Origin of the sequence: Erwinia sp. MYb375, assembly GCF_037479175.1 — a bacterium.
GTDB classification, from domain to species: Bacteria; Pseudomonadota; Gammaproteobacteria; order Enterobacterales; family Enterobacteriaceae; genus Erwinia; species Erwinia rhapontici.
Genome location: NZ_JBBGZS010000023.1, coordinates 292927 through 350597, shown reverse-complemented (window position 1 = coordinate 350597; position 57671 = coordinate 292927). Strand labels below are relative to the sequence as shown.

51 protein-coding genes and 3 pseudogenes (1 of these 54 running past the window's edge) are annotated in these 57671 nt (G+C 55.3%); 32 read left to right on the top strand and 22 right to left on the bottom strand.

Annotated features, from left to right (window positions below):
* The 4 genes from WH279_RS14610 to WH279_RS14595 form a co-directional block, all read right to left on the bottom strand.
* A protein-coding gene (locus WH279_RS14610; protein WP_200643029.1) for a D-ribose ABC transporter substrate-binding protein crosses the window boundary here: on the bottom strand, nucleotides 1–482 show its 5' portion. 454 nt of this gene lie to the left of the window's left edge; 482 of the gene's 936 nt are visible here — the first part of the coding sequence; its start codon is at nucleotides 480–482; its stop codon lies off the left edge, out of view.
* A 148-nt stretch (nucleotides 483–630) separates the two neighbouring features.
* A complete protein-coding gene (locus WH279_RS14605; RefSeq protein ID WP_339457524.1) occupies nucleotides 631–1428 on the bottom strand; it encodes a GolD/DthD family dehydrogenase in 798 nt (265 codons plus the stop codon).
* 13 nt (nucleotides 1429–1441) lie between these two features.
* The gene (locus WH279_RS14600; protein ID WP_339457522.1) at nucleotides 1442–2356 is read right to left on the bottom strand and encodes a transketolase family protein; all 915 of its coding nucleotides are present in this window, start codon (nucleotides 2354–2356) and stop codon (nucleotides 1442–1444) included.
* A gap of 2 nt (nucleotides 2357–2358) precedes the next feature.
* Nucleotides 2359–3162: a transketolase gene (locus WH279_RS14595; protein WP_133845475.1), complete on the bottom strand. Its 804-nt coding sequence runs from the start codon at nucleotides 3160–3162 to the stop codon at nucleotides 2359–2361.
* A gap of 379 nt (nucleotides 3163–3541) precedes the next feature.
* Here WH279_RS14595 and WH279_RS14590 point away from each other — a divergent pair, with 379 nt between their 5' ends.
* Nucleotides 3542–4333: a DeoR/GlpR family DNA-binding transcription regulator gene (locus WH279_RS14590; RefSeq protein WP_200643026.1), complete on the top strand. Its 792-nt coding sequence runs from the start codon at nucleotides 3542–3544 to the stop codon at nucleotides 4331–4333.
* Here WH279_RS14590 and cobA read toward each other — a convergent pair.
* The 3 genes and pseudogenes from cobA to WH279_RS14575 all read right to left on the bottom strand — a co-directional run bounded on the left by cobA (nucleotide 4276) and on the right by WH279_RS14575 (nucleotide 9587).
* A complete protein-coding gene (gene cobA, locus WH279_RS14585; RefSeq protein WP_339458712.1) occupies nucleotides 4276–5118 on the bottom strand; it encodes a uroporphyrinogen-III C-methyltransferase in 843 nt (280 codons plus the stop codon). The genes WH279_RS14590 and cobA overlap by 58 nt on opposite strands.
* Before the next feature lie 8 nt (nucleotides 5119–5126).
* A pseudogene (gene nirB, locus WH279_RS14580) lies at nucleotides 5127–7940 on the bottom strand (nitrite reductase large subunit NirB); the annotation flags it as partial.
* Nucleotides 7941–8297: 357 nt separating this feature from the next.
* Complete coding sequence (locus WH279_RS14575; protein WP_339457519.1) at nucleotides 8298–9587, bottom strand: nitrate- and nitrite sensing domain-containing protein; 1290 nt, start codon at nucleotides 9585–9587, stop codon at nucleotides 8298–8300.
* 472 nt (nucleotides 9588–10059) lie between these two features.
* On the opposite strand from WH279_RS14575, the gene WH279_RS14570 reads away from it, so the two are divergent.
* The 8 genes from WH279_RS14570 (at nucleotide 10060) to WH279_RS14535 (ending at nucleotide 19050) form a co-directional block, all read left to right on the top strand.
* On the top strand, nucleotides 10060–10572 hold the full coding sequence (locus WH279_RS14570; protein WP_339457517.1) for an SH3 domain-containing protein: 513 nt from the start codon (nucleotides 10060–10062) through the stop codon (nucleotides 10570–10572).
* Nucleotides 10573–10688: 116 nt separating this feature from the next.
* Complete coding sequence (icmH, locus tag WH279_RS14565) at nucleotides 10689–11909, top strand: type IVB secretion system protein IcmH/DotU (RefSeq protein WP_339457515.1); 1221 nt, start codon at nucleotides 10689–10691, stop codon at nucleotides 11907–11909.
* Complete coding sequence (tssM, locus tag WH279_RS14560) at nucleotides 11909–13933, top strand: type VI secretion system membrane subunit TssM (protein ID WP_339457513.1); 2025 nt, start codon at nucleotides 11909–11911, stop codon at nucleotides 13931–13933. The genes icmH and tssM overlap by 1 nt, the downstream gene beginning before the upstream one ends.
* 13 nt (nucleotides 13934–13946) lie before the next feature.
* Nucleotides 13947–14645 carry a type VI secretion system-associated protein TagF gene (gene tagF, locus WH279_RS14555; RefSeq protein WP_339457511.1) on the top strand — a complete coding sequence of 233 codons (699 nt, stop codon included), beginning with the start codon at nucleotides 13947–13949 and terminating at the stop codon, nucleotides 14643–14645.
* 38 nt (nucleotides 14646–14683) lie between these two features.
* On the top strand, nucleotides 14684–15856 hold the full coding sequence (gene tagH, locus WH279_RS14550; RefSeq protein ID WP_339457509.1) for a type VI secretion system-associated FHA domain protein TagH: 1173 nt from the start codon (nucleotides 14684–14686) through the stop codon (nucleotides 15854–15856).
* Nucleotides 15853–16629, top strand: a complete 777-nt coding sequence (locus tag WH279_RS14545) for a PP2C family protein-serine/threonine phosphatase (RefSeq protein WP_339457507.1) — start codon at nucleotides 15853–15855, stop codon at nucleotides 16627–16629. The genes tagH and WH279_RS14545 overlap by 4 nt, the downstream gene beginning before the upstream one ends.
* Before the next feature lie 14 nt (nucleotides 16630–16643).
* Complete coding sequence (locus tag WH279_RS14540) at nucleotides 16644–17594, top strand: hypothetical protein (RefSeq protein WP_339457505.1); 951 nt, start codon at nucleotides 16644–16646, stop codon at nucleotides 17592–17594.
* Nucleotides 17595–17628: 34 nt separating this feature from the next.
* Nucleotides 17629–19050 (top strand): serine/threonine protein kinase, encoded by a 1422-nt coding sequence (locus tag WH279_RS14535; protein WP_339457503.1) that lies wholly within the window; start codon nucleotides 17629–17631, stop codon nucleotides 19048–19050.
* A 68-nt stretch (nucleotides 19051–19118) separates the two neighbouring features.
* Here WH279_RS14535 and WH279_RS14530 read toward each other — a convergent pair whose 3' ends face one another.
* Nucleotides 19119–19796, bottom strand: a complete 678-nt coding sequence (locus WH279_RS14530) for a gamma-glutamylcyclotransferase (protein WP_200643015.1) — start codon at nucleotides 19794–19796, stop codon at nucleotides 19119–19121.
* 288 nt (nucleotides 19797–20084) lie between these two features.
* Here WH279_RS14530 and WH279_RS14525 point away from each other — a divergent pair, with 288 nt between their 5' ends.
* From WH279_RS14525 to chaA, 6 genes are all read left to right on the top strand, one after another.
* Nucleotides 20085–21005, top strand: a complete 921-nt coding sequence (locus WH279_RS14525; RefSeq protein ID WP_339457499.1) for an aminoimidazole riboside kinase — start codon at nucleotides 20085–20087, stop codon at nucleotides 21003–21005.
* A gap of 857 nt (nucleotides 21006–21862) precedes the next feature.
* Nucleotides 21863–23392, top strand: a complete 1530-nt coding sequence (locus tag WH279_RS14520; protein WP_339457497.1) for a carbohydrate porin — start codon at nucleotides 21863–21865, stop codon at nucleotides 23390–23392.
* 32 nt (nucleotides 23393–23424) lie between these two features.
* Nucleotides 23425–24798, top strand: coding sequence for a sucrose-specific PTS transporter subunit IIBC (locus WH279_RS14515; RefSeq protein WP_200643130.1), 1374 nt, complete (start codon nucleotides 23425–23427; stop codon nucleotides 24796–24798).
* Nucleotides 24795–26204 (top strand): sucrose-6-phosphate hydrolase, encoded by a 1410-nt coding sequence (locus WH279_RS14510; RefSeq protein ID WP_339457495.1) that lies wholly within the window; start codon nucleotides 24795–24797, stop codon nucleotides 26202–26204. The genes WH279_RS14515 and WH279_RS14510 overlap by 4 nt, the downstream gene beginning before the upstream one ends.
* Before the next feature lie 28 nt (nucleotides 26205–26232).
* The gene (locus WH279_RS14505) at nucleotides 26233–27249 is read left to right on the top strand and encodes a LacI family DNA-binding transcriptional regulator (protein WP_200643011.1); all 1017 of its coding nucleotides are present in this window, start codon (nucleotides 26233–26235) and stop codon (nucleotides 27247–27249) included.
* A gap of 352 nt (nucleotides 27250–27601) precedes the next feature.
* Nucleotides 27602–28693, top strand: a complete 1092-nt coding sequence (gene chaA / locus WH279_RS14500) for a sodium-potassium/proton antiporter ChaA (protein ID WP_339457493.1) — start codon at nucleotides 27602–27604, stop codon at nucleotides 28691–28693.
* Nucleotides 28694–28783: 90 nt separating this feature from the next.
* Here chaA and WH279_RS14495 read toward each other — a convergent pair whose 3' ends face one another.
* The 7 genes from WH279_RS14495 to hemA all read right to left on the bottom strand — a co-directional run bounded on the left by WH279_RS14495 (nucleotide 28784) and on the right by hemA (nucleotide 34625).
* On the bottom strand, nucleotides 28784–29191 hold the full coding sequence (locus WH279_RS14495) for an META domain-containing protein (RefSeq protein WP_200643009.1): 408 nt from the start codon (nucleotides 29189–29191) through the stop codon (nucleotides 28784–28786).
* Between the two features lie 122 nt (nucleotides 29192–29313).
* On the bottom strand, nucleotides 29314–30168 hold the full coding sequence (gene kdsA, locus WH279_RS14490) for a 3-deoxy-8-phosphooctulonate synthase (protein WP_133845412.1): 855 nt from the start codon (nucleotides 30166–30168) through the stop codon (nucleotides 29314–29316).
* A gap of 28 nt (nucleotides 30169–30196) precedes the next feature.
* On the bottom strand, nucleotides 30197–31006 hold the full coding sequence (gene sirB1, locus WH279_RS14485) for an invasion regulator SirB1 (RefSeq protein ID WP_339457489.1): 810 nt from the start codon (nucleotides 31004–31006) through the stop codon (nucleotides 30197–30199).
* Nucleotides 31003–31401 (bottom strand): SirB2 family protein, encoded by a 399-nt coding sequence (locus WH279_RS14480; protein WP_200643007.1) that lies wholly within the window; start codon nucleotides 31399–31401, stop codon nucleotides 31003–31005. The genes sirB1 and WH279_RS14480 overlap by 4 nt, the downstream gene beginning before the upstream one ends.
* Before the next feature lie 12 nt (nucleotides 31402–31413).
* Complete coding sequence (gene prmC, locus WH279_RS14475) at nucleotides 31414–32247, bottom strand: peptide chain release factor N(5)-glutamine methyltransferase (protein WP_339457486.1); 834 nt, start codon at nucleotides 32245–32247, stop codon at nucleotides 31414–31416.
* Entirely contained in the window at nucleotides 32247–33329 is a 1083-nt protein-coding gene (prfA, locus tag WH279_RS14470) for a peptide chain release factor 1 (RefSeq protein WP_339457484.1), read from the bottom strand. The genes prmC and prfA overlap by 1 nt, the downstream gene beginning before the upstream one ends.
* Nucleotides 33330–33368: 39 nt before the next feature.
* Complete coding sequence (gene hemA / locus WH279_RS14465; RefSeq protein WP_339458710.1) at nucleotides 33369–34625, bottom strand: glutamyl-tRNA reductase; 1257 nt, start codon at nucleotides 34623–34625, stop codon at nucleotides 33369–33371.
* A gap of 212 nt (nucleotides 34626–34837) precedes the next feature.
* On the opposite strand from hemA, the gene lolB reads away from it, so the two are divergent.
* The 3 genes from lolB to prs all read left to right on the top strand — a co-directional run bounded on the left by lolB (nucleotide 34838) and on the right by prs (nucleotide 37529).
* Nucleotides 34838–35464: a lipoprotein insertase outer membrane protein LolB gene (gene lolB, locus WH279_RS14460; protein ID WP_339457482.1), complete on the top strand. Its 627-nt coding sequence runs from the start codon at nucleotides 34838–34840 to the stop codon at nucleotides 35462–35464.
* Nucleotides 35461–36318, top strand: coding sequence for a 4-(cytidine 5'-diphospho)-2-C-methyl-D-erythritol kinase (gene ispE, locus WH279_RS14455; RefSeq protein WP_200643003.1), 858 nt, complete (start codon nucleotides 35461–35463; stop codon nucleotides 36316–36318). Before lolB ends, ispE begins: the two co-directional genes overlap by 4 nt.
* 263 nt (nucleotides 36319–36581) lie before the next feature.
* The gene (gene prs, locus WH279_RS14450; protein WP_085939527.1) at nucleotides 36582–37529 is read left to right on the top strand and encodes a ribose-phosphate diphosphokinase; all 948 of its coding nucleotides are present in this window, start codon (nucleotides 36582–36584) and stop codon (nucleotides 37527–37529) included.
* A gap of 74 nt (nucleotides 37530–37603) precedes the next feature.
* On the opposite strand, the gene WH279_RS14445 is transcribed toward prs, so the two are convergent.
* Nucleotides 37604–38494, bottom strand: coding sequence for a LysR family transcriptional regulator (locus tag WH279_RS14445; RefSeq protein ID WP_339458707.1), 891 nt, complete (start codon nucleotides 38492–38494; stop codon nucleotides 37604–37606).
* A gap of 109 nt (nucleotides 38495–38603) precedes the next feature.
* On the opposite strand from WH279_RS14445, the gene WH279_RS14440 reads away from it, so the two are divergent.
* Both WH279_RS14440 and WH279_RS14435 read left to right on the top strand, forming a co-directional pair.
* Complete coding sequence (locus tag WH279_RS14440; RefSeq protein ID WP_339457480.1) at nucleotides 38604–40061, top strand: MFS transporter; 1458 nt, start codon at nucleotides 38604–38606, stop codon at nucleotides 40059–40061.
* A 100-nt stretch (nucleotides 40062–40161) separates the two neighbouring features.
* Nucleotides 40162–41334, top strand: coding sequence for a GGDEF domain-containing protein (locus WH279_RS14435; RefSeq protein ID WP_339457478.1), 1173 nt, complete (start codon nucleotides 40162–40164; stop codon nucleotides 41332–41334).
* A gap of 36 nt (nucleotides 41335–41370) precedes the next feature.
* On the opposite strand, the gene ychH is transcribed toward WH279_RS14435, so the two are convergent.
* Nucleotides 41371–41655, bottom strand: a complete 285-nt coding sequence (gene ychH / locus WH279_RS14430) for a stress-induced protein YchH (RefSeq protein ID WP_200643000.1) — start codon at nucleotides 41653–41655, stop codon at nucleotides 41371–41373.
* A gap of 273 nt (nucleotides 41656–41928) precedes the next feature.
* Here ychH and pth point away from each other — a divergent pair, with 273 nt between their 5' ends.
* The gene (pth, locus tag WH279_RS14425; RefSeq protein ID WP_200642999.1) at nucleotides 41929–42516 is read left to right on the top strand and encodes an aminoacyl-tRNA hydrolase; all 588 of its coding nucleotides are present in this window, start codon (nucleotides 41929–41931) and stop codon (nucleotides 42514–42516) included.
* 48 nt (nucleotides 42517–42564) lie between these two features.
* Here the strand turns inward: pth and WH279_RS14420 are convergent, their stop codons facing one another.
* Complete coding sequence (locus WH279_RS14420; RefSeq protein ID WP_339457475.1) at nucleotides 42565–43245, bottom strand: EAL domain-containing protein; 681 nt, start codon at nucleotides 43243–43245, stop codon at nucleotides 42565–42567.
* Nucleotides 43246–43382: 137 nt separating this feature from the next.
* The gene (locus WH279_RS14415) at nucleotides 43383–44864 is read right to left on the bottom strand and encodes a SulP family inorganic anion transporter (protein ID WP_339457474.1); all 1482 of its coding nucleotides are present in this window, start codon (nucleotides 44862–44864) and stop codon (nucleotides 43383–43385) included.
* A gap of 351 nt (nucleotides 44865–45215) precedes the next feature.
* Between WH279_RS14415 and ychF the strand changes: the two genes are divergently transcribed.
* The 4 genes and pseudogenes from ychF to WH279_RS14395 all read left to right on the top strand — a co-directional run.
* On the top strand, nucleotides 45216–46307 hold the full coding sequence (gene ychF / locus WH279_RS14410) for a redox-regulated ATPase YchF (RefSeq protein ID WP_339457473.1): 1092 nt from the start codon (nucleotides 45216–45218) through the stop codon (nucleotides 46305–46307).
* A 96-nt stretch (nucleotides 46308–46403) separates the two neighbouring features.
* Nucleotides 46404–46649 (top strand): annotated as a pseudogene (locus WH279_RS14405) (tyrosine-type recombinase/integrase); the annotation flags it as partial.
* Between the two features lie 163 nt (nucleotides 46650–46812).
* Nucleotides 46813–49917 carry an efflux RND transporter permease subunit gene (locus WH279_RS14400; protein WP_339457472.1) on the top strand — a complete coding sequence of 1035 codons (3105 nt, stop codon included), beginning with the start codon at nucleotides 46813–46815 and terminating at the stop codon, nucleotides 49915–49917.
* A 172-nt stretch (nucleotides 49918–50089) separates the two neighbouring features.
* Nucleotides 50090–50197 (top strand): annotated as a pseudogene (locus WH279_RS14395) (DNA-binding protein); the annotation flags it as partial.
* A 109-nt stretch (nucleotides 50198–50306) separates the two neighbouring features.
* Here WH279_RS14395 and WH279_RS14390 read toward each other — a convergent pair.
* Complete coding sequence (locus tag WH279_RS14390) at nucleotides 50307–51548, bottom strand: diguanylate cyclase domain-containing protein (protein ID WP_339457471.1); 1242 nt, start codon at nucleotides 51546–51548, stop codon at nucleotides 50307–50309.
* 459 nt (nucleotides 51549–52007) lie between these two features.
* Here WH279_RS14390 and ycgZ point away from each other — a divergent pair, with 459 nt between their 5' ends.
* The 3 genes from ycgZ to WH279_RS14375 all read left to right on the top strand — a co-directional run bounded on the left by ycgZ (nucleotide 52008) and on the right by WH279_RS14375 (nucleotide 53022).
* Nucleotides 52008–52253, top strand: a complete 246-nt coding sequence (gene ycgZ / locus WH279_RS14385; protein ID WP_167864567.1) for a regulatory protein YcgZ — start codon at nucleotides 52008–52010, stop codon at nucleotides 52251–52253.
* 174 nt (nucleotides 52254–52427) lie between these two features.
* Nucleotides 52428–52727, top strand: coding sequence for a hypothetical protein (locus WH279_RS14380; protein WP_339457468.1), 300 nt, complete (start codon nucleotides 52428–52430; stop codon nucleotides 52725–52727).
* Between the two features lie 46 nt (nucleotides 52728–52773).
* Nucleotides 52774–53022, top strand: coding sequence for a biofilm/acid-resistance regulator YmgB/AriR (locus WH279_RS14375; RefSeq protein ID WP_339457466.1), 249 nt, complete (start codon nucleotides 52774–52776; stop codon nucleotides 53020–53022).
* A gap of 24 nt (nucleotides 53023–53046) precedes the next feature.
* On the opposite strand, the gene WH279_RS14370 is transcribed toward WH279_RS14375, so the two are convergent.
* A complete protein-coding gene (locus WH279_RS14370; RefSeq protein WP_234472389.1) occupies nucleotides 53047–53283 on the bottom strand; it encodes a hypothetical protein in 237 nt (78 codons plus the stop codon).
* Nucleotides 53284–53589: 306 nt separating this feature from the next.
* Here WH279_RS14370 and WH279_RS14365 point away from each other — a divergent pair, with 306 nt between their 5' ends.
* The 4 genes from WH279_RS14365 (at nucleotide 53590) to dcuR (ending at nucleotide 56607) form a co-directional block, all read left to right on the top strand.
* Nucleotides 53590–53820 (top strand): YgdI/YgdR family lipoprotein, encoded by a 231-nt coding sequence (locus tag WH279_RS14365; RefSeq protein WP_200642983.1) that lies wholly within the window; start codon nucleotides 53590–53592, stop codon nucleotides 53818–53820.
* Between the two features lie 15 nt (nucleotides 53821–53835).
* Nucleotides 53836–54066: a YgdI/YgdR family lipoprotein gene (locus WH279_RS14360; protein WP_133843402.1), complete on the top strand. Its 231-nt coding sequence runs from the start codon at nucleotides 53836–53838 to the stop codon at nucleotides 54064–54066.
* A 184-nt stretch (nucleotides 54067–54250) separates the two neighbouring features.
* The gene (locus WH279_RS14355) at nucleotides 54251–55891 is read left to right on the top strand and encodes a sensor histidine kinase (protein WP_200642982.1); all 1641 of its coding nucleotides are present in this window, start codon (nucleotides 54251–54253) and stop codon (nucleotides 55889–55891) included.
* Nucleotides 55888–56607, top strand: a complete 720-nt coding sequence (gene dcuR / locus WH279_RS14350) for a two-component system response regulator DcuR (RefSeq protein ID WP_200642981.1) — start codon at nucleotides 55888–55890, stop codon at nucleotides 56605–56607. The genes WH279_RS14355 and dcuR overlap by 4 nt, the downstream gene beginning before the upstream one ends.
* On the opposite strand, the gene WH279_RS14345 is transcribed toward dcuR, so the two are convergent.
* Nucleotides 56588–57550: an FAD:protein FMN transferase gene (locus tag WH279_RS14345; protein ID WP_339457461.1), complete on the bottom strand. Its 963-nt coding sequence runs from the start codon at nucleotides 57548–57550 to the stop codon at nucleotides 56588–56590. The two genes, dcuR and WH279_RS14345, sit on opposite strands and share 20 nt — an antisense overlap.
* Nucleotides 57551–57671 lie beyond the last annotated feature (121 nt).

Below are 57671 nucleotides of genomic sequence, written 5' to 3'. Positions count from 1 at the left end.
TTATCGGCCAGGTTACAGGTCAGTTCGGCATAGGTGCCTTTCTCGCCCATCTTCTCAACGAAGACGTTCGCCACATCGGAACCCGCCTGGAAGTTGTTGTGGGTGATCTGCTCCAGCGCCACATCATCAACCGGGATTTCACGGTTAATCAGCACCACCGGAATACCGGCATCTTTGGCTTTTTTGATAGCGGCAACGCTGGCCGTAGAGTCGGCGTTATCGAGAATAATGCCCTGCACTTTTTTACCGATGGCGGCATCGATCAGTTCGCTTTGTTTCTTCACATCTTCACCGTGGGACAGCACGGTGGTTTTGTAACCCAGTTCCTGAGCCTTCATATTGGCCCCTTTGGCCTCAGAGGCGTAGTACGGGTTATCCAGCGAGTTAACGAGGATCATGATGGTGCCTTTCTCTGCGGCAGTAACGGCATGAGAGAAGGAGCAGGCGGTCGCTAGAGCTAACAGAGTTAAACGCATTTTCATTTTGATGTTCTCTTATGTTGTTATGTGTAGGTACAGCTTTTTAACCTGTGCATCGGATGCCGCAGTTGCGTTTACTGACCGCCTTGCTGCAACGACCGACAGTCGGGGTAACATCTCGAACTCTCTGGTGTTGGCGCAGTAATCGGTATTACCAAATAGTGAAACCGCCATCGATCATCAGGTCTGCGCCTGTGATCATGTCGCTACCGTTGCTGGCAAAAAACAGCACGGCGGCGGCAATTTCGTCCGTGTAGGCAAAACGTCCCATTGGGATCAGTTGCTTCATCGCTTCCCCTTTCTCACCACGCCAGGCTTTCTCGCCCATTGGCGTCAGCACTACGGTCGGCGACAGGGTATTCACGTTAATTTTGTGGGGCGCAAACTCTTTCGCCATCACTTTGGTCATCCCCAACAGCCCGGCTTTCGCCGAGGTATAAGCCACATGGTTATCGATGGCGATGGATGCCGCCTGCGAGGCGATATTGATGATCTTTCCGCCTTTACCCGCTTTTACCATGCGTTTTGCCACCGCCTGCGAACAGAGGAATGGCCCGGTCAGATTGACGGCCACCTGCTTCTGCCACTCGGCAAATTCCGTTTCCAGTACCGGCTGCAACATCACGTAGCCCGCACAGTTCACCAGAATGTCGATCTGTCCGTAGTGCGCTTCAACCTGTGCTATTGCCTGCTCCACAGAGTCCGGGTCAGTCACATCGCACTGAACAAACTGGACGCGATCGGCTGCGAACTGCCCGGCAACATCTGCCACCTTGCTCTGTTCAAACGCCGGATAAAGCAGTGCCAGTTTCGCGCCTTTCTCCAGCAGCATCTGATTGCTGGCCATCGCAATCCCCCCCAGCCCCCCCGTGACCACGGCCCCCATGCCACAGAGATCCCCGTTGATATCTACGCCGTAGCGCAGATTGACGTCATATTCGTTACTCATTTCCAGACTCTCCTTAAGCGGCAACAAGATTTTCTAACGTGGCGCGCAGGCCTTCGGCATCGATGCGGAACTGGCGACGCAGGGCAACACGACTGCTGCTGTGGGTAAATTCATACGGCGGGATACCCAGCGGAATAAAGCGCTGGCGCAGGCTGTGCTGATGCAGCAGCTCACCGATAATGCTGCTCAGACCGCCACTCAACACATGTTCTTCCATGGTGATCACCTGACGGTGTGCCGTAATCAGCTTGATGACCGCCGCGTCGTCCAGCGGCCACAGAGAAGGCAATGAGACGATGGTGATGCTGTCATCTTTGGCGGCCAGCGCTTCATGAGCCAGCGTCCCCAGGCAGAACACCACGGTGTCTTTACCCTGCTGTAACACCTCTGGTTTACCCGGCACAAACTGGTAATCGGCATCATGCAGCAGCGGCACTTTATCGCTGTCCATACGGATATAAACCGGGCCTTGATGGCTGATGGCATGGCGGGCAATCGCGCTGGCCTGAATGGCATCTGCCGGCGCGAAAATTTGCAGGTTGCCCATCGAACGGGCGATAGCAATGTCGTTAGTACAGTGGTGCGTGGCACCCAACGGACCGTAAGCAAAACCGGCATTCAGGCCGAGCATCTTGACGTTAGTTTCTGAGTAACAAACATCATTTTTCAATTGCTCATTCGAGCGGGCAAACAGGAACGGTGCAGCATTAGCGGTGAATACCGTACGGCCACTCAGTGCCACTCCCGCCGCCATTCCCACCATATTCTGTTCCGCGATACCCACGTTGATCACCCGGTCCGGGAAGGCTTTTTCAAACGGGGCAATTTTTGATGTTGAGGTGGAGTCGGCCACCATGACACTGAGGTCGGCTCCCGCATTCTGGGCTTCCACCAGCGTGGCAATCACGGCGTCACGTAAGTCTTGCATGGTTAATCCTCCAGCTCGGCCAGCCCAAGGGCCAGTTGCTCATCATTAGGAACGGCGTGATGCCAGGCCGGGACGTTGGCCATAAACGAAATACCGTGCCCTTTTTCGGTATTGGCTAAAATAACGCGAGGTTTACCGATGCCGGGTTGGTTAGCGGCGGCGGCAATGGCGGCAGGATCGTGCCCGTTGCACTCCAGCACTTCGAAACCGAATGCCAGCCATTTGTCGGCCAGCGGCTCCAGCGGCATGATATCTTCGGTTTTCCCGGCCAGTTGCAAACGGTTACGGTCAACAATCGCCACCAGGTTTTCCAGTTTGAATTTACTGGCCGACATCGCCGCTTCCCAATTAGACCCTTCCGCCAGTTCGCCATCACCCAGCAGGACAAAAGCACGACGGTCAGCACGACCAGAGAGTTTGTTGCCCAGCGCCAGACCCACACCAATCGATAACCCGTGGCCTAAACCACCCGAGTTAATTTCCACCAGCTCTGGCAGCTTCTGATGGATGGGATGGCCCGCCAGCAGCGTGTCGTCACCCATAAACTGGTCGAGGATCGCCGGGTCAATCAGGCCCATAGCCGCCGCGCTGCAATACAACCCGCCTGCCCCGTGACCTTTGGAGAGAATGAAACGATCCTGATCGGGACGCGGACGGCTGCGATCCATCACCGCCATAAATAAGGTACAGATGATATCCACCTCAGAGAGGTCGGCACCGGTATGACCTTTGCCTGCCCGATGATTCATTTGCAGTACATAGCGCCGGGCCTGACGCGCAGTCTGTTTGATTGCCTGAAAGTCCATCATTACCTCTTCATCTATGACGCCGCGGGCCGGATAGCGTGTTGATATGACAGTCAACTGCGGCAATTTCGTTTTCGAATAAAAATATACGCTATCGTTTATAATCATATTGTGGGGTGGATCATATTTCAAACAAAAGCCAAAAATAATAAAAATGCATTATAAAACAGCAATGTAGCGAGAATATGTGGCAAGTATTGTGATGGGAACAATGTTAAATATCAGTTAAATCAATCGAATGGCAATTTTTAGTTTTCATTCGAAAATGAAAAGTCACTTTTGCAGATCTCGCAATTGATGCGGACGAGGGTTACTATTTATCGCAACAGCCCGGCTGACGGGGCAGGCAACCCGCATTCAGGCAAAGGGAGTGATTGACTTGAAAAGCAAAAATGAACAACTGGCTGATATGCAGCAACGGCGGGAAAAGATCCTGGAGATGATCCGTGAGGATGGCACCGTCACGGTAAAAATGCTGACGGAGACTTTCGGACTGACCGAAGCCACTATCCGTACCGACCTGCGTATGCTGCAAAAAGAGGGGTATGTGCAGCGTTATCACGGCGGTGCAACATTGATTACGGGTAAGCAAAATACCGGCGCATTGCTGCTGGAACGGCAAACCCATCTCGATGCAAAAGATGCCATTGGGCGTCTGGCGGCACAGCATATCGAAAACGGCGATACGGTCATTTTCGATTCGGGTACCACGACGACGGCTATCGCCAATCATATGAATCACATCCGGCGCCTGTCGGTGGTGACCAACGCTGTAAATATTGCCCTGAAGCTGGGCGGTGAGCCGGGGATTAATATCCTGCTGACCGGCGGCACCTTTAAGTTCCCCACCCTGTCGACGTCAGGTGAAAAGGCCGCCAGTTTTTTTGAAAACGTGCTGGCGGAAAAGCTGTTTCTCGCCACCGCCTGCATTTCTCCCCGCCTCGGTCTGAGTTTTCCCAGCGAGACGGACATCAAGGTGAAAAGCGCCATGATCCACTCCGCGAACACCGTTTACGTGGTGGCTGACTCCAGTAAAATCGACAAGGTGTCGATGTTTGCGTTGCCCTGCGAATGGAGCAAAATCCAGTATCTGATCACCGACAGCGGCATTACTCAGGCGTCTATTGACGCCTTTGAAGCACTGGGGGTGAAGGTGCTGGTGGCGGCGTGATCGGCGTCATTTCGGTATAAACGCACCACGTCACCGACAATCAACAGGCCCGGTGACTGTGGCTGCCGTTCCGCTACCGTCTGCGCCAGCTGGTCAAGGCGGGTAATGTGAGTGCGCTGATCGTGACGCGTCCCCCGCTCGATAATCGCCACCGGCGTATGCGCATCGCGTCCGTGGAGGATCATCTGGTCGCTTAATGCCTCACACCATGTTAATCCCATATAAAACACCAGCGTCTGGCGCGCATCACGTAAACTTTCCCAGTCAAGCTGGGGTTTGCCGTCACGCCCATGACCAGTGATAAAGCGCACCGACTGGGCCATGTCGCGGTGCGTCAGCGGTATGCCGGTGGCGGCCGCACAACCGTTAGCGGCAGTAATGCCGGGCACAATATGGCAGGCCACCCCCGCCTGTTGCAGCCACTGCATCTCTTCACCTCCCCGGCCGAAAATAAAAGGATCGCCGCCCTTAAGACGGATCACCTGTCGCCCGGCGCGGGCCAGATCCACCAGCAGTTGGTTGATCTGTGACTGCTTCATGCCATGAAAGCCCGGCGTTTTTCCCACATCAATGTTCAGTGCCGTTGGCGGGATCAGCGCCATAATATCCGGCCCGACCAACCGGTCGCAGACCACCACCTCAGCCTTTTCGATAAGACGCAGCGCGCGCACCGTCAACAGATCCACGGCTCCCGGCCCGGCACCCACCAGCCAGACCTGTCCCTGCTGGCCAGGGGGGAAGCCCCCGGCCAGCAAACAATCAAGAGCAGGTATTTTTACAGTCATCATCGGCCTCACGCTGTCGGGGCGGTGTCGCCCGGAGTGTGAACTCGCGGCGTGCTGGCCACCCAGACCTGCCCCTGTTCAATTTTCACTGGCCAGCAGCGCTGGTAAAGCGCCGGGTTGTCCAGGCTCTGTCCGTCTTTCAGTCGGAACCGCTGTTTGTATAACGGCGAAATCACCAGCGGTTCCCCCTGACTGTCACCCAGTAGCCCGCGCGACAGCACATTGGCTTCTGTTCCTGGTTCATGGTCATCCAGTGCGTAAACCGTATCATCAAGCCGGAACAGGGCTATCGCCTGTGAACCCAGCTGCGCCCCGATCCCGGCCTGCGGTGGGATCTCTTCAAGCGTGCAGATCTTATTCCACAGCGATGTGGGCTGCACGTCATTCACCGAGCGGCGGAACAGCGCCAGACGATCGGGGCTGGCCAGCGTGGTCTGCCATTCACACTGATAGCGGTCAACGACGCGCTGCATCTCCTGTTCCAGTTCGGCAGCAATCCCAAGCACATCATCCATCACCACCTGACGCAGATACTCCAGCCCTCCTTCAAGGTTATCCATCCATACGCTGGTTCGTTGCAGACGATCGGCAGTACGGATATAGAACATCAGCAGGCGGTCGACATAGCGCACCAGTGTTTCTGCATCCAGATCGCTGGCAAACAGATCGGCATGACGCGGCTTCATCCCGCCGTTGCCGCAGACGTACAGATTCCAGCCTTTTTCGGTGGCAATCACACCAATGTCTTTACTCTGGGCCTCTGCGCATTCACGCGTGCACCCCGATACGGCCATTTTAAATTTATGGGGGGTCCGCAGCCCCTTATAACGATTTTCCAGCCGGGTCGCGAAGCCTGTGGAATCCTGCACGCCGTAGCGGCACCATGTTGAGCCGACACAGGATTTCACGGTGCGCAGCGATTTTCCGTACGCATGCCCGGTTTCAAAACCTGCAGCCACCAGCGCCTGCCAGATAACCGGTAGCTGCTCCAGCCGGGCACCAAACAGATCGATACGCTGGCCCCCGGTGACTTTGCAGTACAGATTGTATTTTTGCGCAATTTCCCCGATGGCGATCAGCCCCTCTGCGCTGACCTCACCGGCCGGCATCCGGGGTACGACTGAATACGTGCCGTCCTTCTGGATATTGGCGAAATAACGGTCGTTAGTATCCTGCAATGGCAGTAAGGCGGGTGTCAGCAGATAGTCATTCCAGCAGGAGGCCAGCATCGACCCCACCAGCGGTTTACAGATTTCGCAGCCGCAGCCGCGTCCCTTTTTCGCCAGCAGCTCTTCAAAGCTTTTGATATTTCCCACGCGGATCAGTGAGTAAAGCTCCTGACGTGACCATGGGAAGTGCTCGCAGATATCTTTCTTCACTTCAACGCCCAGATCCGCCAGCTGATACTCCATGACCTGTTTGACCAGCGCGGCACACCCGCCGCAGCCCGTTGCCGCTTTGGTGCTTGCTTTCAGCGACGCCATATCGCCGCATCCTGCTTTAACCGCGGCGCAGATATCCCCTTTGGTGACGTTATGACAGGAGCAGACCTGCGCGCTGTCCGGCAGAGCTGCCACGCCGAGCGCTTTTGACGGGGCCCCGGCGCTCTGCGGCAGGATCAAACTCTCTGGGGCATCCGGCAGCGCCATGCCGTTAAGCATCATCTGTAACAGCAGGCTGTACTCGCTGCTGTCACCGACCAGTACGCCGCCCAGCAACCTTTTACCGTCGGCGGAAACGACGATTTTTTTATAGATCTCCCGGGGCTCATTGGTCCAGTAATAGCTCTGGCTGCCCGCTGTTTGTCCGTGAGCATCTCCCATCGACGCCACCTCGACACCCAGCAGCTTGAGTTTGGTACTCATATCCGCCCCGCTAAATGCCGTGGCTTCTCCTGCCAGTGTTGCCGCCAGCACGCGAGCCATCTGATAGCCGGGTGCCACAAGGCCATAGACATGGCCCTGCCATACGGCGCACTCACCGATGGCCCAGACGGCAGGATCTGACGTCCGGCAGCAATCATCTATCACCACGCCACCGCGTTCGCCCAGCATCAGCCCCGCCGCCGCGGCCAGATGGTCGCGCGGGCGAATACCGGCCGAAAACAGCACCAGATCCGTCTCAAGGGCACTGCCATCGGCAAAATTCAGCCGCAGCGTGCCATCTTTCTGGGATTCAATGCTCTGGCTCTGCTTACCGGTATGAACAGCAACCCCCAGCGCTTCGATTTTCCGGCGCAGCATCGCAGCGCCCCCGTCATCCAGTTGCACCGCCATCAGCCGCGAGGAGAGTTCGACCACCGCGGTTTCCAGACCCAGTTTTTTCAGCGCATTGGCCGCCTCCAGCCCCAGCAATCCCCCGCCGATGACGATGCCGCGCGTCGACCCGGCGGCCTTCGCAGCAAGGGAGTCCAGGTCGTCCAGCGTGCGGTAAACAAAACAGGACGCGTGCTTGCTGCCGGGGATCGGTGGCACAAACGGGCTGGAACCGCTGGCCAGCACGAGCTGGTCATACGCCTGTACACAACCATCGGCTTCGTGTACCTGCCGCCGCTGGCGATCGATAGCGACGACCTGCCGCCCCGTTCGCAGTTCAATGCCGTTTTGTTCAATAAACCCCGGCTGGACCAGCGACAGTTCAGCGTGCCCTTTCCCGGCAAAGTATTCCGATAAATGCACGCGGTCATAAGCGACATGGCGCTCTTCGCCATACACCACAATATGGAACTGCTGGTGTAACTGCCGGCTGACCATCTGCTCAAGGAAATGCTGGCCGACCATGCCATGACCAATCACCACCAACGTGGGTTTATCCGCGGTTTCTCCCGCTGTCTTCACAGCGGGTACTCTGCTCTGTACATTGCACATCATTGTCTTTCCTTGAAAAAAACCATAAAAAAAGGCGTCCACCGGCATGCGTAATGCATGCGGTTGGACGCCTTTATCCAAAGCACTCGTTACACCGCCATTGGTGGAACAAATGCATGTTATTTTGTCTTAACGACAGCAAGATAACTTGCAAGCGCTGTGCCAGAACCGGGTCCGGTACGCGTGATTGTAATGCTGCTGTACGATCAGTACATTAGCGATCAACGACAGGCTTTGAGCACGGCTTCCGCTGCCAGGTACGCCGCTGTGCGCTGTCGTGAAGCAAAAGGTGCACAATCTTTGTGCACACGCTTAGTTGCCCTGAGAGACAAAAGCAGAAGCCACTGCCAGCAGCGCGCTGGCAATATCCGCCATGCGCTGGTTCTGATTCATCGCCATTTTACGTAGCGCCTGCCAGGCCTGCTCTTCGCTGTAGCCATGGTGCTGCATCAGCAGAACTTTGGCGCGATCGATCTGCTTACGATCCTCAATACTGGACCGCATGGCGGCCAGCTCATCATCCTGATCCTGAAGCCGCTGTGACTGCTGCTGGACCAGCGCCAGCAATGAACGCCCCAGCTGAGGTGTCAGCCCGTCGGGCTCCAGCGTTCCTGACAAAACGGGTGCCCGGCCATCATTTCCAGCGACAAACACGCTCCAGGCCGGCTCACTGGCACTTTTTTGCATCTGTTGTTGCAGGTCGCTCGGGGCGATATCCCGCTGAGCTTCTGCGGCAGCAATACTCTGGCGGCAACGCTGCATCAGGGCGTGAGCAAGACAGTCTTCCACCGTTTTCAACCCATCGATACGTTGCGTCAAAGACTGATGCCAGCGCAGCGCCATTGCCGCGCCCTGCTCATCAGTCGGCGCGGCCGTACAGGCAATACGCCTTAACCGCTCAATCTTATTTTCACTCTGCACCACCCGTTGCCAGCGTTGCAGGCTCTCTTCATCTGCGAATCCGGCAAAATGGCTAAAGCAGCGCTCCTGGGCATCAATTAACGCCACGATCTGTTGACTCAGCACCGGGGTGAATTGCCCGGAGGCAAACCCCGCCGCGCCGATGGCCCGTTCCTGCCCGGCCAGCTCTTTGCCCTGCATAAAGCTGAACATGGCAATCAACACGCGCGAAACACCGGGGTCGGAAGCCGTATCCACCATCTCAAACACCAGATTCAGCAACTGGCGGATAATATGGTTGAACTGCTCCATGACAACGGCATGGGTCAACTGCAAAGCCCGCACCTGCTGTCGCAGGGTGTTCAGTTCCCCCAGCGCCTGCAAGGCAGTTGCGATACGGCTGTACAGACGGCTCGACGCCGGACCATCCTGGCCGTCCTCCGGCAGGACCGGTAGCAGGGCCATCACCGCTTTCTGGCTGCGGGTGACCCGACACCCGCACTGTAGCAGCTCGTCACTGAACAGCTGCCCCGCAGAACAGATCCACAGATTGCTCGCCCCACGTTCGCGCTGAATCTCATGAATTAACTGACTGACTTCCGTTGTCAGCCTGCCGCTTTGTAAAAGGGAGCGCAGGCTGGCGATTTCCCGCTGCCGTGATGCCAGAAGATACGCCAGCGCAGAAGGATAATGATCGCTCATCGACTTAACTCCGCTATTTTTCAAAGGGTCTGGCCAGGCAAATTCCGTGTCGGGGTGCCCCACTAACCTCACAGGCATTTCACTGAAAATAACTATCGCACCTGTTGACAGGAGTGAGACGGAATCAATTAGTCATATTTATTCATTGAAATGCGTGATAGTCAGGCCGCGTATGGTTTTTAAGCAGCTACCATAACGCAGAGCGGAATACCGATTATTGATGCTAATCAAATTGCCGTTTTGTCACCTTTCAGGCAAACTCTGTCACGCTTATAGCAAGCCACTAACATGTTCAACAGGCTCCCGCAATGGTTTCCATTCCCAAAAGCGTCAGGTAAACTGACGTAAGAATTATCTTGATGTAAACCTGTGAGATTTTTTCCTGGAACGTACAGGGTAGTTTACGTTTGATAGCGCGCTATAGCGTCATTCAATGCCGCCATATCGCGTCTGAAAAGAACCCGATTTATAGATGATATTCACGAGGACCAATGTGAAAATTAGCATCGCGTTTACCCTGCTGGCCGTGCTCACTTTAGCGGGATGCAAAGCGCCACCACCGCCTGTCACTGATGACACCGTCGTCAGCAGCGTTGTTGATGGCGTGACGTTAACGCATCGCTATGCGGTGAAAGCCCCCGCATCCTTCACCCCAGTGAATGAGAACTATCGCGCCCTGTATAATGCGTCTGTCATGACCCGTCCCGACTATAGCGGCAAAGTGGTGCGCTATCTGGAAAACGGTAAGCCATTCCTGGTGCTGGGTGAAGTGGAGAACCGCTGGTTCGCCATCGCTGACGTTGATGAGCAACAGCTGATTGGCTACGTGCCGCTCAAAGCGGGCGTAAAGAGTGATTTGTACGATGCCACACTACGCAGCGACCGCCCGCGCCCGCGCAAAAACAGCAAGAAAGTGTGCGTCGATGTTGGCGGCAAGAGCAAAGCCTGCCGCAACAATAATACGGCGACCTGGATTCTGGAGTAAGCGCGCCTGATAAGGCTTAACCGTTGCCACGGATGGCAGCAAAAGCGTTTTATTCACTCTACGGTGAAGTTGACCCTATTTGCCTGCTGGCACACAGCCGAGATTAACACATCCTGATGACGTCGGAATTTCCCGTTGACCCAGCCACACCGGTCAGCCCAGACAATCCCTTGGTAGCAGCGGCTTCTCCGTTGCTCAATGCCATTGTACAAATCCGTCTGGCAGCCACCCATGACGATCCGGCCGGTTTACGCCATCAGTTGATCGATGAAATACGCCAGTTCGAAACCCGCTGCAAACAGACGGGCATGCCGTTTGAAATGATTATTGGTGCCCGCTATACACTTTGCGCGGTGCTGGACGAAGCCGCAGCGCAGACCCCCTGGGGCAGCCGTGGCGTCTGGTCCGGCAATGGCTTGCTGGTCACGTTCCATAATGAAAGCTGGGGCGGAGAAAAAGTCTTTCAACTGCTGGCACGCATTTCCCAAAATCCCACCCAGCATCTCTGGCTACTGGAAGTGATCCATTTCTGTTTACTGCTGGGCTACGAAGGTCGCTATCGCAGCATGGATAATGGCCGCCTGCAACGGGATGCCGTACGTAGCCGCCTTGCACAGCTTATCCAGGAAACGCGTGGACAGCAGGAACCGCCGCCACCGCAGACTGTCGTGGCCGCCGGGCAAAATACGCTGTGGCGTCCGCCCGTGCCGCTGTGGGTCTGTATCTCACTTGCCACCTTTATTGGCTGCTTGATTTTTTCCAGCCTCAACTGGCGTCTGGGCAATGCAGCAGAACCGCTACTGCGGCAAATCTGGCAAACGCCGCTGCCAAAAGTGGTCGCAGGACAGCGCGGTGCAGCTCCGCAGGCCCTGCTCGATTTACGCCTGCGTCTGAACGACCTGATTGCCGAACGTAAGCTGGATGTCACCGACAGCGCCAACGGCAGTAAAGTCATCCTGTCGGCCGATCGCTTATTCGCGCCATCCACGACGGTGCTTTCTCCTGAAGGTCGTGCGCTGATTGCGCGCGTGGCCACCGCAATGGAGTCCGCCAAAGGAACTATCCTTGTCAGCGTCTATACCGATGACGAGCGGATACTGTCCAGCCGTTTCCCCTCAAATTACGAATACTCTGCCACCCAGGCACGCGCGATCAGCAGCATGATGGCGCAGCTGATCGCCCAGCCAGGCATCAACGTGCGCTCACAGGGCCGGGGTGATAGTGGTGCACTGTTACCGAACGACAGTAGCGAAAATCGCGCGCAGAACCGCCGCGTTGAAATCACCCTGTTCGCTGCCCCTGAGTCAGACGACAGCCACATTACGGGGAAAAATTAATGCTGAAGACTTTCTTTTCACTGCTCTCCAGCCGCCTGTTATGGGGGCTGGTCGGTGTTACCGCGCTGTCTGCCCTGATCTGGATGGTGGGACCGCTGCTGCCCTTTACCCGTTTCCAGTCGCTGGACAGCCCATTGAATCGCCAGCTGTTGATCGGCCTGAGCTACTTTTTGTGGATACTCTTTCAGCTTATCCCTCAGCTTTACCGCGCCTGGTTCAACAGCAAGTTGCTGACCCGCCTGCAACTCAACAACATCGACCACGCGGAGTTACAGGCTACGGGTGAAATGCTCAATAACCGCTTCAGTGAAGCGGCGATACTGTTAAAGAAAACCCAGTTTGGCAAACGTAAAGGCTGGCTACAGCGTTTCAGCGCGCAGTATCTCTATCAGCTTCCCTGGTATCTGATCGTCGGTGCGCCCGGTGCCGGTAAAACCACGGCGCTGATTAATTCCGGCCTCGACTTCCCGCTCAGTGATGCGATGGGGAAAAGCGCGCTGCGCGGTATCGGTGGCACCCGCCACTGCGACTGGTGGTTTACCGACGAGGCCGTACTGCTGGATACTGCCGGGCGTTATACCCTGCAAGAGAACCAGCGCGCACGCGATGCCAGCGAATGGCAGACCTTTATCACTCTGTTAAAGCGCTATCGCCCGCGTCAGCCCATCAATGGCGTGATCATGACCATCAGCGTGGCAGAGCTGTTGAGCGACTCAGCAGAAGCACGCCATGCGCAGGCCACGGCGCTGCGCCAGCGCATGGCAGAATTACATCAGCAAACCGGCATCCCGTTTCCGGTGTATATCATGGTGACAAAAACGGACCTGCTAAAAGGCTTTATGCGTTATTTCGCCCGGCTGGATAAGCCGCAACGTGAGCAGATTTGGGGGTTCACTTTCCCCTGGGAGCCAGGCCTGGGCGATCGCCGACTTCACGCTCAATTTGAACAGCAGTTTCAGTGCCTTTTATCCCGGCTGATGGCCGATCTCAGCGACAAAATGGCACAGGAAAGCGACCTTACCCTGCGTGCTGAGTGTTTCCAGTTTCCCCAGGAGTTCAGCGCGCTGCGTCCCCTGCTTGCCGAATATCTGGATATTGTGTTCTCGCCGGAAAACAGCGAAACGCCCTGGGCTGCACGCGGTTTGTTCTTTACCAGTGGGACACAAGAAGGCTTGCCATTTGACCGGGTGATGGGTGAACTGTCACGCAAGCTGCAACTGCCGCAGCCTCAGGGGCAGTCGATTGCCAGTTGGGACAGTGTGAATCGCAGCGCTCCGATCCCGGCGAATAAGGGACAAAGCTACTTTATTCACGGCCTGCTGCGCGATGTGGTGTTTAAAGAGCGCCGCCTGGCGGGCAGCGATCGCTCCTGGGAACAGCGCAACCGCCTGCTACACCGGGCAGGCTATGCGGTACTCGGCGTGGCATTAGTGGCAGCTTCGGCCTTGTGGATCACCAGCTATTATAAGAATCAGCATTATCTGGAACAGGTGTCCACACGCTTACCTGCCGTGACGCGGGAAGCGGTGCAATTGACCAGCAATAATCACGGCAACATCCTGGATCTGCTACCCTTCTTAAACCGTCTGGTGACATTACCCGAAAGCAGCCAGTTTTCACTGAATGCTCCACCGCTCAGTCTGCGTGGCGGACTGTACCGGGGGGATCAGATCAGTGAGGCCACCTGGGGCCTGTATCAGGGGGCGCTGAAAGCATTGTTACTGCCGCGTGTGGCGCAAACCATCACACAAACCCTGCGCAATGACGACGGCAACGATGCGGAGTTCAGCCGTAATGCTCTGCGCGCTTATCAGATGCTGTACCAGCCACGCAGCTATGACGGCGAGTTTCTGCGCGGCTGGGTGATGCAGAATCTGCAACGCAGCCTGCCATCCAGCGTCACGACACAGCAAATCCAGCAGCTGGACTGGCATTTAAGTCAGTTACTGGATCGTCAGATACTGAGTTCACCTTATATGCGTGATAACGCGCTGATGGTCAGACAACTCACCGCAGCTCACTGAGAAGGTCGTCATCATGGCAGTAAAAAATGACCTGGGATGGTATGGCAAGCTTCCAACGGCCGGCGACTTTTTACTGCGCCGGATGCCGCAGGCACTGATTGACAGTTGGTCGAACTGGTTTCAGCTCGGGCTGGCGCACTGGCATCACCATCATGACGGAACCACTGACCCGTTCAGCCGCGCGCCGATCTGGAACTTTGCGCTGCCCGCCACCATAGGCGTACAGCGCGTGCAGATCGGCTGCATGATGCCGTCGCGCGACAGAGTCGGGCGCGCATGGCCGTTGCTGGTGATTCAGAGCGTGCCGGTAAAAGCCTGGCACCCGGCTCAGCTGTCCATCTCCGGGGAATGGTTCCAGGAGCTGGGCGCCACGATGAATCAGGCCATACAACAGATGCACTCCGCCGACTGGCTGGAACAGGCGCTGCGGGGCATCCCGCCGCTGTCGTTACCGGACACCGGGCGCTCCGATATTATGGATGTGATTGGCTATCAGGATCTGCCCTGTACGCTGGCCTGGCGGGAAGTCGCCGCGCGCTTTGATCCCTTGCAGTACACCAGTTACTGGTGGACTAATCAGAGCGATGGCTATCCGCTTGCCAGCCATAAGCACAGCGGTAATTTGACCGCTCAGCTGTTTTCGCAGTTATTTCATCCGGCGGCCGGATCGCTGTCGGGCCGTCACGGACTCTATCCGCCGATGTTTGAATAGAGTGATCAGGCCTTGGTGCCTCATTGCAGGAAAAACGCATGCGATTGACCATTTTGCAGAATCAGGCCGATGTTCCGATAACCGCCTGTGATTTTTTGCCCCCCGGCGGCACGATTGGCCGCAGCGTTGATAACGATCTGGTGCTGCCCGACCCTGACCGGGCCATCTCGCGTTTGCAGGCGCTGGTGCATGTGGCGGCGAACGGCGACTGCCGTCTGACCAACCAGGGCAGTGTGATCGCGGTGATCCACAACGGCAGCGAACTGATGCGCGGCAGCCAGGTGATGCTTGATCACGGCGATACCTTAGCCATTGGCCCTTATCAGATTGATGTCAGCGACCCGCAGCGCGTCACCGTCGCCACAGAGCAACATATTGATCCGCTGTCGCTGTTTGCTGACGATGATGGCAGCAATGACGATCCCTTAAGAATGCAGCACACCGCGGATGACCTTATCGTGCCGCCGGTGGAAAGCCTGAGTGCAGAGGCGCTTGGGCTGCGATCGGCACGCCAGACGGTGGCCCGCCTGGGCATCGATCCGGTCGGCAACGATGCGCCCCCAGGCACTCATGACGGCAGTGCAGAGGGCTCACGTGAACAGCGCCTGCTGGCCGCCCTGCTGGACGGTATGGGGCTGGATACCACGCTGGATAAAACCCCGCTGACTGAAGACCAGATGCGTACCACCGGGCGTATGCTGAGCCTGTTCTCTCAGGGAACGGTTGCGTTGCTGTCGTCACGCTCGATCCTCAAACGCGGGGTTAAGGCAGAGATGACCATGATCCTGAATGAGGCAAATAATCCCTTCAAGATCCTCCCCTCCGGTAAAACCGTATTAATGCAGATTTACCAGAGCCAGATGCCGGGCTTTATGCCACCGGAGCAAGCAGTACGCGATGCACTGGTTGATTTGCAGGCCCACCAGTTGGGGATGATCGCGGGTATTCGCGCCATTATTGCCGCAATGTTGCAATCCTTTAATCCGCAGCGGCTGGAAGATTTGGCCCGGCGCGATGGCGTGGTGCCGCGTCTGGCGTTGAGCAGTACGAAGAAAGCGGCGCTTTGGGACTATTTTATGCGCCACTATCAGCAGACCGCGGGTGAAATTGAGGATGACTTCCACACCCTGTTTGGTGAAGCGTTCCTGCACGCTTACGATATGGAAGTTAATCAATATAAAGATTCGCAAACTCCCCCGGAAGACGCATGAATATCAATTATTTTGCCACCAGCCAGATCGGCCTGCGTGAAAGTAATCAGGACACCATCGGCGCCCTGCTGGGGCAACACAGTGCCTGCTTTATGGTCTGCGATGGCGTGGCAGGGAACGCGGGTGGCGAACTGGCCGCGCAAATTGCCCGCGATACCCTGCTCGGTCAGCTTGACGGTGAAGCGCCTCTGCACCCTGAGCAGACAGCAACGCTGATCGAAAATACCGAGCAAGCCATTCGCCACGTGCAGGAGATTAATCCGAATTTTCACCAGATGAGTACCACGCTGGCAGCGCTGTTTATTGACCGCGCCAGCCTGCACGCCTGGTGGGTTCATGCCGGGGACAGCCGGGTCTATCTCTTCCGTCGCGGGGTCGTCCATAGCGTGACCCGCGACCACAGTCTGGTGCAGCAGTTGCAGGATGCAGGTTACGAAAATACGGGAATTAACAGTAATTTACTGTATAACGCCCTGGGGGCTGATACCACGAGCCCGCATGGTTACAGCGAAGTGATGGCGCTGGAAGATGGTGATGCATTCTTGATTTGCACGGATGGATTCTGGAGCAACCTGATGCCCGCCGAGATGGAACAGGCGCTGCGCATGGTCAATTCCCCTGCCGAGTGGCTGGCACTGATGCAAAAAGCCATCGACCGTGGCGCAAAAACAGATAATCTGAGCGCCGTGGCGGTATGGGTGGGTTCACCCCAGGAGACCACATTACTCTTTTCCATGGCGGATTCTGCCCGTTTTCTCCCGCCACGCGATTAACACCAAGGAATGCTATGAAATTTTGGTTGCCAGCTACATTGACTCTGTTGTTCGCCACCACGGCCCAGGCGGCAGACTATCGAGTGGTCTATTCCCCCAGCCTTGAGCTGGAAGTGTTTATCGATAATGTGACCAGCAACACGCCTGCGGCATGGTGTGAGGAGTCGCTTAACCTGCGCATCGTTTCCGGTAAAAGTACCGAGTCGGGCGTACTGACCAGTTTCTTGCCTCGCGTGGGAAATTTACTGCAAAATCAGTGTGGCAAACTGCTGGAACTGCCCTGGCAGATGACCAATGGTAAAGGCACCGTACTGGCTACCGGCACGGCGGCAAAAGAGCAGAGCTGGCGCCCGATTGTCACCGCGGATGCCACCGCGACGGCAACGGCCAGTAATGCCTCGCCACTCGATCTGTCACAGCCTGCTAACGCCGAGCCGTTACAGCATTTCGATCTTCCCGGCGGCTGCCATTTCCGCACCTGGTGGGATGATAACGGCCAGTCGCTGTTTATCCCTGACGATAAAACGATGAATTGCTCTACTGAGGGCTGGCTGGAAGGCGCGAGTACACTGACACTGGCTCAGGGCAACACGCGTGAACCGCTGGCCGTCAGTTTCTATCAGGGCTACCCGCTGACGCATCTGCATCCGACGCCAGACTCTCTTGATGTGGTGGCGGTGAATAACCAGCGCCTGGTGCTGGCACGCCGCGATGCCCCTAACAGCTGGCTGGTGCTGCCCTTTAATCACAACCTGCATGTGTGGTCTTTTGATGGTGCGCTGCTGGTGAAGATGGACAAAGCGCAGGCCAGCGATGGCGCTGCGTTGAAAGCAACGGTGGATACCGTACGCAAAACCTGGTCAGGCGTCATCGACGCAGGTGTGAAAGTGAACGTGCTGTTGGTGGATGACCTGCACGCCGACCTGGCCGACCCGGCGATTGGCGCCTGGCGCACCGTTAACTAAACCCCGTTTATCAGGACGCCAGGAGCGTTTCACTATGTCGGCAAACGAACAACAAAAAAATGTCCCGAACGCCCTCCCGGCGGGCTACCGTTTTAATGAGTTTGAAATCAAGGAAGTGATCGGGGGCGGCGGTTTCGGCATTGTGTATCGCGCCTGGGATCATCTGCTGGAACGGACGATTGCGATCAAAGAGTATCTGCCGGTGTCACTGGCCAGCCGCAACGACGACCTCGCCATCCAGCTGCGCGGCGAACGCTACCAGCGTTTATTTAACGCCGGGCTCAACAGTTTTATCCAGGAAGCACGGCTGCTGGCCCGGTTTAATCACCCTGGGCTGCTGCACGTCCTGCGTTTCTGGGAAGAGAACGGCACCGCGTATATGGGGACGCTGTTTTACAGCGGGATGACGCTGAAAGAGTGGCAACAGGGCAGCCCGGAAAGCATTAACGAGGCATGGATACGCCAGCTGCTTCCGCCACTGTTCGGTGCCATCAATACCCTCCATCGCGCGGGTTATCTGCACCGTGATATCTCGCTGGATAATATTCAGATTCAGGAAAATCAGCTGCCGGTCTTGCTCGACTTCGGCTCGGCGCGCAAAGAGATCGGTAACCTTTCCGATGAAACGGAGATTATGCTGAAACCGGGTTATGCGCCGATTGAACAGTACAGCGAAGAAGGCGACAGCGATCAGGGTCCCTGGACCGATATCTACGCGCTGGGCGCCGTGCTGCATACGCTGATTACGGGCAATCCGCCGCCGGTCAGCGTGGTGCGCTGCATCGAAGACCACTACCAGCCGCTCAGCACGTTACGCCCGGAAGGCTATTCTCTGTCGCTGCTCAATGCGATTGACCAGGCATTACAGATGGACCCGCAACAGCGTCCGCAGTCCATTGATGATCTGGCCGCCCTGCTCGATTCTCCGGTGAGTGAAATGGGTGAACTGGTGAGTAACGTGGTGGTGCCGCAGGAAGAGCCGCCTCAGTTACCCGATCCCGAACCCGTTGCGCTGGCGGTTAATCCTGCTGCGGGCACCACGGAGCCGGTTATGGCACCGCGCGTGGCCAGACGCCTGTCGCGGCCGCTGATGTTACTCAGTGGCCTGGCCGTCATCGCAGTAGCGGCCCTGGTGTGGGGACTGAATCGTAGCGATAATGTAGCACCCGAGCATTCTGCCGCCGCCAGCAATGCCCCCGGCAGCGTTACCGCCGCCGTGCAGACGCCTGCCGCCAGCGCGCCGGCGATGGCAACCGTCTACCTGAAACTGAGCAGTAACGAATCTCTGCTGCTGAACGGCAATGTGATGGAGGTTAAACCTAACAACAACGGTTACGCCTCGTTGAACCTGGCGGCAGGGGATTATCATCTGGAAGTGCGTACCTCAACCGGTGTTCACAGTCAGCAGTTGAAGATTGATCATGCAGGCACCTGGTTAATTAACCCAGGGCGCTAGTTCTGCGGGTTCGATGCCCACACGGGATACACATTTGACGTTATTCCGTGTGGGCCATCGCGATGCGGTTATCCCACCAATCCATTGTGGCACTGCTGTAATTCACGCACACGCTGCACCAGGTCCGTCAGACAATCGTCATGCATCCCCCGCTGCTTCAGCTCTGTTTCCAGCGAAAACAGATACTGCGCGTTGGTGCCCAACGGCCCTTTCGCTTGTGCGATCAATGGCGCGATGGTTTTCGGGCAGGAGTCCGGCTCATACAGCGCATGGCGCGGGTCCATCACAAAGACCAGTGCGGTCACCGTGCGCCCGTCATCCAGCGCCATGTCACACCAGGTTGGCAGATAACAGCCGGTGATCATCTCACGCTTCCACAGCAGTTCCAGCTCTTCATGCAGCTTTTCCTCTGGCAGGCAGAACGCGAGTCCGGTGGTTTGCCCGCCCTCTTTCAGTGCCAGCATGCGCCCGGGCTGGCTGGCGGTACCGCGCCCGGCGGTCAGCCGCAGGCAGAACGCCCGGTGCCAGCCGTTCAGTGTACCGGCAGCGACTTCATCGGCCTCAAATACCGGGTTCCACATCAGGGAGCCGTAGCCAAAAATCCATACCGGACTGTGATCGGGGCGACAGGCAAGCGCCGCCGCCAGCGAAGCAGCTCGTTGTTCACAGGTCCACAACAATGACTCTTCGATATCGCCAAACGCCGTTTTACAATCGGCCTGTAACAGGAAATCTCTTGTTAACATTGCACCTCCAACACCCCAGCTTAACGTCCACGCTGTCCTGACTGCTTCCGTGAATTGTCTCGTTTTCAGCAACATCTGAATGCTATCAACGACCTTATGCATTTCCGCGTACGCAATCAAGTTTGAAGGCGATCACAAAAGAAAAAAGTTTCACTTAAGGTGATCGGCAGCCAGGGGAAAATCTTTACGCCTTCTCTGCCCAGCCACCGTCAAAATGATAAAAGAATTTTGATTTTTTTGCTAAACCAGTTTAGCTTTTCGTCAGATAACCACTTCAGGATGATGACAATGAGCAAGAAAATCTGGGTACTGGGCGATGCGGTAGTGGACCTCCTGCCCGAGGGGGAAACACATTTGCTGAAGTGCCCTGGCGGTGCCCCTGCCAATGTGGCCGTGGGCATTGCGCGCCTTGGCGGCCATAGCGCGTTTATCGGCTGCGTCGGCGACGATCCCTTTGGTGAATTCCTGCAACAAACCCTGCACCAGGAAAACGTGAATATCGACTGGATGTATCGCGCCCCGGGCCAGCGCACGTCGACGGTGCTGGTCAGTCTGGATGCGGAGGGAGAACGCCAGTTTACGTTTATGGTGCGTCCTGCGGCTGACCTGTCTCTCAGTGCCGACCGTTTGCCCTCTTTCCATGCCGGTGAAGGGCTGCATTTATGCTCCATCGCCCTGAGTGCAGAACCCTCACGCAGCGCGGCAATGCAGGCGATGCGCGCGATAAAAGCGGCCGGAGGCTGGGTCAGCTTCGATCCCAATCTACGCGATGATTTATGGTCAGACCCTGTGGAAATGGCTGCTGTACTGGCCGATGCCTTCGCGCTGGCCGACATTATCAAGCTGTCAGAAGATGAGCTTTGCGCCCTGACGGCGTGTCGCGACCTGGCGGCAGGTATCGATCGCTTCACCCTACAGTATCAACCGTCACTGCTGCTGGTGACCTGCGGTAGTCAGGGTGTGTACCTGTGGCAGGCCGGGTCTGTTCAGCACGTGGCTGCCCCGCGTGTTGAGGTGGTGGATACCACGGGCGCGGGCGATGCGTTCGTCGCCGGGCTGTTGGCTGCGCTGGCGACCGAAGCGCATCCGCTGGTACCTGAGCGGCTTGATGAGGCCATTCAACAGGCGCAGCGCAGTGGTGCGGCGGCGACTACCGCTAAAGGGGCGATGACCGCCCTGCCTTATGCTGTTGATCTTATGAAATTTTAGGGGTCGACCCGAAAGGCAAGATCAAGGTCTTAAGGTCAAGGTCTTAAGGTCAAGGGCGTTTCGCTTTCCCGCTGTCGCGGGTTGAGCGACAAGGGGCGGCCAGTCGCCGCCGCCCCTTGACCCCGGGCTTGCGGCAGGCGCTGCGCCCGCTTCCAGCGGGTGCCTTCGCAAACTCCGTTCACCGACGGACCGCTCGTGACGGCACCTCCCTGTGCCGGCCCGAGCTTTCACCGCCTTCCTGGCGGTTCATCCTGGTTCACATCGCTTCCTCAGCGCAGCTTAATTGCCGCCTCAACATCAAAACCCAGGTCAAAATCCAAAGAATAAAAATGAGTCAAAAGGTTCTTTTGTATTTGGCTTATTTTTAGTTTGTCTTTGATTTTTTTGATTTTTTTGATTTTGACCTTTGAGCGGCAATTAAGCCTCGCCGAAGGAGGGCGGATTTCCAGGACGAGCCGACAGGACGTCGGCGAGAGGGTGAGCCGGGACAGGGATGTCCCGTCACGCCCGGTCCGGCGGGAAAGCCGACCGACTGAGGGAACCCGCTTTAGCGGGCGATGCGCCTGCCGCAAGCCCGGGTCCCCAGGGCGGCGGCGACTGGCCGCCCTGGGTCGCTCAGCCCGCGCAGCGGGAAAGCGAAACGCCCTTGACCTTAAGACGTTGACGTTGACCTTAAGACGTTGACCTTGACCTTAACCCCACCTGCCCAGCCCCCCAACCAACGCTAAACTGCCAACCCGATCACACTTCCTAAACCGGGTTAGCCAATGTGATTGAAATACATAATCCGCTTCGCTTACTCTCTGCGTCGAACCGGTTTAGCAAAAAACAAAACAATCACTCTGGGAACCGTGCAAATGATCAAACCTCGTATTCTGGCGACCGCCATTAGCCTCGCTCTGGCCGTACCGACATTCAGCTTCGCCGCACCCACGCTAACCAGCCTGGAAGAGCGACTGATGGCGATGGAGCAACGTCTGCAAAAAGCCGAAGATCGTGCCACGATGGCGGAAAAACGTGCAGAGACAGCAGAGAAAAAAATCGTCCGCCTGGAAACACAGCAACAGAAACAGCCCGCCGCCCTGCCTGTGGCGGCCAGTGCCCCCGCTCCGGCCACCACAGCCGCGGCCACCAGCACCAGCAATTTCGCTGACGGTTTCGAATTCCACGGCTATGCACGTTCCGGTCTGATCATGAATGATTCCGCTGCAGGAACGCAAAGTGGCCCCTATCTGACGCCCGCCGGGGACACTGGCGGTGCAGTTGGGCGACTGGGTAACGAAAACAACACCTACGTTGAGCTGAACTTTGAACACAAGCAGCAGCTTGCCAACGGTGCCACCACGCGCTTCAAGGCGATGCTGGCCGACGGCCAGCGGGATTATAACGACTGGACAGGCAGCACCAGCGAACTGAACATACGCCAGGCGTTTGTTGAACTGGGCAATTTGCCAGAATTCACCGGTGTGTTTGACCAGAGCACGCTGTGGGCGGGTAAACGCTTTGACCGCGATAACTTCGATATTCACTGGCTTGACTCGGATGTGGTGTTCCTCGCCGGAACCGGGGGCGGGATCTATGACGTCCAGTGGGCGGATGGCCTGAAGAGTAACTTCTCGCTGTACGGGCGTAACTTCGGTGATATTGAAGCAATTGATAACACCATTCAGAACTACATTGTCACCAGTAATAACTTTGCCGGTCCATTCCAGCTGATGGTCAGCGGGCTGCGGGCAAAAGATAACGATGAGCGCCTGAATCCGAGCCGCGAGAATGACAATGCCGGTGACAGCGGTGTTCACGCGATGCTGGCACTGCACAACGACAGTTTCTGGGGCCTGCGCGAAGGATCGGCGAAAACCGCCCTGCTGTATGGTCGCGGGCTCGGGGCCGAAGTGAAAGGCATCGGCTCTGACGGCAATCTGACCCAACAGGCAGAAACCTGGCGCCTCGCCAGCTACGGCGTCACGCCGCTGAATAAAACATGGAGTTTTGCCCCGGCCGTGCTGGCGCAAACCAGCAGCGATCGTTATGCCGCCGGTGACCACTATCGCTGGGCCACGCTCAATGCGCGTTTGATCCAGGAGATTAACCAAAACTTTGCCCTCGCCTACGAAGGCAGCTATCAGTATATGGACCTCGATCCGCAAGGCTATAAAGATCGTCAGGCAGTATCCGGCAGTTTCTGGAAACTCACCGTTGCACCCACCTTTAAAGTGGCTGATATCGGTGATTTCTTTACCCGTCCGGAGATCCGCCTCTTCGCCAGCTGGATGGACTGGAACAGCTCGCTTGATCGCTATGCCAGCGACGATTCATTCGGCAGCAGCGGCTTCAGCGCAGGCGGCGAATGGAACTTCGGTGTGCAGATGGAAACCTGGTTCTGATGAACTCATCACAATAAATAGAAGGTGACATGATGGATTTTGAAAAAATTGCCCGGGAACTGCTGCCGTTACTCGGTGGTCGGGAAAATATAGCCAGCGCTGCGCACTGCGCCACGCGTCTGCGGCTGGTGATGGTCGATGATGAGTTAGTGCAGAAAGACGCCATTGAGGCGCTGGAAGGGGTGAAAGGCTGCTTCCGCAACGCCGGACAGATGCAGGTGATCTTCGGCAGCGGCATCGTCAACAAAGTCCACGCCGCCTTTGTAAAAGAAGCCGGGATTAACGAGTCCAGCAAGAGCGAAGCGGCCGATATCGCGGCACAGAAGCTGAATCCGTTCCAGCGGATCGCCCGGGTATTATCGAATATCTTTGTGCCGATTATTCCGGCGATCGTCGCTTCAGGCCTGCTGATGGGCCTGCTGGGGATGGTGAAAACCTACGGCTGGGTAGATGCCAGTAGCGCGCTGTTTATCATGCTGGATATGTGCAGCTCGGCAGCCTTTATCATTCTGCCCATCCTGATCGGCTTTACCGCCGCCCGTGAGTTTGGCGGCAACCCCTATCTGGGTGCCACGCTGGGTGGCATCCTCACGCACCCGGCGCTGACCAATGCCTGGGGCGTTGCCAGCGGTTTCCATACCATGAATTTCTTTGGGCTGGAGATTGCGATGATCGGCTATCAGGGAACGGTATTCCCGGTGCTGCTGGCCGTCTGGTTTATGAGCCACTGCGAGAAGCGTCTGCGCCGGGTGATCCCGGATGCGCTGGATATAATCCTGACCCCGTTCCTGACCGTGATTATCTCCGGCTTTATCGCCCTGCTGATCATTGGCCCGGCAGGACGTATGCTCGGGGATGGCATTTCACTGGTTCTCAGTACGCTGATCGCCCATGCGGGCTGGCTGGCCGGATTGCTGTTTGGTGGTCTTTATTCGGTGATTGTCATCACCGGCATCCACCACAGTTTCCATGCCATCGAGGCCGGATTACTCGGCAACCCGTCGATTGGTGTCAATTTCCTGTTACCGATCTGGTCCATGGCGAACGTGGCGCAGGGAGGGGCCTGCCTGGCGGTGTGGTTTAAAACCCGTGATATTAAAGTGCGCAGTATCGTACTGCCCTCCGCCTTTTCGGCGATGCTGGGCATTACCGAAGCCGCCATTTTTGGGGTGAATCTGCGCTATATTAAGCCGTTTATCGCCGGACTTGTGGGTGGCGCGCTCGGCGGTGCCTGGGTTGTGACGATGCACGTGAATATGACCGCCGTGGGGCTGACAGCACTACCAGGCATGGCGATTGTGCAGGCCAGTTCAATGCTCAATTATCTCATCGGCATGGTTATCGCCTTCGGCACGGCGTTTGTCCTGTCACTGCTGTTGAAAATCAAATTTGAGGTGAAAGCATGAGTGAAGCCCACCTGCTCAAACAGGCGTTGCGGGCGGTCCTCTCTGGCCAGCAGCGTGCGGCAGCCGATCATCATCGTCCGGCGTGGCATCTTGCCCCGCCTGTCGGGTTAATGAACGACCCGAATGGATTCATCCACTTCAATCAGCGCTACGTGCTGTGCTATCAGTGGAACCCGCTGGCCTGCGCGCATGGCGCCAAGTTCTGGGGCCAGTGGAGTTCGGCGGATTTGGTCAACTGGCGGCATGAACCGCTGGCGCTTGCGCCCTCCGAATCCTATGAAAGCCACGGCTGTTACTCCGGCAGCGCGGTCGATAACCAGGGCGTGATGACGCTGCTCTACACCGGAAACGTCAAGTTTGACGATGGCAGCCGCACCGCCTGGCAGTGCCTGGCCACGCGTGATGAACAGGGTGAATTCCATAAGCATGGCCCGGTGCTGGCCTTACCGGAAGGCTATACCGGCCATGTCCGTGACCCCAAAGTCTGGCAGCACGACGGACTGTGGTACATGGTGCTGGGTGCACAGGATCTGGCGTTGCAGGGCAAGGTTCTGCTGTTCCGTTCCCCCGACCTGCATCAGTGGACATCGCTGGGCGAAATTGCCGGAAGCCACATGAACGGGCTGGGCGAGTTTGGCTATATGTGGGAGTGCCCTGACCTGTTCGAACTGGATGGTCGCAGCGTGCTGGTGGTCTGCCCGCAGGGGCTGGCGGTTGAAGAGTGGCGCTGGCGCAATACCTTCCAGAGTGGCTATTTCTGCGGTTCCTTCGACTACAACACCCATCAGTTCCGTCATGATGAATTCCACGAACTTGACCTGGGGTTTGAGTTTTACGCGCCGCAAACCTGCCTCAGTGACGACGGTCGCCGCCTGCTGATCGGCTGGATGGGGATCCCTGACGGCGATGAGTTCTTCCAGCCCACACAGGCAAATGGCTGGATGCATATCATGACCTGTCCGCGCGAGCTGACGCTGCACGGTGACCGGCTGTATCAGCAACCCGCCCGTGAACTGCAACAGCTGCGCGGTGAGGAGAGCCGGTTAGCGGGTAGCGCGCAAACGCTGCCTGCCCTGCCCGTTAACAGCGCCGAGCTGGCGCTGACCGTTAGCGGCGCCTGTGAGCTTGATTTCGCGGGGGAGTTACACCTGGCGATCCATGCTCAGGGCGTCACGCTGCGGCGCAACAATCTGCGCAGCGGTGAACCCGAAGAGCGTTACTGGCGGGGTGAGGTGCGTACGCTGCGCTTGATGTGCGATCGCTCCAGCGTAGAGATCTTCATCAACGATGGCGAAGCCGTCATGTCGTCGCGCTATTTCCCGTCCGCAAACCCTGAGTTGCATTTTAACGGCACGGGAGAGATCGGGCTGCGTCACTGGAGCTTGCGGCAATGCGTGATAGAATAAGCCGATGAGCCCTCACACGTAAGCCACTGTGACTAAAAACAAACGTATCACGATTAACGATATTGCCCGGCTGGCGGGCGTTTCTAAATCTACCGCCAGTCTGGTCCTCAATGGCCGTGGGAAAGAGCTCCGCGTGGCCGAAGCGACACGTGAACGCGTGCTGGAGATCGCCCGTCAGCAACATTACCAGCCGAGTATCCACGCCCGCGCCCTCAATTCTGCGCGCAGCAATACCATCGGGCTGGTCGTCCCGGAAATGACCAACCAGGGGTTTGCCCGTTTCTCTCACGAACTCGAGATGCTGTGCCGCGATGCAGGTTTACAGCTGCTGATCGCCTGCACGGCAGAGAACGCCAGCCAGGAAACGCTGGCGGTCAATAACCTGATCCAACGCCAGGTCGACGCCCTGATTGTCGCCTCAAGCCAGTTGAACGATACCGAGTACCAGAAAATTAACCAGCAGCTGCCGGTGGTGCTTTTTGACCGCCATCTGGGCGAGTCGACGCTGCCGCTGGTGATCACCGATGCGACCGGCCCCACCGCCACGCTAATGGAAGCGGTCGCGCGCGAAGGGTATGACGAGATTTACTTCTTTGGCGGCCAGCCACGTATCTCCCCCACCCGCGATCGCCTGGCGGGTTTCCGTCTCGGGCTGGAGCGTGCGGGAGTCGAGGTAAAACCGGAATGGATTATGCACGGTCATTATCATGCCAGCTCTGGCTATGAGTTATTTGCAGAACTCTATTCACGGCTGGGACGTGTGCCTCAGGCGCTGTTCTGTGCCGCCTGCGGGCTTCAGGAAGGCGTACTGCGCTACCTCAGCCAGCATGACTTGCTGAACACGCCGATGCACCTCAGCAGCTTCGACGATCACTATCTCTATGATGCGCTGTCGGTACGTATTGATACCGTTGCCCAGGATGAGCGGCTGCTGGCCTGGAACTGCTTTGAGATGGTGACGCAGCTGATTGACGAGCAGACGCCAGAGGTGACCCAGCGCTGGCTACCGGCGCGCCTTCAATGGCGACGGATAAAAGCATTATAAGACGCTCGAGGCGATAACCTTGAAAAATATCGCCTCTGTTCACTTCCCTGTTAAAGCACCTGTTTTTATCCATCACCTCTAAAAAAACACCCACACATTCAGCGAAATTAATTTCACTTCACAAATAAACCCTATAACTATTCATTGAGATAGCATTCAAATATCACAAAATGAGCCTTACAGGACTATTTCTCATTGTGGCCGTAAAAAACCGTAAATTTTTTACGATCATTTAAAAAAAAAGGTTACACTTTCGCCACTTGTCTTTCATATTGTCAGACTATGTTTAATAGGCCTGCGGCGATCGTTGCCAATTCCAGGCCAACAGGATACAGATAAGGAGCGTTTGCCTATGAGTGCGCACGAGAGCAGTAAAACCCGCCACACCGAGTATTCCCTTACCTTCCCTGTCATCGCTCTGATCATTTTGTGGTTCTGGGGCACAACAGATTCCCTGCCACTGGTCATCGGCATCAACCTGATAGCCCTTATTGCCATCCTCAGCAGCGCCTTCAGCGTGGTACGTCATGCGGACGTCCTGGCACATCGTCTGGGCGAACCTTACGGCTCGCTAATACTGAGCCTTTCCGTTGTTATTCTTGAAGTGAGTCTGATATCCGCGCTGATGGCGACCGGCGACGCTGCCCCGGCACTGATGCGCGATACCCTCTACTCCATCATTATGATTGTGACCTGTGGCCTGGTGGGCTTTGCCCTGTTGCTGGGTGGGCGTAAATTCGCCACGCAGTATGTGAATCTGGCCGGGGTCAAACAGTATCTTATCGCGATTTTTCCGCTTGGCATTATTGTACTGGTGTTTCCGAATGCCCTGCCCGGCGGTAACTTTTCCATTGGACAGGCGCTGCTGGTTTCCGGGATTTCAGCCGCGATGTACTGGGTATTCCTGCTGATTCAGACCAAAACGCATCAGAGTCTGTTTGTTTATGAGCATGAAGATGAGGGCGATGACCCGCATCATGGCAAGCCATCGGCGCATTCCAGCACCAGGCACACCATCTGGTTAGTGGTCCATCTGGTCGCGGTGATTGCCGTCACTAAGATGAATGCGAATACGCTGGAGTCATTGCTGACTGAGTTGAAAGCACCGGAACAATTCACCGGTTTCCTGGTGGCGTTACTGATCCTCTCCCCTGAAGGATTGGGTGCGATTAAAGCGGTGCTGGCAAACCAGGTGCAGCGCGCAATGAACCTGTTCTTTGGCTCCGTACTGGCGACCATTTCTCTGACGGTACCGGCGGTGACGCTGATAGCGACACTGACGGGGCAGCAGCTGATCTTTGGCCTTGAACCGCCGCAGATGGTGGTGATGATTGCCGCGCTGTTGCTGTGTCAGATTTCGTTTTCGACCGGACGCACAAATGTGTTGAATGGTGCCGCCCATCTGGCGCTGTTCATTGCCTATCTGATGACGATAATGCTGTAAAGATAAGTAGACGGGCTGTCGTTTCTGTAGGGGTCGACCGTTTTTCCGGTCGACCCGTGCTGATGGCGTGCCACACGGGTCAGCTCCGCGTTACTGCGCGGTATACTCCAGCGTATGCCCACTTCCCGTCAGCGTCAGCGTTTGTTCAGTCAACGTCACCTCCGCCCCTTTCGTCAGCACCACCGATAACGTCTGTTCCCACTGATTAAGCAATGGATCGCTGCACAGCATTTTCGTCGATGCCAGCATCGGTACAGTCAGTCGCCCCTGCTCAATATGCCCCTGCCCGAAGAAACGATTACACATCACGCCATTGACCCGGAGGCTGTCATTAAAGCCGATCCCCGGTTTCATCCCTTCATGAGATTTTACGGTCTGACCATCAACAGCACTGAGCGCAAACAGACGGTTTGCTAACTGCCCGGCATCAGGGTGAGGGGTCTGGCTGCAACCATTGAGCGCGATTGCACCCAGTAGCAAAACAAACGTTTTTTTCATAGGAACTCCTTTTTATGTACTTTCCATTGTAGGTCAAAAACACTGTAGATTCAGGCGGGTTGAAGAATAGTGCGCAGAGAAAACGAGCCAGTGTTCTGGCCCGTTTTGAGGATGAAACGAGCTTAGTTGCTGGTATCGAGTTCAGCGAAGCTTTTCACCAAATCATCGATCGCTTTCATCTGAACCAGGAAGGGTTCCAGTTTATCCAGCGGCAGTGCAGACGGACCGTCACACTTGGCGTTTGCCGGGTCCGGGTGGGCTTCAATAAACAGACCGGCAATACCTACTGCCATCCCCGCACGCGCCAGCTCAGACACCTGCGCACGACGACCACTGGACGCGCTGCCCATCGGATCACGGCACTGCAATGCGTGGGTTACGTCAAAGATCACCGGGCTACCGTTAGAGACCTGCTTCATCACATTGAAGCCAAGCATGTCGACCACCAGGTTGTCATAACCGAAGTTGGCACCGCGATCGCACAGGATCACTTTGTCGTTGCCGCCTTCAGCGAATTTATCAACGATGTTACCCATCTGGCCCGGGCTGACGAACTGAGGTTTCTTCACGTTGATCACCGCACCGGTTTTCGCCATCGCTTCAACCAGGTCGGTCTGACGTGCGAGGAAGGCCGGTAACTGAATCACATCCACCACATCGGCCACGGCCTGCGCCTGGCTGGCTTCATGGACGTCGGTGATAATTTTCACGCCGAAAGCCTGTTTGATTTCCTGGAAGATTTTCATGCCTTCTTCCAGGCCCGGGCCACGATACGAGTGAATGGAAGAGCGGTTAGCTTTATCAAATGAGGCTTTGAACACATAAGGAATGCCCAGTTTCTGGGTCACAGTGACGTAGTGTTCACAAATGCGCATCGCCAAATCACGCGACTCCAGCACGTTCATACCACCAAACAGGACGAACGGCAGATCGTTAGCGACCTTGATATCACCAATGTTAACCACTTTTTGTTTCATGTCTTCGCCTTTATAGAGTTCACTTCAGTTAGTGAAGGGTAATCTGTTTCTGTTCAATTGAGTGGATCTGGACTTTAATCATCTCGCTGATGGGGTCTTCCGGGCACTGCTCAACAAAATAGGTTAAATCATTGAGGGCCACATGTTCGCACTCGAGCTGGGCAAAAATCAGACCGCGATCGCGGATTTCATACGGGTCTTCCGGGTCCATCTGCACCAGCACCTGGCTGACGTGCAGCGCCATCTCCATCTGTTTCTCATCCATCAACGCGGACTTCAGGGTGTCGAGCATCTTGCGCAACACCATCAGCGGCTCGGCTTCCTGCAGATCGTCATCATACAGCTCGGTCCCTGGCCCGATATTGCCCTGAAGCCACACTTCCAGCTGGTGTTCATCCAGGGTTTCACCATCAAAGGGATTGATGAGCCACATATCTTCATCGATCCAGTCTGCTCGTAGAATCAGCTGTGTCGTAAAAATCACGGGCATCATCGGCAGGTCGAGCTGATCCGCAATGTGCAGAAAAATGACCCCCAGCGACACGGCGGTACCCTGACGGGTACGCAATACATTGTCCAGCCACAACGTGTCAGACAACCGATAAACACCGCTCGCGCCGCCAAAACCCCAGCGGCCCCAGAACAGGGTGATCAATTGCTCAAGCTGTAAATCAGCGGCAAGTTCTGACGGAATTTCAGCACGCGCTTCGGCAACCAGCGCAGCTAAACGCGCGCTGACATCTTCAGCCGGAAAGTCGCGGCGGACAGCCAGCGATGCCGTAATCACCGCGTCACTCAACGTTCCGGCGGTAAAATCAAAATCAGCGATAGACGTCATACAAACCCCAGCAGTGGCATTTTAGTTGTGGCAAGTTTCACGATGACCACAAGGGCGATTAACGCCACCATAAACGCTATCCAGCGTATTTTTTGCGCGCGCGGACGGCGTCCGAGGGCAATAAAACCCAGCGCGATATAGATAATAACGCCAAACAGCTTCTCCGTCAGCCAGGCACCTTGTGGGCTGAACGGGTAAAAATGCGTTATGCCGACCAGTAACCCGCCCGACAGTAACAGAAGCGTGTCATTTAAATGGGGTACGATGCGCACCCAGCGGCGTTGCAGCATCGAAGAATGGGTCTGGAACCAGTAGAAGCGCAGCACAAACATCAGTGCGGTGATCGCCACGGTTAACAGATGAAAATGTTTTAGCGGGAAGTACCAGGCGGCCATATAAATTCCTTATTATCTTTTTCTTTGCCCGACGGTTACGCGGTCGTTGCCGCCATAATCCTGACAGGTTTCCACTGCATGGAAGCTGTTTTCGCGCAAAATTTTCCTGACGTGTTCGCCCTGCTGCCAGCCGTGTTCCAGTAATAACCAGCCGCTATCCTGTAAATAGCGCCCTGCTTCTGCGGCAATGATCCGGATATCGGCCAGGCCGTGATCGCCTGCCACCAGCGCACTGGTGGGTTCAAAACGGACGTCGCCCTGCGAAAGATGGTGGTCATCGGCATCAATATAGGGGGGATTACTGACAATCAGCGCAAACTGTTGTCCTTCGAGGGCAGAAAACCAGTGGCTTTGCAAAAACCGGGTATTTGACAGCGCCAGCTTGCTGGCATTGTGCTGCGCCAGCGCCACTGCGGCAGGAATACGATCCACGCCCGTAACCTGGCAATCGGTGCGTTCGCTGGCCAGCGCCAGGGCAATCGCCCCGGTGCCGGTACCGAGATCCAACACCTCGCAAGGCTCAGCAGGCAGACGCGCGAGCGCCTGCTCCACCAGCACTTCGCTATCCGGGCGGGGGATCAACGTGTCGGGCGATACCGTCAGCGGCAGTGACCAGAACTCACGTTCCCCTGTCAGATAGGCCACCGGCTCCCCAGCGGCACGGCGTGCCAGCAGCGCATCCAGCTGCGCAAGCTGCGCGTCATCCAGCGTGGCATCATCAAAGGCGATCAGCCAGGCGCGGGATTTACCGAGCACTTTCCCCAGCAGAATCTCAGCATCGCGTTTCGGGCTGTCACTGTCCGGCAACTGAGCGACCGCGTTACGCAGCCAGACACGGATCTGCATTAATCCTGCCCGGCGAGTGCGGCCAGCTGATCCGCCTGGTGCTCCTGAACCACAGGCTCAATCAGCGCGTCCAGCTTCCCTTCCATCGCATCATCCAGACGGTAAATGGTCAGGTTGATACGGTGGTCTGTAATGCGGCCCTGCGGGAAGTTATAGGTACGGTTTCTATCAGAGCGGTCACCGGTGCCAAGCAAGTTACGGCGGGTAGAGGACTCTTCCTGTTGACGACGTGCCATTTCGGCAGCACGGATACGCGAACCCAGCACGCCCAGCGCTTTCGCTTTGTTTTTATGCTGTGAACGTTCATCCTGGCACTCGACCACGATGCCGGTGGGCAAGTGGGTAATACGGATGGCGGAATCGGTGGTGTTAACGTGCTGGCCACCGGCCCCGGAGGAGCGGAACGTATCGATTTTCAAATCAGACGGATTGATATCCGGCAGTTCGGCTTCCGGCAGTTCTGGCATCACCGCAACCGTACAGGCTGAGGTGTGGATGCGCCCCTGTGATTCCGTCTCTGGCACACGCTGCACACGGTGGCCGCCAGATTCGAACTTCAGGCGGCCATAAGCACCTTCGCCGATCACTTTGGCGATAATTTCTTTATAACCGCCATGCTCGCCTTCGTTAGCGCTCATCACTTCCACTTTCCAGCGTTTTGACTCCGCATAACGGCTGTACATCCGGAACAGATCGCCGGCGAAAATGGCGGCTTCGTCGCCACCGGTGCCGGCACGCACTTCCAGATAGCAGTTACGTTCGTCATCCGGATCTTTCGGCAACAGCAGGACCTGCAACTGTTGCTCCAGCACGTCACTGGCGGCACGGGCTTCTTTCAGCTCTTCCTGAGCCATCTCACGCATTTCCAGGTCACTGAGCATCATTTCAGCGGTTTCGATATCTTCCTGGGTTTGCTGCCACTGACGGAAACACTGGCTGACGTCGGTAAGCTGGGCATATTCGCGGGAGAGTGCACGAAAACGTTCCTGATCGGCAATCACTCCGGCATCGCCCAGCATCGCCTCCACTTCTTCGTGGCGCTCCTGCAAGGCTTCCAGTTTGGCAACAATAGAAGGCTTCATTCGTAGTCTTTTACCTTGTAAGAAAAGAGGCTTGAAACGCTAATCCAGCCCGAGGCTGTCGCGTAAAATTTGCAGGCGTTCGCCATCGCCGTCGCGTGCGGCCAGCTGAAGAGATTTGGTAGGAGCGTGGATCAAACGGTTGGTCAGCTTATGGGCCAGGTCGCGCAACACCTCTTCAGCGTTACCTCCCTGTTGCAGGGCCGCTATGGCACGCGCTTCCAGTTCAGCACGCACCTGTTCCGCCTGTGAGCGGTAATCGCGGATAGTCTCAACTGCGCTCTGGGCCCGTAGCCAGGACATAAACTCGCTGCTTTCCTGCACCACGATGGTTTCAGCCTGCACGGCCGCCGCCTGGCGCTGGGCCATATTGCTTTCAATAATTGCCTGCAGGTCATCAACGCTATAGAGATAGGCATTGGGCAATTTACCCACTTCCGGCTCCACGTCACGCGGTACGGCAATATCCACCAGCAGCATAGGCTGATTGCGGCGTTGTTTAAGCGCACGCTCCACCATCCCCTTACCGATAATCGGCAACGGGCTGGCTGTAGAACTGATAATGATGTCGGCTTCCGCCAGTCGGGAATCGATTTCCGGCAGACTGATGACTTCAGCTCCGACCTCATCTGCCAGCGCTTGCGCACGTTCGCGGGTACGGTTGGCGATCATCAACTTCTTCACCTTATGCTGATGCAGATGACGGGCAGCCAGTTCAATGGTTTCACCCGCGCCTACCAGCAGCACGTTAACCGTGGAGAGGGATTCGAAGATCTGGCGTGCCAGCGTACAGGCAGCAAACGCCACGGAGACGGCACTGGCACCGATTTCGGTTTCAGTACGCACGCGTTTGGCCACGGAGAACGATTTCTGGAACATGCGCTCCAGTTCGCTGGAGAGCGAGTGACCGCGCTGGGAATCAGCAAACGCCTTTTTAACCTGGCCAAGAATTTGAGGTTCGCCCAGCACCAGGGAATCCAGCCCGCTGGCGACACGCATCAGGTGGCTGACGGCGTCGTTATCATGATGCCAGTAGAGGCTTTTGCGCACTTCATCGACGCTGAGCTTGTGGTAATCACAGAGCCAGGTCACCAGCTGTTCCTGCAGGTTTTCCTGCTGTTCGACGCTCAGGTACAACTCGGTACGGTTACAGGTAGACAGCACAACGCCGCCCTGAACCAGCGGCTGCGCCAACAGGCTAGAGAGCGCCTGTTCCAGCTGATCCGGCGAGAACGTCACGCGTTCGCGCAGAGACACAGGTGCCGTTTTGTGATTGATGCCGAGAGCCAGTAACGTCATGGTGCAGGTTGGGTTAATCCCACAGTTGTCAGGGTTTTGTGTGGCGCATTCTACAAGATGAGCGAGATCAATAAAAGCCATGCTTCGCCTATCCCTGTAACAAGATATACCTCTTGCCAGTCAAATGAGACAATTTGAGCATTGACGCCGCCGTTTTAGCTGGTTAGCGTGGGCGGTTAATTGCGAACTGAGTCTTAGGAGCTGACCTGAACATGTTATCGTCGAATCGCCGCCTGCTGCGGCTTCTTCCCCTTGCCGCCCTGCTGCTCACCGGGTGTGTTCTTAACGAACCAGCGCAAACTCCGGGCCAAAGCCCGACGTCCCCGCAATGGCGTGACCATCAGCAAGCGGTGGAAAAAATCACTCAGTACCAGACGCGTGGCGCCTTTGCCTACCTTTCCGATCGTCAAAAAGTCTATGCCCGCTACAACTGGCAACAGACCGCAGCGGATCGCTATCGCCTGCTGTTGACTAATCCACTGGGCAGCACAGAGCTGCAGCTTGACCAGCAAGGACAAGTTGCACAGATTGTTGACAATAAAGGCAAGCGCTATGTCAGCAACGATGCGGCAAAAATGATTTCTCAGCTCACGGGCATGAGTATCCCGCTGGATAACCTGCGCCAGTGGATCCTTGGCCTGCCGGGCGATGCCACCGATTTCACCCTGGATGACCAGTACCGGCTGCGCGAAGTGAACTACAGCCAGGACGGTAAACAGTGGAAAGTGACCTATCAGGGCTACGACAGTAAGCAGAATCCAGCGCTACCGTCGAATCTCGAACTGCGTGAAGGCGACCAGCGTATTAAGCTGAAGATGGATAGCTGGACCGTAAAATGATCACAACCTGGCCTGCCCCGGCAAAACTGAATCTGTTTCTCTACATCACCGGCCGCCGCGCTGACGGCTACCATGACCTCCAGACGCTGTTTCAGTTTCTGGATTATGGTGACACGCTGAAAATTGAAACCAACAATCAGGGTGAATTGCGCCTGCTGACCCCCGTCGATGGCGTGCCTGATGAACAGAACCTGATCGTCCGTGCCGCGCAACTGCTGCGCGAACGGGCGCTGGATCAGGGCGTGCTGCCCGCCAGCGCAGGTGCCACTCTGGCGGTTGAGAAGCGGTTACCTATGGGCGGTGGACTGGGCGGAGGCTCCTCTAACGCGGCCACCGTACTGGTGGCACTCAATCACTTATGGCAAACCGGTTTCAGTTTTGAACAACTTGCCGATCTTGGCCTGCAACTGGGTGCCGACGTGCCTGTCTTTGTGCGCGGATTTTCTGCCTTTGCTGAAGGGGTCGGTGAGCAGCTGACACCGGTTTCGCCGCAAGAAAAATGGTATCTGGTGATGCATCCCGGTGTCAGCGTGGCGACACCCGTCGTATTTAACGATCCTGAATTGACCAGAAACACGCCAAAAAGGGAAATAAGCGCCTTATTAGCAGCCGAATTCCGCAATGATTGTGAGGCAGCAGTAAGAAATCGTTTTCGCGAGGTTGAACAGCTTGTTTCCTGGCTGCTAGAATACGCGCCGTCGCGCCTGACTGGAACGGGTGCTTGTGTGTTTGCAGAATTTGACACCGAGTACGCCGCAAGACAGGTGCTTGAGCTGGCTCCGAAGGGGTTGCAGGGGTTTGTTGCGCGAGGCGTTAACGTTTCGCCACTGCACCGCACCCTTTCAGAGCAATAGAGTTGATGTGACAGTGTCACCTGTTCCAGACGCTGCACGACTGCTCTGATATAACCCAAGCTATTGGCGCTGTGGCAAGGCGGCAAGTGGATGAGTCACCGGGAGCTTGCTTGAATAAGTGACCGGGGTGAATACATGCAGCCAACGCCGCTACGGCGTCAAGAATGCAGGGTTAAGACACCCGTATGAAAGCATAAGTCGTATACCGCCCAGTGCGATTTATGGTATTTCATTCTCTGGACGCAAAGCCTGAGGTTCTTCTCGTGCCTGATATGAAGCTTTTTGCTGGTAACGCCACCCCGGAACTAGCACAACGTATTGCCAACCGCCTTTACACCAGCCTGGGCGACGCCGCCGTCGGTCGTTTCAGTGATGGTGAAGTGAGCGTACAAATTAACGAAAATGTACGCGGTGGTGATATTTTCATCATCCAGTCCACCTGTGCCCCCACCAATGACAACCTGATGGAACTGGTTGTGATGGTAGATGCCCTGCGTCGTGCTTCCGCGGGTCGTATTACTGCGGTTATCCCTTACTTTGGTTATGCACGTCAGGACCGCCGCGTGCGTTCCGCCCGTGTCCCTATTACTGCCAAAGTGGTTGCCGATTTTCTCTCCAGCGTTGGTGTTGACCGCGTTTTGACTGTGGATCTGCATGCTGAACAGATTCAGGGTTTCTTTGACGTCCCGGTTGATAACGTATTTGGTAGCCCGATCCTGCTCGAAGATATGCTGCAGATTGGCCTGGTGAACCCGATTGTGGTTTCCCCGGACATCGGTGGTGTGGTTCGTGCACGTGCTATTGCTAAACTGCTGAACGATACCGATATGGCGATCATCGACAAACGCCGTCCACGCGCCAACGTCTCTCAGGTGATGCACATCATCGGTGATGTTGCTGGCCGTGACTGCGTGCTGGTTGACGATATGATCGATACCGGTGGCACGCTGTGTAAAGCCGCTGAAGCGCTGAAAGAACGTGGCGCTAAACGCGTATTCGCTTATGCGACTCACCCTATCTTCTCCGGTAACGCGGTCGAAAACCTGCGTAACTCGGTGATTGATGAAGTCGTGGTGTGCGATACCATTCCGCTGCCAGAAGAGATCAAAGCCCTGCCAAATGTGCGTACCCTGACGCTGTCAGGCATGCTGGCTGAAGCGATCCGTCGCATCAGCAACGAAGAATCTATTTCTGCGATGTTTGAGCATTGATCGTGGCGTGACCTGGCGGTCAGCCCCGCCAGGCCATGCTGCATAAGAGGGACAGGTTAACGCCTGTCCCTTTTTTATTTGCTCAATGCGATATGCTCTGCCAGATAGTCAATCAGCACCCGCAATTTGGGCAGCAGATGCCGGTTCCCCGGCCAGAGCAGCGAAAATTGCCCCCCTGCGCTAATGTGTTCATCCAGCACGCTTTGCAGCTCTCCGCTTTCCAGGTATTCCGTCACTGCAAAATCCGGCACGTAGATCAGCCCCAGCCCCCGGCGTGCGGCTGAGATCTGCGCTTCAAGATTATTAAACACCAGCGGTCCGGCCAGCGAGAGTGTACGCTCGTCAGCGCCGTTAAACTGCCAGGGCTGAAGCTGACCATTGCCAGAAAAACGATACTGCAGGCAGGCATGCTGCGTCAGGTCCTGCGGCACCTGCGGTACGCCGTGTCGTTCGAAATAGTCCGTTGCGCCCACCAGACGAAAGCGAAAACCGCCCAGCCGCCGCGCCTTCAGCCGCGAATCGGCAAATTCGCCACTGCGCAGAACCGCGTCATACCCTTCCCCGATAACCTCCACCAGCCGATCGTTAAAGTCGAGATCCAGCTCAATTTCCGGATAGCGGGCGGTGAAACCCGGCAACAACGGCAGGAGCAGACGATAACCAATCGCCGGAAAACTCAGACGCAGCCGCCCGCGCGGGGCCGCCATCAGCCTTGACAGCTCCTGTTCCGCCTCTTCCAGCTCCATCACAATGCGCTGGCTGCGTTCAAAAAACAGCAGGCCTTCCTCTGTCAGACTCAGGCTACGTGTGCTGCGATTAAACAGACTTACCCCAAGGCTGGCCTCCAGTCGCGCCACGCTTTTCCCGATGGCCGATGCCGAGACGCTCAGCCGCTCTGCGGCCGCGACAAAGCTGCCAAGCTGGGCAGCTTTCACAAAGGCATTGAGTCCACTCAAACTTTCCACGCTACTCATTCGCGACTTTATGTCCTTTATCTGCGGCCATTCGGCCTGTTTATCACCCTGTGACGCCAATTTATCCTGCTTCTTTACAGGAAGAAAGCGGAGAGTACCCATGAGTTCCCTGACACTGACGGCACAAAGCAGCCGCTGGAGCATTCTGGCGGTGTGCAGCGCGGCACTGATGTTGCCCCTGAGTTTTTCTGCCGGGGTGATCGCCACCCCGGCCATTGCCCTGCAAACAGGCGGGTCGGCGCTGGCACTGAGCTGGATCACCAACGCGTTTCTGCTCAGCTTTGGCAGCCTGCTGATGGCGGCAGGTGCACTGGCCGACCGTTATGGCCGTAAACGCCTGTTTATCAGCGGCGTCAGCGTTTTTACCGTGCTGTCGTTGCTGACCGGCTGGGTGCCCTCCATCGTCTGGCTGGACGTGGTACGTGCTCTACAGGGCGCAGCGGCTGCAGCAGCGCTGGCTGGCGGTGGTGCGGCGCTGGCGAATGCTTTTGACGGTGCCGAACGCGCACGAGCGTTCAGTCTGCTGGGCACCAGCTTTGGCGTAGGTCTGGCGGCCGGGCCGGTGATTGCCGGTATGTTGATGGCCATAGCCGGCTGGCACAGCGTCTTTCTTTGCTGCGCGCTGTTCGGCGTGCTGGCGCTCGTTATCGGTATGCGTACCCTACCAGAATCACGCAACCCGGATGCCAGTGCGCTGGACTGGCCGGGGATTATCAGCTTCAGCACCACGCTCACTCTGTTTACCTGGGGAATGTTACAGGTGGCTGACAGCGGTGCGGGTCCACTGGCAAAAGGATTGCTGCTGGCCTCGCTGGTCGTGGCGCTGCTGTTTGTCTGGATTGAACGCCGCAGTGCACACCCGATGCTTGACCTCAGCCTGTTCCGCTACGGCCGGTTTATCGGCGTACAGCTGCTGCCCGTCGCCACCTGCTACTGCTTTGTCGTACTGCTGGTGCTGCTGCCACTGCGCTTTATGGGCTTCTATGGCTATGACGCCCTGACCACCGGATTGCTGATGCTGGCGATCTCGCTGCCGATGCTGGTGGTTCCCTCTCTTGCCGTTGCGCTGACGCGACGCTTTCACCCTGGCCGCGTGAGCTGTGCGGGTTTAGTGCTTGCAGCAGCGGGTATTGGCCTGCTCAGCCTGGTCACGCCACACAGCTCCCTGGCGCTGACCCTGCTGGCGATGGTGATGATCGGTAGCGGCAGCGGTCTGCCCTGGGGATTGATGGATAATTTATCGGTGAGCGTGGTGCCACCGCAGCGCGCAGGGATGGCGACCGGTATCTTTAGTACCGTGCGCGTAGCAGGCGAAGGGGTCGCACTGGCGAGCGTCAGTACGTTGTTCAGCCAGTTACTGGTTAGCCAACTGTCACACCGGGGTAAATCGCTTGAAGAAGCACGTCAGTTGGCCAGCTATCATGTCAGCAGCCCGGATCTTCTGCCGCTGGCAGAGACCGCTTTTCACCAGTTACTGCTGGTCCTGATGGTCGTGACGTTACTTTGTGCCGTGGCCATCTGGCGCTGTCTGGTGCCTGCGCGTGGGCCACTTTCCTGACTTCACATTCATTTTTTGACTGTAACGGTTCAGCCCCCCTGTTGGTAAGTATTCATTAGTGATATTTTGCTCTGATAGCTTATCCAGGAATAATCCTAAAATGGTACTCGATGTTTATACGCTGTTTGTCTGTGAACTCTATGTGCTGGCTTTTCTCAGCATTATCATGGTGTTCGCGTGGCGCGGAGCGCAGTACAGCAGAGTACTGGGGTTTAACTGTCTCTCGTTGTTGTTAAGCATTGTCGCTGTCGGCCTCAGCAGCCTGCGTAGCTCAGGCTTTATGTTTCTGCCGATTGTGGTGGGCAATCTGCTTGTCTTATGCGCGTACGGTCTGCAACTGAATGCATTCCGTGCGCTGCGCGGGGCGCGAGGAGGCTGGCTGTGGCTGCCCGGGATGATTACATGGGCGATACTTTGTCTGTTCCCCTCTTTCTACACCTCGTTACCCTTGCGGATTCTGGCCAGCAGCCTGCTGTGTATTATCTATACCTCGGCGATGCTGTATGAACTGCATCGTTCCCGCCCCCTGCTTCCGGTGACCTGGTGGCCTGCCCAGTTGCTGCTCAGCATCCACCTTGGCTTTAATATCGTGCGGGCATTACTGGACGGCGGGATCCCTAACCCGGTACATGGTGCCATCGGCGGCTCAACCTTCTCGGTGTATGTCATTCTGGAGTCGATCCTGGTGGTGATTGGCCTGAGCTTTACCATGATGGCGATGGTGAATGAGCGTACGCAGATCATCTACCGCCAGGCGTCACTGCTTGATCCATTAACCGGGGCCTGGAATCGCCGCGCACTGTTTGAGAAAACCGCTCAGCTGACCGCCACCTGGAGTTGCAGCCAGCAACCCTTATCGGTGATGCTGTTTGACCTCGACCACTTTAAATCGATTAACGATCGCTATGGTCATTCGCAAGGCGATCGCGTACTGACCGATTTTTGCCAACAAGTGACGCACCAGTTGCCCGCCGATAGCTATTTTGCGCGTCTGGGCGGTGAAGAGTTTGCCGCCGTCGTGATGTGCGCAGAAGGGGAATGCGTGCAGATTGCCGAACGCATTCGCCACGTGGTGGAACGGTCTTGCCCCGAGAACGTGAGCTATAGCGTGAGTATTGGCGTGGCAAGCTGCCAGCCCGATCGTGATGCTATCGACAGTTTAATGGCGGCGGCAGATGATGCGTTATATCAGGCGAAGGCCGCAGGCAGAAACCAGGTTAAAACCTATGGGGCCGAAAATCATGAGGATGTCAGGCGTGTTTTCGCCAGTTAAATCCGGAAACACACCGGGTGTGTTTCCGATTCAGGATTAACGATTGTGCTGCTGACTGGAACCGTGACGGCAGCGTTTTTCGCCGCAGTGACGCACCCAGTAATAGCGATCGGCAATTTTCTCACGCCCGCTGATCCTCGCACCGGCCAGCCACATCAACGCACCAACAAAGATACTGGCGAGAGCACCATGCACCATAAACTGCGGTAAGTTGAACTGCGGTATTTGATTCACCACTGAGTAACCTACCCCGCCAATCATCACCACCAGGCCCAGCACCATCAGGGTGTTACCCAGTACATGTGAATGTTTACGTTTCATTGCGCACCTCCAGTCAGTGTAAAAAGGCAAACTCCGTTGCCAGATGCGATCAGTCTAGGCAATCTTTAACTGCTCTGATGAGTCTGCGATCACATTTATCGCTTATATTTTGACAAAACTTTACGACTAACAGACTGTTTTTGTATAGAAAACGTATTATCACCCTGCTCAACCATTGTGATTTTCATCACAATGCGCGCAGATCTTTGAGTTATCGCAACCGCTTCAGTAAACTAGCCGTTTTCACCCCGCACGTTTCAGGAAAATCTACTCGTGAGCAGCATCAAACTGATTGTTGGCCTTGCCAACCCCGGCGCTGAATACGCCGCCACACGCCACAATGCCGGTGCCTGGTATGTTGACTTGCTGGCTGAACGCCATAATCAGTCGTTAAAAGAAGAGAGCAAATTTTACGGGTATACCGCGCGCCTCAATATTGGCGGCGAAGACGTGCGCCTGCTGGTTCCCACCACGTTTATGAACCTCAGTGGGAAAGCCGTAGCGGCTATGGCCACGTTTTATCGCATCGCACCTGAAGAAATTCTGGTGGCGCATGACGAACTCGACCTGCTTCCTGGCGTGGCAAAGTTTAAACAGGGCGGCGGGCACGGGGGGCATAACGGATTGAAAGATATTATTAGCAAGCTGGGTAACAACCTGGACTTCCATCGTCTGCGTATTGGCATTGGTCATCCGGGTGACCGTAACAAAGTGGTGGGATTTGTGCTGGGTAAACCCCAGGCAGCGGAACAGGCTCTGATTGATAACGCTATCGATGAAGCCGCGCGTTGTACTGAGGTATGGTTAAAAGAAGACAAACTGAAGGCCATGAACCGTTTGCACAGCTACAAAGCCGTCTGACGCGTTGCCTTTGATTGAGCCCTCGCTGGGGTATAAGCCACAGCGAGGCTACAGATTTTCACAGCGCAGACCGTCACTGTGATCCAAATTTTCCAGTGTCAGTGCCGGGCTGAAATAACCCTGCACGCCCCAGATTTTGCTGTTACGCAATGTCTCCAGTTGCCCATCTCCGGCCACGCCTTCAACAATCACCCGGTTCGTATACTGGCGAATATGGTTAATCAATACGGTAAAAAACGGTTTATCGACGTTTTCGAGATAAAACTGCCGATCAAGTTTCACCGCTTCAAACATTTTCGACTGCAACGCGTTGAGATTGGCATCGCCCGCACCGAGGTCATCAAGCCAGATAATATTCAGTTGCTCAATCAACGTCCGCAACAGCGGATTATTCATGCCATCATGCAGATTGGGAAAATCTTCCGACAGTTTGAGCCGCACAAAAGGCAGTTGGCTGAGGATCTGCTGAATAAATGATGACTCGGTGACGGCACGCGCCAGTTGAAAATCAATGGCGACACTGCACAGCAAGCCATGCTGACGAAAATAGTCCGCATACTCTTCAATGATCAGCAACTGATTTAACAACCGCTCCTGTGGCGACAGGGATGGAAGAACAGCCCCTGACAGGCCGTTAACGGCCAGAGGCTGCGGCCGGTAGCTCAGATCGATAGCGATCAACTCACCGGTAAGCGTATGAACAGGAGTACAAAAAAAATCGTTTTTCATGCCGTCGGGCCAGTTAACGGGCATCCTGCCAGTGAATAAAATCGCCGCACAGATAAACTATAGAAGTAAATTCTGTATTCGCCGTCGCAGAACGACGATTTTTAGGTTATCGGCAGGACCAGCGCCAGCTTTATGGTTCAGACATCATTGCTAGCAACTTTATAATCGGGATCATCAAGTTCATGGCTGCAAAACGGCCCGGCCTGTTGCAGTAAACTGATACAATCCTCACTAAGATGGCGCAGACGCAGGCTTTTTCCCGCTTCCAGATAGCGTGCCGTTAATTTATCGATTGCCTCCACGCCGCTGGAATCCATGACGCGGGTGCGTGCAAAATCAATGACCACATAATCCGGGTCCTGCTCCGGGTGGAAGAGCTCCTGGAAACTGGCCGTTGAGCCAAAGAACAGCGGCCCTTCAAGCTGATAGGTCTTCTGCCCTTCTTCCTCAGACTGCGCCAGAATACTGATGCGCGCGTGCTGCCAGGCGAAAACCAGCGCCGAGATAATCACCCCGCAGATTACCGCCATCGCCAGATCGGTAAAAATAGTCACCAGCGTCACCGCGACCATGATCACCGCATCCGCTTTCGGCATCCGCTTCAGACGACGCAGCGAGCTCCACTCAAAGGTGTTGATGCAGACGACAAACATGATCCCGGCCAGCGCCGCAACCGGCAGTAAGGCAATATATTGTGACAGGCTGACGACAAACAGGATCAGCAGCACCGCCCCGACCAGATTCGAAATGCGCCCGCGCCCGCCTGAGGTAAAGTTGATAATCGACTGGCCGATCATCGCACACCCGGCAAAGCTGCCAAAGAAGCCGCAGATCGTGTTACCAATCCCCTGGGCTACGCATTCCTGATTTCCCGCGCCCTTCTTACTGCCCATTTCATCCAGCACGGCCAGCGTTAACAACGACTCAATCAGCCCGACCAGCGCAATCACCACGGCGTAAGGCAGCACGATTTTCAGGGTTTCCCAGCTCAGAGGCGCGGTGGGAAGATGGAACGAGGGTAGCGTGCCGGAAATATCCGCCAGATCGCCCACGCGTTTGGTGTCCAGCCCCAGACCAATTGCCAGTGCACTGATGGCAATTAAGGCGGCCAGCGAGCCGGGGATCGCTTTTGTCAGTTTTGGGAACCACCAGACGATCAGCATTGCCAGCGCCACCAGCGCATACATCACCGGCCCCTGCCCTTTGATCATCGGGAACTGCGCCAGCATGATGACAATCGCCAGCCCGTTCACAAAGCCGTAGATTGCCGGTTGTGGCACCAGGCGGATAAACTTGCCCAACCGCAAAACGCCAATCGACAGCTGAATCAGCCCGGCGAGAATGGTCGCCAGCAGAACATATTCGTAGCCGTGCTGAGTAATCAGGCTGATCAGCACCACAATAATCGACCCGGCTGCACCCGAGATCATCCCCGGTTTACCGCCGAAAAAGGCCGTCACCAGCCCGAGAATAAAAGCGGTATGTAAGCCGATGGTCGGTGACAGGCCCGCCAGCAGAGAAAATGCGGTCGCTTCGGGGATCAGCGCGACAGACACCACAGCACCGGCCAGTACGTCATTTTTGACGTCACTCGCCCTGAAATTGCTCAGGTTAAACATGGTCTTTCCATTATTTTAATGTGATCGTTTTTCTGCGCCCCGGCGTTCGGGCACAGCTGGCTCGTCAGAGTGACGAGTGGCGGCAACAGGCGTTGCGCTGGCGGGGGGCTCTTAAGGTGGCGTAAGCAGGAAGCGATGCATCTGCGTGGTTCTCCGGTTTCTGTAAAGACACGTCAGTATGAAAAAATGTGAGTTCGATCTCAAGAGATAACTTCACCTGTGCCTGAGAAATCACCCGCCTCCGGGCGGTAATTACGTGTATAATGCGCGGAAACTTTTAAGACAACCGTCTGTGACACTATCAGGGCACGTAAAAGTGCGTTGATTATCAAGCTATTAAGGTGATTCAACATGGGATTCAAATGCGGTATTGTGGGCCTGCCTAACGTCGGGAAATCCACGCTGTTCAATGCGTTAACCAAAGCGGGCATCGAAGCTGCGAACTTCCCGTTCTGTACCATTGAGCCAAATACCGGCGTCGTGCCGATGCCTGATTCACGTCTGGACCAGCTGGCGGAGATCGTCAAGCCACAGCGCATCCTGCCCACCACGATGGAATTCGTTGATATCGCCGGTCTGGTAAAAGGCGCGTCCAAAGGTGAAGGCCTGGGTAACCAGTTCCTGACCAACATCCGTGAAACCGAAGCTATCGGCCACGTGGTGCGCTGCTTCGAGAACGACAATATTATCCACGTGAATAATAAAGTGGATCCGGCTGACGACATTGACACCATCAACACCGAGCTGGCGCTGTCCGACCTGGACACCTGTGAGCGTGCGTTGCAGCGCGTGCAGAAGAAAGCCAAAGGTGGCGATAAAGACGCGAAAGCGGAACAGGTTGCGCTGGAGAAGTGCCTGCCGCATCTGGAAAAAGCCGGCATGCTGCGTGCGCTGGATCTGAGCGACGATGATAAAGCCGCCATTCGCTACCTGAGCTTCCTGACCCTGAAGCCCACCATGTACATTGCTAACGTGAACGAAGACGGTTTTGAAAATAACCCGTACCTCGACATCGTGCGTGCGATTGCAGAGAAAGAAGGCTCTGTTGTTGTGCCAGTGTGTGCTGCCGTAGAGTCCGACATTGCTGAGCTGGAAGATGGCGACCGCGAAGAGTTTATGGCCGAGCTGGGTATTGAAGAGCCGGGTCTGAACCGTGTGATCCGCGCCGGTTACGCCCTGCTGAACCTGCAAACCTACTTCACCGCGGGCGTGAAAGAAGTGCGTGCATGGACTATCCCGGTGGGCGCAACGGCTCCGCAGGCTGCCGGTAAAATCCACACCGACTTCGAGAAAGGCTTTATCCGTGCTCAGACCATCGCCTTTGATGACTTCATCATCTATAAGGGTGAACAAGGCGCGAAAGAAGCCGGTAAAATGCGTTCAGAAGGGAAAGACTACATCGTGAAAGATGGCGATGTGATGAACTTCCTGTTCAACGTCTAAATAAAGTTTGTTATCTCATGAGATTGTGTTAAATCTCATAGGGACTGACAAACCCCATAAATCCACGCTATTGCGTGGATTTTTGTTTTCAGGACGTTATTAATCTGTTTTGACAATAGTCGTGGCTCATACCACGTTAACTATTCCATGTGGCTAATGTGGTGGACACTTGCGCGGCCAGGAGAGGCTACGCAAGCAGAAACGGCAGAATTCAATCTCGATAACGCATTGTGGATTATTCCGGCAGCGAGAATCAGAGCTCGCAGAGAACATATTATTCCCCTTCCCTTTCAAGCCCTCAAAATGCTCAAGGCGTTACAGGGAATAACTGGACACAGGCAGTGTAAGCATACCCGTTTTAGTTCCAGGCACTTTTTGAGATTTCCTGTTTCTCAGCCATCAGCCGGTATGGTAGGCCTTGAATGTTATGACCTATAATCAACGCATTTTTTAGCCTGCAGGAATGCAGGGTTTTCGCCCACTATAAAAGGAAGATACCCCGCTGATGTTTTCACGTTTTTTTATTTATCGTCCTGTCTTCGCATGGGTTGTTTCCATTTTAATCATGCTGCTTGGTGCGCTCTCGATCACTTTATTGCCGGTTGAACAATATCCGGATGTGGCACCGCCCTCTGTGAATATCAGTGCGACCTATACCGGCGCCTCAGCGGAGACCCTGGAAAATAGCGTCACTCAGGTGATCGAACAACAGCTTACCGGGCTGGATAATCTGCTCTATTTCACCTCCAGCAGCAGTTCGCAGGGTAATGTGTCGGTCAAGGTAACTTTCATTCAGGGAACTGATCCGGATACCGCACAGGTACAAGTGCAGAACAAAGTACAACAGGCACTTTCTCGTCTCCCTAGCGAAGTGCAGCAACTTGGCGTCACGGTCACTAAATCGCAGTCGAACTTCCTGCTGGTGATGGGGCTTTACGACACAACGGGCAAAAGCAACAGTACCGACATAGGTGACTGGCTGGTTAGTAATATGCAGGAGCCGCTGGCGAGGACCGAAGGTGTCGGCGACATCCAGGTTTTCGGTGGTCAGTATGCGATGCGCATCTGGCTCGATCCGTTCAAGCTTAACGCCTATGCGTTGCAACCTTCCGACGTGACGGCAGCGATACGCTCTCAAAACATTCAGGTATCAGCAGGTAAAATCGGTGGTCTGCCCTCGCCTGAAAATCAACAGCTCACCGCCACGGTCAGAGCACAGTCCCGTCTGGAGACGCCGGAGCAGTTCCGCAACATTATTGTTAAAAGCGATACTCGCGGTGCGATTGTGCGCGTCGGCGATGTAGCGCGGGTCGAGCTGGGTGGCGAGTCTTACGACATGACCACCCGACTTAACGGCCATCCGGCGGCGGGTATCGGTGTGATGCTGGCACCGGGTGCCAATGCCCTGGACACTGCCACTCTGGTGAAAAACAAAGTGCAAGAGTTTCGCCACTCGATGCCGGAAGGCTACGAAGTGGCTTATGCACTGGACAGTACCGACTTCATCAAAATCTCGGTGGAGGATGTGGTCATCACCCTGCTCGAAGCGATCGCGCTTGTCATAGTGGTGATGTACCTTTTCCTGCAAAACATTCGCGCCACCCTGATCCCGGCGCTGGCGGTGCCTGTGGTGCTGCTCGGGACCTTTGGCGTGCTGGCGCTTTTCGGTTATACCATCAACACCCTGACATTGTTTGCAATGGTGCTGGCAATCGGGCTACTGGTGGATGATGCAATTGTGGTGGTAGAAAACGTCGAGCGAATCATGCAGGACGAAGGATTACCCCCCCGGCAGGCTACTGAAAAGTCGATGAAAGAGATTTCGGGTGCGCTGATCGCGATCGCGCTGGTGTTGTCGGCAGTATTTCTGCCAATGGCCTTTTTCGCCGGTTCGACAGGGGTGATCTATCGGCAATTCTCAGTCACCATCATTGCTGCAATGACCTTCTCAGTGCTGGTAGCGCTCACCCTGACTCCGGCGCTGTGCGGCATGTTGCTCAGACCCGGCACGCCGCACAATAAAGGGTTCTTAGGTGGATTTAACCGCTTCTATGCCACCACAGAACGCCAGTATCGACACAAAGTGGTCAGCACTTTGCGTCGTCCGCTGATCATGGTGTTGTTGTATGCCACGATGGGCGTCGTACTGGTTGTGATGTTTACCCGACTGCCGGGTAGCTTCCTGCCGACTGAGGATCAGGGCAGCATTATGCTTCAGGCGACCCTGCCTGCCGGCGCCACCGCAAGCCGAACTGAATCGGTCAATAAACAGATCGTGGATTGGTTTCTGACTGAAGAAAAAGAGAACATCGACGTGGTGTTCACCATCAACGGCTTTAACTTCAGCGGCGCTGCGCAGAATGCAGGGATGGCATTTATCAAACTTAAAAACTGGGATGAGCGTCCGGGTAAAGAAAACTCGGCGGAAGCGATAGCCGGACGCGCGACCTATGCACTATCCACTATTCGTGATGCCCAGATCTTTGCCCTGACGCCGCCGTCGGTACCGGGCCTGGGGCAGAATAATGGCTTCACCTATGAGCTGCTGGCCAGTGGGGGCACTACGCGTGATGAACTGGGCAAACTGCGCGACCAACTGCTGCAACGCGCCGCGCAAAGCCCGGAACTGATCGGGGTACGAGCCAGTATTCTGCCTCAGACACCGCAGTTACAGGTCGATATTGATACCAATAAGGCGGTTGCGCTGGGGCTGCAACTGGATGACGTCACTGATACCCTGACCGACGCCTGGGGCGGAGCGTATATCAATGACTTTATCGACCGTGGTCGGGTTAAACGGGTCTATGTACAGGGCGATAGCCAGTTCAGGTCGGCACCAGCCGACCTGGATAAATGGTTTGTCCGCAACAGTCAGGGCGGCATGACGCCGTTCACTGCCTTTGCCTCAACCCGCTGGACCATGGGACCGGAAAGTTTGAATCGCTACAACGGCTCGGCTTCCTATGAAATCCAGGGGCAGAATGCGGAAGGTTTCAGCTCCGGGGATGCGATGAACACCATCGAAAGGCTGGCTAACCAGTTACCAGCGGGTACGACCGGGGCGTGGAGCGGACTCTCGCTGCAGGAGAAGCAGGCAGGTGGTCAGTCAACTACCTTATATGCAATCTCAATTCTGGTTGTGTTCCTCTGTCTTGCTGCGCTGTATGAGAGCTGGTCGGTGCCGTTCTCGGTGCTTTTAGCGGTGCCGCTCGGCGTGCTGGGAACGGTACTGGCGATATCGCTGCGTGGATTAAGCAATGATATTTACTTTCAGGTTGCGTTACTGACCACCGTCGGATTGACCTCGAAGAACGCGATATTGATTATCGAATTTGCTGAAGATGCAGTGCGTCGGGGAAGCTCGCTGAGTGCCGCTGCGATGCAGGCGGCACGCACCCGCCTACGCCCGATTATGATGACGTCGCTGGCCTTTATCGCCGGTGTCATACCGCTTGCAGTTGCCTCCGGTGCAGGTGCCAACAGCCGTATTGCCATCGGAACCGGCATTATCGGCGGCACGCTGGCGGGGACGGTACTGGCGCTGTTCTTTGTACCGCTGTTCTTTGTGCTGGTGAAGCATTATCTCACCCGGCATCGCGCCTCCAAATAAAGCAAACAGCCCGTCTGGGTATTCTGCCAGCGGGCTGTTTTGGCTAATTATGTGTATTGGCTCAGATCTGATCTGACACGTAGTGATTGTTTATCAGACGCAATCATCTTCAGGGACGCCTTGTGAGTTCAACGTGTCGATGCAACGCTATCCTTAAGTGGGCATGGCTTGCGAATTGTCAGGCTTGAGTACACGTACTGTGCAGCGGAAAGGGAACGGCAAGCGTCCTGGCCTGGAAAAGCTGAGCGCCTTAGCCATTTTCTTTGAAGTGAGCATTTCGTAACTTGTTACCTTCTTTCCTAAAGCAGAAATAAATGCCCACAGATGGCCCACTGCACGGGCCAGGCTAAAATCCACGCCATGGCGTGGATTTTTTATTTCCCGGCATCTCAGAGAATATCCCAGCCAGGCTCCAAAAACTGATAGGAGTCATCACGTCGTGCTTTCGCCTGGTACATCGCTAAATCCGCATTTTCAAATAACACCCTGGCCGATGTCGTCCCGAAACGTGCGAGGCTGATCCCAATAGCGGCCCCGATTTTGACTTCCACGTGATTGATAGTAAATGGCGTTTTCAGTCCGTCAATAATACGCTGGGCAATGGCGGACGCCGCCTCACGATCGCTGCATCTGGCGGTTACCACGAACTCGTCTCCTCCCATGCGTGCTACCGAGTCGCCCGAGCGCATGCAACCCTGTAGCCTTTCGCTTACCTGCTGCAGCAACGTATCCCCTGCCGCGTGCCCCATCGAATCATTGACTGCCTTGAACCCATTCAGATCGATAAACAGCACAGTGGTGTATGACAGGTCTTCAACCTGCTCAAGCATGCAGCGCACCTTGTCGTTAATCCAGGCTCTGTTGGGCAATCCGGTTAACGGATCGCGCGATGCCAGTTGTTCCAGCATCAGCATCTTTTCTTTATCACGAGTGATATCGCGCGAAACCAGCACTGCCCCGATGTTTTTGCCGGTGGAAGGATCGCTGACCCCGCAGGCCTTAGTACCCAGCGTAATGTAGTGACCGTTGCGATGGCGTTTGCGCACCTCGACGACGTCCGGCTGTTCGCCACCGTTGAAGATGTTTACCAATGTCTCTGTTGCAGGTGCGCGGTCGTCAGGATGCAGGAAGTCCACCACCCGCTGGCCTACCATTTCATCGGCTGACCAGCCAATCATTTCGCTGTAGGAGGGAGAGATCGAAACATATCTGCCATCCGCATCACAATGGGCGATCAGATCGGTGCTGTTTTCAATCAGCAGGCGGTATTCTGCCGCCGTACGCAGCGCGTCCTCAAGCGCTTTACGCTGTCCGGTAATATCCAGAACGAAGCCGCTGTACTGCAGACGTGAAGCGCCCGGCAGGCCGGAAACAATCACATGTCGCATCGTCCCATCCAGACAGTTTATCGGCACTTCGATATGAAAAGGTGTCATACCTTCTAATGCTGCGGTCAGTTGCAGCGCAATCTTGCCATCCTCATCAGCCTGCGCGAACCGAAGCCATTCACTTAGCGTTATGCCTTTAAGAACGGGCATCATGCCTGCAGGACTTTCCTGACTGGCAATACAAATGCCTTGTGCATCCGTGGACCAAACGGCGGAGAGTGTAGGTTTGATCGCGATGTTCATGCTGGTGGTTCCGTTATTTGCTATTAAGCCCTCGGAGAGGTTCGAAAAATCATCTATGACACACTCGGTGTTTATCGGCCTATGAGCCCACGAGCTTTAATCAACCCGCATGACACATCGCCTGTATCATCTGTAACTGTAGCGTTTAATCTACGTAATGTTGACCTGCTTCACCCTTATCAATGACAACCCCAGCCTGAAGAGCGTTGACTCTGAGCTCACTACCCTAATCTAAGAGCCACTCCCTACAATTCAGACTATTCCCACTTTTCCGCACACCGCAGAAATGTATCATTTACGCATAAATACATTTATAACCCTATGATAAATAACACATAGCATTTTTTGCTCAAGCAAATAGCGAATGAAAATTCACTATTTCTGTACAAACTAATCATAGATGTATAACTTTATTGCGGAAATTTTGACTATATTGATTTACGACTGAGGGACATTGTTATGCGTCAGGACGGTTCCAACCCGAAGATTGAAAATGACATCAGCCGTTATTTTAGTGAAGTAAAGATGCCTTCTCAGCAGGAAACGCTTGGCCAGATTGTGGTTGAGATCCTGCGTTCAGGACGTCAACTTAACCGGAAGGCTATTTGTTCAAAGCTGCTGACGCGCCTTGAGCTGGCATCAGGACCGGAGCAGGAACGGCACTATCAAGAACTGATCGGCCTGTTGTTTGGCCGCGGGGACTGAGTTTCACAGCAGTATGTTTGCGGATTAACGACATTGACGTACGCGTTAGGTTACAACTCAGTCCGACCATCTGACCGTCCCGATCGCCAGCACTAAGCTGGCATAGCATCACCGGGATGCAGGTTTCTGCGGGGATGTACGCTGTGCCCGTATCACTGATTCAGAGAAGTTGGTATGTACAGAAACGAAGACGAAGAAGAGTTACTCTCGGATATTATTTTGGGTGAAGCGGTGATGGTTCTGTTGAAAGCCGATGCCGCCATCAGCAGTTCAGCCCTGGTTCGCCAGTTACAAATGATGGCTGCCGCAGAGCATGATACATCGCGGCAACGCGCCTGCCGGCGGGCGATTGCCGAGGTCAGGGATCACCAGGCTCCGGTTCGTGACAGCGATACGCAAGAGATCCGCGATCGCGACAATGTCACACACCTGTTTACCAGTGAAGGCCCGGCTGACGGCACCAAAAAACACTGAGCGTTTCCACTTTAACTTTATTCATAAGGCGAACAGCATGGAGCACATGCAGCAAATATCTCCTGAGTCCGAAATCCTGTCTTACTTTCAGGGTGGCGGTGAGAAGTATTCACATGAAGTGCAGGTTCTGGGGGCTGTGATTAAGGAGCTCTCTGCTGAGGGTACACACATCAGCAATAAAGCCATGATCCTGAAACTGATTGAGAAGCTGGAGACCACCACCGATGTGATCCAGCTGGATGTCTATCGTCAGGTGCTCGAAGTGGTGGTAGGTATGACGCCTGACGATGCGTAATCGCATTGTTAATGGTGGTGGTGATCAGTGGAAGCTTTCGAGTAGATAACGAAATGCCTGCCGATAGATGCCCTGAGTATGGGCATCTGTTGCTCTGGTGCTGTGTGCCTGGAGCATAATTAATACGCTTTTCTTATCCAGCGGCTGGTTGGCCACAATCAGTTCTGAGACTGCCCTGCCAATCACTGCGTAAATTTCTTTTGGATAGTCCTTATTATTACCGTACACATGCACCCCTTGTGTGGCTGTATGTGATGACATATTATCACTTCATCCTAAATAATGCACATCCTGACAAAAAACTCACGATACAATAGACAGATTAGCCGCCAAAAATAATTATAACTCACTGATTTAAAGCCACTTATTATTAAAAACACAAAATATTAATTTATAAAAACCTCTTGCCTTGCAAGGCGGCAATAATGACAAAAAAATCAACACCCTCCCGAAAATTTCAGAAAATTCCGTTTTTATCTTCTTTTTTAAATAAAAAATCGCAAAGTCCTCAAACCCTTCTATAATTAAAGCGTTCGAATGAGAAAGACACCTATAAGGAAATGCTAAATGAAAGTCACACTGTTTAAAGCGACCTTTATCGCTGCGTCTCTGTTCATGCTCGCTGGCTGTGCTTCAAATCAGTCCATTCAAACGACCGACGGTAAAACCATCGTCACCGATGGTAAACCGCAGGTCGATGATGAAACCGGGCTGGTCTCTTATAAGAATGCCGCAACAGGTAAGACTGAACAGATTAATCGTGAGCAGATTAAAAACATGAGTGAACTAGATAACTAAATAACAGGAGTTCAGATGAAAAAGATCATGGCACTTTCTCTCGCAGCTTTGTTTTGTGTGACCGCGCTGTCTGGCTGCACCCGCAGCAGTTATGCCATTCATACTAACGATGGCAGAACGATTATCAGTGACGGCAAACCGAAAGAAGACGCCAAAACGGGTCTGATTGCTTACACCGATGCTAACGGCACTGAACAGCAGATTAATAAAGGTGACGTTAAAGAGCTCAGTGAGTTGCCGAAATAATCGTTAAAGCCCCTCACGGGGCTTTTTACTGCCTGCTTTTCACTGACTGTCATTTACCCTCCCCTCCACCACCCGAAAAAATCGCTCGTACGGTTGATTTTCTGAAGCAAAATCATCATGCCTCATGGCTTCCCGCGCTATATTAGCCAGATATAACGCTGGTTCCCTTCTTTCTGGAGTTCCCATGAGCGACCCGCTGCAGCCGCCTGTTGTGCGCAAGCGTCCAATGAAACTGAGTACGTCCGTCAGCCTGATGGTCAGCGCCGTGATTGCAACGGTGCTGCTAATTGTTCATCTGTTCTACTTTTTCCAGATAAGCCATGTAACCCAGGAGAGCGTCAAAGATAAGGCGCTGGCGGTGGCACGCACCCTGGCGGACTCCCCTGAGATCCAGCGTGCGCTGCTGCTTCCTCCGACCCGCGGCGTGATCCAGCCGATTGCCAGCGCCGTGCAGGAAAGCAACGACCTGCTGTTTGTGGTGGTGACCAATATGGACGGCATTCGTTATTCCCACCCAAAAGCCGAACTGATTAACCAGCATTTCATCGGTGAGGACATTATTCCGGCCCTGCAAGGCCGGGAGAACATGGCGATCAACCACGGTAAGCTGGCGGAAGCGCTGCGGCTGTTCACGCCCGTCTACGACAGTCAGCATAAGCAGATTGGCGTGGTGGCTATCGGCATTTCGTTAAGCGAGGTCGCGTTACAGGTCAATCAAAGCCGCTGGAATATTATCTGGGCCGCCCTTTGCGGCATGCTGGTCGGTGCCATCGGCACGTTCCTGCTGGTGAGTGCCGCCAAGCGTATCCTGTTCGGGCTGGAGCCGTATGAGATTTCAACGCTGTTTGAACAACGTCAGGCAATGCTGCAATCCATGAAAGAAGGGGTGATTGCCGTAGACGATCATATGGAGGTGACGCTGATTAACCGTGCCGCGCGGCAGCTGCTGCATGAAACTGACCGTCAGCAGGCGGTGAACATCGACGTCAGTGAGCTGGTGGCTGCATCGGGCCCGCTGATCTCCAACCTGCGCGATGTGCTGAATAACGGCGTACCGCGACGTGATGAGGAGATCAATTTTAAAGGCCGGATCTTACTCTGCAATACCATGCCGGTGCGCAGCAATGGCGTGATCATCGGTGCTATTTGCACCTTCAGGGATAAAACAGAAATCAGCCAGCTGATGCAGCGACTGGATGGCATGGTGAGCTATGTGGATGCCCTGCGCGAACGCTCCCACGAGTTTATGAACAAACTGCATGTGATCCTCGGCCTGTTGCATATGAAAAGTTACGGCAAAGTAGAGGATTATATTCTTAAAACGGCTAATAATTATCAGACAGAGATCGGGTCTCTTTTAGGGAAGATCAAGTCACCTGTCATTGCCGGGTTCCTGTTAAGTAAAATGAATCGCGCCTCGGATACCGGCAATCATCTGCTGATCAGCGATGACTGTATGCTGCCGGACAGCGGCAGCGAACAGCAGGTTGCTGCACTGATCACCGTGCTGGGTAACCTGATTGATAATGCACTGGATGCTCTTGGCCCCAGCGCTGAGGGCGAGGTGAGTGTATTACTCCACTACCAGAAGGGTTTCCTGGCCTGCGAAGTCAGCGATGACGGCCCCGGCATTGCGGCCAGTCAGTTAGAGGCGATTTTTGAGAAGGGATTTTCTTCCAAAGGCGATGAACGCGGCGTCGGGCTGTTTCTGGTAAAACAACAAACTGAAAGCCTTGGCGGGAAAATTATTGTAGAGTCCGAACCTGGCGTTTATACGCAATTTTTTGTACAACTGCCCTGGGATGGAGAGAGTAAAAACGCATGATCAATGTTTTAGTCGTCGATGATGATGCGATGGTCGCAGAACTGAACCGCTGCTATGTCGCCCAATTACCAGGATTTGCCTGCTGCGCCGTTGCCTCAACCTTACAGCAGGCGAAAGATCTGGTGCTGAATAGCGAACTGGCGGTCGACCTGATCCTGCTCGATGTGTATATGCAGCAGGATAACGGGCTGGATCTGCTGCCTGCGCTACGCGAAGCAAAGCGTCCGGTGGATGTGATTGTGATCTCCTCCGCCGCCGATGCCGCTACGATCAAACAGTCTCTGCATTATGGCGTGGTCGATTATCTGATTAAGCCGTTCCAGTTCTCGCGTTTTGAAGAAGCGCTGACCGGCTGGAAACAGAAAAAAACCATGATGGATAACCATCAGTTCTATGAACAGGCTGACGTCGATCAGTTGATTCACGGTAACCATCCGACAGTCGAGGATAATAAACGCCTGCCAAAGGGGTTAACGCCACAGACGTTACGTACTCTGTGCCTGTGGATTGACGCACATCCGAATGAGGAGTTTTCCACCGACGATCTCGCGGCTGCGGTCAATATCTCGCGCGTATCCTGCCGTAAGTACCTCATCTGGCTGGCGCACAGCAATATTCTGTTTACCAGCATCCATTATGGTGCCACCGGCCGTCCGGTCTATCGTTACCGCCTGCAGCCGGAGCATACCGCCCTGCTTAAGCAATATTGCCAGTAACCCGGTAGCTGTCATCCAGCAGCGTGAAGCGATACTTATGCTGTGAAGAACAGATCACCTGACCGTCCCGGGTGACAAAAATAGCCTCGATCTGCGGCATCTCTTGCAGGCAGACGAGGCTTTTTTCTACCCCGAGTCCATACAGCAGTGTGGTCCAGATATCCCCGTCGATGGAGTCATCAGAAATAATCGTCACACTCAGCAACTCATTATCCAGCGGGTAACCGGTACGCGGGTCCAGAATGTGGTGATAGCAGCGCCCTGCCTGCTCAAAATAGCGCTCATACACCCCGGAAGTGACCACGGACTGGTGAGTGACATGGATGACGCCAATCAGGGCATCAGGCCCGGCAAAGGGCTTTTTCAGGCCAATCCCCCATGCCTGCTGCGCCGGATGCCCCAGCGTCTGCACATTGCCCCCCAGATTGATTAACGCGTTGGTGACCTGCTGTTGATGCAGATAATCACGCACCACATCGGCGATGTAACCTTTCGCAATCGCACCGAGGTCGATCTGCATACCTGCCTGTTGCAGGAACACGGACTGTGCCGCATCGTCGAGAATCACCTGATGGGGATCGGTCAGCGCCAGCAACGCCTGTAACTCGCTCTCAGGCGGCACCGTATTCCCGTGAAAACCAATCTTCCAGCGCTTTACCAGCGGGCCAATGGCGAAGTTGAAACAGCTTCCTGCACGCGTGCTGACCTCGCTGGCGCGTTTAATCAGTTGGTAGACGGGCGCACTGACCACGACCGGGTGCAGACCCGCCGCGTGATTGATCGCCATCACTTCCGAGGGTGCGCGGTTAACGGTAAACAGATTTTCCTGATGCTTGATCAGACGAAACACCCGCCCTGCGAGTGCCTCATCATGTTCAAACAGTTTGAGGAGGATGGGCGATCCCATCAGAACAGCGGAGTAAGCGTAGGAACCTGCGGACATTGGGTCTCCCCCTGGTCAACGGGAGGGGCATGCCCGGCCCGGAGTCAATGGGAGGGGCATGCCCCTCCCCTACGATGTGATGTTTTGTGTCGGGGGGGGGGGGGGGCGGGCCCGGGGGGGT

What these genes read in the sequence shown, in the direction of transcription:
- WH279_RS14400 (WP_339457472.1), top strand. Translation starts at nt 46,813, where the DNA reads ATGTTTTCACGTTTTTTTATTTATCGTCCTGTCTTCGCATGGGTTGTT.
- tagH (WP_339457509.1), top strand. Translation starts at nt 14,684, where the DNA reads ATGCGATTGACCATTTTGCAGAATCAGGCCGATGTTCCGATAACCGCC.
- prfA (WP_339457484.1), bottom strand. Translation starts at nt 33,329, where the DNA reads ATGAAGCCTTCTATTGTTGCCAAACTGGAAGCCTTGCAGGAGCGCCAC.
- WH279_RS14365 (WP_200642983.1), top strand. Translation starts at nt 53,590, where the DNA reads ATGAAAGTCACACTGTTTAAAGCGACCTTTATCGCTGCGTCTCTGTTC.
- sirB1 (WP_339457489.1), bottom strand. Translation starts at nt 31,006, where the DNA reads ATGACGTCTATCGCTGATTTTGATTTTACCGCCGGAACGTTGAGTGAC.
- WH279_RS14380 (WP_339457468.1), top strand. Translation starts at nt 52,428, where the DNA reads ATGTACAGAAACGAAGACGAAGAAGAGTTACTCTCGGATATTATTTTG.
- dcuR (WP_200642981.1), top strand. Translation starts at nt 55,888, where the DNA reads ATGATCAATGTTTTAGTCGTCGATGATGATGCGATGGTCGCAGAACTG.
- kdsA (WP_133845412.1), bottom strand. Translation starts at nt 30,168, where the DNA reads ATGAAACAAAAAGTGGTTAACATTGGTGATATCAAGGTCGCTAACGAT.
- prmC (WP_339457486.1), bottom strand. Translation starts at nt 32,247, where the DNA reads ATGCAGATCCGTGTCTGGCTGCGTAACGCGGTCGCTCAGTTGCCGGAC.
- WH279_RS14440 (WP_339457480.1), top strand. Translation starts at nt 38,604, where the DNA reads ATGAGTTCCCTGACACTGACGGCACAAAGCAGCCGCTGGAGCATTCTG.
- WH279_RS14510 (WP_339457495.1), top strand. Translation starts at nt 24,795, where the DNA reads ATGAGTGAAGCCCACCTGCTCAAACAGGCGTTGCGGGCGGTCCTCTCT.
- ispE (WP_200643003.1), top strand. Translation starts at nt 35,461, where the DNA reads ATGATCACAACCTGGCCTGCCCCGGCAAAACTGAATCTGTTTCTCTAC.
- tssM (WP_339457513.1), top strand. Translation starts at nt 11,909, where the DNA reads ATGCTGAAGACTTTCTTTTCACTGCTCTCCAGCCGCCTGTTATGGGGG.
- WH279_RS14570 (WP_339457517.1), top strand. Translation starts at nt 10,060, where the DNA reads ATGATATTCACGAGGACCAATGTGAAAATTAGCATCGCGTTTACCCTG.
- WH279_RS14525 (WP_339457499.1), top strand. Translation starts at nt 20,085, where the DNA reads ATGAGCAAGAAAATCTGGGTACTGGGCGATGCGGTAGTGGACCTCCTG.
- WH279_RS14355 (WP_200642982.1), top strand. Translation starts at nt 54,251, where the DNA reads ATGAGCGACCCGCTGCAGCCGCCTGTTGTGCGCAAGCGTCCAATGAAA.
- ycgZ (WP_167864567.1), top strand. Translation starts at nt 52,008, where the DNA reads ATGCGTCAGGACGGTTCCAACCCGAAGATTGAAAATGACATCAGCCGT.
- WH279_RS14600 (WP_339457522.1), bottom strand. Translation starts at nt 2,356, where the DNA reads ATGCAAGACTTACGTGACGCCGTGATTGCCACGCTGGTGGAAGCCCAG.
- WH279_RS14575 (WP_339457519.1), bottom strand. Translation starts at nt 9,587, where the DNA reads ATGAGCGATCATTATCCTTCTGCGCTGGCGTATCTTCTGGCATCACGG.
- WH279_RS14595 (WP_133845475.1), bottom strand. Translation starts at nt 3,162, where the DNA reads ATGGACTTTCAGGCAATCAAACAGACTGCGCGTCAGGCCCGGCGCTAT.
- hemA (WP_339458710.1), bottom strand. Translation starts at nt 34,625, where the DNA reads ATGACGTTACTGGCTCTCGGCATCAATCACAAAACGGCACCTGTGTCT.
- cobA (WP_339458712.1), bottom strand. Translation starts at nt 5,118, where the DNA reads ATGACTGTAAAAATACCTGCTCTTGATTGTTTGCTGGCCGGGGGCTTC.
- WH279_RS14415 (WP_339457474.1), bottom strand. Translation starts at nt 44,864, where the DNA reads ATGTTTAACCTGAGCAATTTCAGGGCGAGTGACGTCAAAAATGACGTA.
- WH279_RS14375 (WP_339457466.1), top strand. Translation starts at nt 52,774, where the DNA reads ATGCAGCAAATATCTCCTGAGTCCGAAATCCTGTCTTACTTTCAGGGT.
- WH279_RS14545 (WP_339457507.1), top strand. Translation starts at nt 15,853, where the DNA reads ATGAATATCAATTATTTTGCCACCAGCCAGATCGGCCTGCGTGAAAGT.
- WH279_RS14370 (WP_234472389.1), bottom strand. Translation starts at nt 53,283, where the DNA reads ATGTCATCACATACAGCCACACAAGGGGTGCATGTGTACGGTAATAAT.
- chaA (WP_339457493.1), top strand. Translation starts at nt 27,602, where the DNA reads ATGAGTGCGCACGAGAGCAGTAAAACCCGCCACACCGAGTATTCCCTT.
- WH279_RS14390 (WP_339457471.1), bottom strand. Translation starts at nt 51,548, where the DNA reads ATGAACATCGCGATCAAACCTACACTCTCCGCCGTTTGGTCCACGGAT.
- WH279_RS14535 (WP_339457503.1), top strand. Translation starts at nt 17,629, where the DNA reads ATGTCGGCAAACGAACAACAAAAAAATGTCCCGAACGCCCTCCCGGCG.
- tagF (WP_339457511.1), top strand. Translation starts at nt 13,947, where the DNA reads ATGGCAGTAAAAAATGACCTGGGATGGTATGGCAAGCTTCCAACGGCC.
- WH279_RS14605 (WP_339457524.1), bottom strand. Translation starts at nt 1,428, where the DNA reads ATGAGTAACGAATATGACGTCAATCTGCGCTACGGCGTAGATATCAAC.
- lolB (WP_339457482.1), top strand. Translation starts at nt 34,838, where the DNA reads ATGTTATCGTCGAATCGCCGCCTGCTGCGGCTTCTTCCCCTTGCCGCC.
- WH279_RS14495 (WP_200643009.1), bottom strand. Translation starts at nt 29,191, where the DNA reads ATGAAAAAAACGTTTGTTTTGCTACTGGGTGCAATCGCGCTCAATGGT.
- WH279_RS14360 (WP_133843402.1), top strand. Translation starts at nt 53,836, where the DNA reads ATGAAAAAGATCATGGCACTTTCTCTCGCAGCTTTGTTTTGTGTGACC.
- ychH (WP_200643000.1), bottom strand. Translation starts at nt 41,655, where the DNA reads ATGAAACGTAAACATTCACATGTACTGGGTAACACCCTGATGGTGCTG.
- WH279_RS14480 (WP_200643007.1), bottom strand. Translation starts at nt 31,401, where the DNA reads ATGGCCGCCTGGTACTTCCCGCTAAAACATTTTCATCTGTTAACCGTG.
- WH279_RS14540 (WP_339457505.1), top strand. Translation starts at nt 16,644, where the DNA reads ATGAAATTTTGGTTGCCAGCTACATTGACTCTGTTGTTCGCCACCACG.
- icmH (WP_339457515.1), top strand. Translation starts at nt 10,689, where the DNA reads ATGACGTCGGAATTTCCCGTTGACCCAGCCACACCGGTCAGCCCAGAC.
- ychF (WP_339457473.1), top strand. Translation starts at nt 45,216, where the DNA reads ATGGGATTCAAATGCGGTATTGTGGGCCTGCCTAACGTCGGGAAATCC.
- WH279_RS14530 (WP_200643015.1), bottom strand. Translation starts at nt 19,796, where the DNA reads ATGTTAACAAGAGATTTCCTGTTACAGGCCGATTGTAAAACGGCGTTT.
- WH279_RS14345 (WP_339457461.1), bottom strand. Translation starts at nt 57,550, where the DNA reads ATGTCCGCAGGTTCCTACGCTTACTCCGCTGTTCTGATGGGATCGCCC.
- WH279_RS14435 (WP_339457478.1), top strand. Translation starts at nt 40,162, where the DNA reads ATGGTACTCGATGTTTATACGCTGTTTGTCTGTGAACTCTATGTGCTG.
- WH279_RS14515 (WP_200643130.1), top strand. Translation starts at nt 23,425, where the DNA reads ATGGATTTTGAAAAAATTGCCCGGGAACTGCTGCCGTTACTCGGTGGT.
- WH279_RS14420 (WP_339457475.1), bottom strand. Translation starts at nt 43,245, where the DNA reads ATGAAAAACGATTTTTTTTGTACTCCTGTTCATACGCTTACCGGTGAG.
- WH279_RS14520 (WP_339457497.1), top strand. Translation starts at nt 21,863, where the DNA reads ATGATCAAACCTCGTATTCTGGCGACCGCCATTAGCCTCGCTCTGGCC.